Genomic DNA, 55,664 nt, shown 5'->3' on the forward strand with positions numbered 1-55,664 from the left:
CCTCGGGGTGGCGGATCCGACGGAAACGGGTCCAGGTACCGGGGCCGGTCACGGGCAGGCCCGGCAGGACGGCCGGGACCGGCAGCAGGAGTGGTACGTGCCCGACCGCGAGGAGCGGTTCCGGGTGATGCCGGACATGGTCGAGGCTCTGGTGGGACCCACCCCCCCGGGTGCCGGATCTCGCGTGCGGTACGGGAAGTATCACGGACCGCCTGCTCAATCGGTTCACGGGAGCCACCGGCACGGGCGTCGATCCCGACCCGGCGCCCGCCCTCGCACGCGCTGGTCCCAGGTCTGCAGCAGGGAGTCCGAAGACAGCACCTGCCCGCGCATGGGAAAGGGGCGGTACGGGAATCCCGTACCGCCCCTCGTCCGTCCGCCGGTGCGGCTACAGCACCTTGGAAAGGAACGCCTTCGTGCGGTCGTGCTGCGGGTTGCCCAGCACGTCGCGGGGGTTGCCCGACTCGACGACCACACCGCCGTCCATGAAGACGAGGTTGTCGCCGACCTCGCGGGCGAAGCCCATCTCGTGCGTGACCACGATCATGGTCATACCCGACTCGGCGAGGTCCCGCATGACGTCGAGGACGTCGCCCACCAGCTCGGGGTCGAGCGCCGAGGTGGGCTCGTCGAAGAGCATCAGCTTCGGCTCCATGGCGAGCGCGCGGGCGATCGCCACACGCTGCTGCTGGCCGCCGGAGAGCTGGGTGGGGTAGTTCCCGCCCTTGTCGCCGAGGCCCACGCGGTCCAGGAGGCGTACGGCGCGCTCGCGCGCCACCGCCTTGGACTCGCCCTTGACCATGACCGGGGCTTCCATGACGTTCTCGACGGCCGTCATGTGCGGGAAGAGGTTGAAGCGCTGGAAGACCATGCCGATGTCCCGGCGCTGGGCCGCGACCTCGCTGTCCTTCAGCTCGTAGAGCTTGTCGCCCTTCTGCTTGTACCCCACCAGCTGGCCGTCGACCGAGAGCCGGCCGGCGTTGATGCGCTCCAGGTGGTTGATGCAGCGAAGGAAGGTCGACTTGCCGGAGCCGGACGGGCCGACCAGGCAGAAGACCTCTCGCGGGGCGACCTCCAAGTCGATGCCCCGCAGGATGTGGGCGGCGCCGTACGACTTGTGGACGCCTTCGGCCTTGACCATCGGCTGGGCGGTCACTTCGCCACCTCCGTACGGCGGAACATGTTCAGGTTCGCCTTCAGCCGCTGGAACGGCGTGAGAGGCAGGCTACGCAGCGAACCGCGGGCGTAGCGGCGCTCCAGGTAGTACTGGCCGACGCTGAAGACGCTGGTCAGAGCCAGATACCAGATGGAGGCGACGAAGTACATCTCGATCACCGCGCCGGCCGTGGAGCCGATGTTGGAGCTGGCGCGCAGCAGTTCGGTGTACTGCACCGCCGAGACCAGGGACGAGGTCTTCAGCATGTTGATGAACTCGTTGCCCGTCGGCGGGATGATCACGCGCATCGCCTGCGGGAGCACCACGCGGCGCATGGTCTGCGTGCGGGTCATGCCGAGCGCGTGCGAGGCCTCGCTCTGGCCCTCGTCGACGGACTGGATGCCGGCCCGGACGATCTCCGCCATGTAGGCGCCCTCGTTCAGGCCGAGGCCCAGCAGGGCGACCATGAACGGCGTCATGACGTCGACGGTCTCGTTCTTGTAGATCGGACCCAGGTTGATGTACTGGAAGATCAGCGGGAGGCTGAACCAGACCAGCAGCTGGACGTACACCGGGGTGCCGCGGAAGAACCAGATGTAGAGCCAGGACACGAAGCTCGTGACCGGGTTGTTCGAGAGCCGCATCACGGCGAAGAGGATGCCGAGCACCAGGCCCAGCAGCATCGACAGCACGCTGATGACGATGGTGTTCCAGAGTCCGTCGAGGACGGACGGGTCGAACAGCTTGTCTCCGACCGTGGCCCAGATGACCTTGCCCTGGGAGAAGGCGTAGACGAGCCAGCCCAGGATCACGGCGACCAGTACGGCGCTGATCCAGCGTCCGTAGTGCCGTACCGGGATGGCCTTGATGGCCTCGTAGGGGTTGCCCGAGGCGCCGGGCCCGGCCGGCGCAGTCGCGGCCGGACCCTTGTCGTTCTTGTCAGTCACTATGACTGCCCTTCAGTGGTGCGCTCGGATCACTGACCGGCGTTGATCGTGGCCGACTGGACGGCGCTTCCCTTGACGTCCCACTTCTCGAGGACCTTGGCGTAGGAGCCGTCCTTGATGATGGCGTCGAGGGCTTCCTTCAGCGCGTCGCGGAGCTGGGTGTTCTCCTTGGCGACGGCGATGCCGAAGAGGCCGACGTCGCTCTGCTGGCCGCCGACCTCGAAGTCGTTGCCGCCGCCGGAGGTCTTCGCGATGTACGCGGCGACCGGGTAGTCGTTCATGTCGGCCACGGCGCCGCCGGCCTTGACGCGGGTCTGCGCCTCGGCGTCGGTGTCGAACGCCTCGATGGTGAGCTTGTTGGCACCGCACTTCTCGGCCTGCGCCTTGAAGGTGTCCTCGTAGATGGTGCCGCGCTGCACGGCGACCGTCTTGCCACACAGGTCGTCGAGCGACTTGATGTTGTCCGGGTTGCCCTTCTTGACGATGAGCGAGACGCCGGAGGAGAAGTAGTCGACGAAGTCGACGCCCTTACCGATCTTGGCGCCCTTCTCGTCCAGACCCTCCTGGCGGCGCTTGTTGTCGGTGATCGACGACATGGCGATGTCCTGGCGGCCGGTCTCGAGAGAGGTGATCAGGCCGTCGAAGGTGCCGGAGGTGAACTGGAACTTCACACCGAGCTGCTTGCCCATGGCCTCGGCGATGTCGGGGTCGACACCGACGATCTTGCCGCCCTCGGTGAACTCCATCGGGGCGTACGCGGCGTCCGTGCCGACCTTGATGACGCCCGCGTCCTGGATCTTCTTCGGCAGCTTGGAGAACAGCGGGGCGTCGCTGGTCTTGTCCTGGGCCTTGGTGCCGCCGTCGGTCTGGTCACCACAGCCGGTGAGGATCAGGGCGCCGGCGACCGCGATCGCGCCGACCGCGGCGATCCGGGACCGGGCGGCGGTCGTACGACGGGTGGTGCTTGCGGTCATGGCTTCGTTCCTCCGGCTGGTGGAAAAGCATCGAAAACGGTCGGACACGCACCATCGAGTGTCACGACCTTGTGTGATTACGGCATCTTGCCATTCGGACTGAGACATTCAGGGTGCCCGTCAGGTCAAAATCGGATAACGGGCCCCCCATGTGGTCCAACAGGACTGCGGGGAACGAGGTTCAAGGCCGCAGATACTGCCGTGACCAGGCCTTTTGGCCGCACTTTCTGCGGTGCGTCTCGGCTGCCGGACATGAAGGTTTGGACTTTTCGCCAAAACCGGGGCAAGCGACCTACAGTTGAGCAGGAATCGACTCGTCTGGGCGAGCGTTCTTCGGGTAGAACAGATCCTTACACCCCTCATCCGGGGCTCAGGGCGCGCGTGCGGCGCGCCCGCGCGTACGAACCTCCCCTCCGCGGAGACGGGCCAACCGTTGACGCGGAGTACGGACGCGGTGCCCGCCCACCCCTTAACCAGGAGTGGCCACCCTCAACGATTCAAAGGACTTAAGGGGTCACACACAGTGGCAGCGGAGATCATCAACCCTCGCAGTGACAGCGTCACGGACAACAACCCGGACGCGGTGTTCGCGCTGCACCGGGGCGGCAAGATGGCCATCCAGGCCACGGTACCCGTCACGAACAAGGACGACCTGTCCCTCGCGTACACGCCCGGCGTGGCGAAGGTGTGCAGCGCCATCGCCGAGCAGCCGGAGCTGGTGAACGAGTACACCTGGAAGTCCAACGTGGTCGCCGTCGTCACCGACGGCACGGCCGTGCTCGGGCTCGGTGACATCGGTCCGGAAGCCTCCCTCCCCGTCATGGAGGGCAAGGCCATTCTCTTCAAGCAGTTCGGTGGGGTGGACGCGGTTCCGATCGCTCTCGCCACCAAGGACACGGACGAGATCATCGAGACGGTCATCCGTCTCGCCCCGTCCTTCGGGGGGGTCAATCTCGAGGACATCTCGGCCCCCCGCTGCTTCGAGATCGAGCGCCGCCTCCAGGAGGCGCTCGACATCCCGATCTTCCACGACGACCAGCACGGCACCGCCATCGTGACGCTGGCGGCGCTGCGCAACGCGGCGAAGCTCACGGGTCGCACCCTCGGCGACCTGCGCGCCGTGATCTCGGGCGCGGGCGCGGCGGGCATCGCCATCGCCAAGATCCTCGTGGACGCGGGCATCGGCGACGTCTGCGTCACCGACCGCAAGGGCGTCGTGTCGGCGGACCGTTCCGACCTGACGGACGTCAAGGCGGAGATCGCGGGCCTGACGAACAAGACGAACCAGACCGGCTCGCTGGAGCAGGCCCTCGCGGGCGCGGACGTCTTCATCGGCGTCTCCGGCGGTACGGTCCCGGAGGAGGCGGTGGCCTCGATGGCGAAGGACGCCTTCGTCTTCGCCATGGCCAACCCGAACCCGGAGGTCCACCCGGACGTCGCGCACAAGTACGCGGCGGTCGTGGCCACGGGCCGTTCGGACTTCCCGAACCAGATCAACAACGTGCTGGCGTTCCCGGGCATCTTCGCGGGTGCCCTCAAGGTGCGCGCCACCCGGATCACCGAAGGCATGAAGATCGCCGCCGCCGACGCCATCGCCGGTGTCGTGGGTGACGAGCTCGCCGCCGACTACGTGATCCCGTCGCCGTTCGACGAGCGCGTCGCGGAGGCCGTCGCCGCGGCCGTCGCCGCCGCCGCCAAGGCGGACGGCGTCGCCCGCCTGGTCTGATCGCGGACCTGAGCCGTACGCACGCGAGAGGCCCGACCGGATCCGTCCGGCCGGGCCTCTCGCTTTTGCGCGGCGCGGCCTCCGTCCGCCGGTCCCGGCCCCGGCCGCCGTCCCGGTGCGACGAAGGCCTCATCACCGCCGTGGCGGCAAACGCTGGAACCTGGCCCTACCGAGCGGTAGCGTCGCGGCATGTTCGCTGCCTACGCCGCCCGAATCGACCGTGACCAGCCGCTGAACGGCCTTGAGCTGGGCGACCGCCCCGCCCCCGAGGCCCGGCCCGGCTGGGTGACCGTGAACGTCAAGGCCGCCTCCCTCAACCACCACGACCTGTGGTCGCTGCGCGGGGTGGGCCTCGGCGAGGAAAGACTCCCGATGATCCTCGGCTGCGACGCCGCCGGGATCGACCAGGACGGCAACGAGGTCGTCCTGCACTCCGTGATCGGCCAGAGCGGCCACGGGGTCGGCCCGGACGAGCCCCGCTCGATCCTGACCGAGCGCTACCAGGGGACCTTCGCCGAGCAGGTGACCGTCCCGGCCTGGAACGTCCTGCGCAAGCCCGCCGAGCTGACCTTCGAGGAGGCCGCCTGCCTCCCGACCGCCTGGCTGACGGCGTACCGGATGCTGTTCACCAATGCCGGGGTGCGCCCCGGCGACTCCGTCCTCGTGCAGGGCGCCGGCGGCGGTGTCGCCACGGCCGCGATCGCCCTCGGCAAGGCGGCGGGCCTGCGGGTCTTCGCCACCAGCCGGGACGAGGCCAAGCGCAAGCGGGCCGTGGAGCTGGGCGCGGTGGAGGCGTACGAGCCGGGCGCCCGGCTGCCGCAGCGGGTGGACGCGGTGATCGAGACGGTGGGCGCCGCCACCTGGTCCCACTCGGTGAAGTCCCTGCGCCCGGGCGGCACCCTGGTGATCTCCGGTGCGACGAGCGGCGACCGCCCCGCGCACGCGGAGCTGACCCGGATCTTCTTCCTGGAGCTGAAGGTGGTCGGCTCGACGATGGGCTCGAAGGACGAGCTGGAGGACCTGCTGTCGTTCTGCGCCACGACCGGGCTGCGGCCGGTCATCGACGAGGTGCTGCCACTGGACCGGGCGCGCGAGGGGTTCGGGAAGCTCGCGTCGGGCGACCTCTTCGGCAAGATCGTCCTCACGCCATAGGCGTCAACCGGGGTTGACATCACCTCCCGCGTCAACCTACATTGACACCCATGACGGAAGCGACCGATCTCGCCGAACGGGCCGGTGACGGCGACCCCCGCGTGGGCCTGCGTGCCGTTGCGGCTCTCCGGAGGCTGCTGGAGCAGCTGGAGTCCGTACAGGTACGCAGTGCCCGCGCGCAGGGGTGGTCCTGGCAGGAGATCGCGGCCGAGCTGGGCGTCAGCCGGCAGGCCGTGCACAAGAAGTACGGGAGGCTCTGATGTTCGAACGCTTCACCCGGGACGCCCGGTCGACCGTGAAGGGTGCGGTGGCCGAGGCCCGGCAGTCCGGGGCCGCCACGGTCACCGAGGAACACCTGCTGCTCTCGCTGCTGGCCCTGGGGGCCCTGGACCCTCTGGGCGTGGACCGCACGGCGGTGGCCGCCGACCTCACGACGGCCCGCCGCCGGGGCGGCATGTCCCGGGCGGACCAGGAGGCGCTCGCCGGGCTCGGCATCGACCTCACGGAGATCGTCTCCCGCATCGAGGAGACCCACGGCGAAGGCGCCCTCGCGGCCCCGGCCCCGCGCCGGCGGACCCTGGGCACCACCCTCCGCTCGGCCCTGGGGCGCGAGCAGCCCGACGGCCGCACCGGCAGCTACCACGTCCCCTTCACCGAGGACGCGAAGAAGGTCCTGGAACAGTCCCTCCGCATCGCCCTGGGCCGCAAGGACAACCACATCGGCACCCTGCACCTCCTCCTGGCCCTGCTCTCCCGCCCCGGCACGGTCTCGGAGGTCCTGACGGACCACGGCATCACATACACCACAGCCGAAACCACCCTGCCGACCTGACGCCCTCCAGCCCCCGGCCCTTGAGACGCGGGACCTGGGGCGGAGCCGGTATCTTCAGCCCGCCAAACCAGCCCCGCCGGCGCCTCACGCGCGGGTCCGGCCCGGAGCCCCGGTCTTCAGCCCCGCCAAACCAGCCCCGTCGGCGTTTGAGGCGCGGGGTCCGGGGCGGAGCCCCGATCTTTCAGCCGCACCGGCACTTAAGGCGCGGGTCCGGCCCGGAGCCCTGGTCTTCAGCCCCGCCCAACCAGCCCCGCCGGCGTTTGAGGCGCGGGGTCCGGGGCGGAGCCCCGATCTTTCAGCCGCCCCGCCGGCGCTTGAGGCGCGGCAACCGGGGCCGAGCCCAGCAACGGCGCGGCAGCCCGGCCTACGGCTTGGCCCGGAGCGCCGCCCCCAGCCGGGCCCCGGCATCCGCAAGGTGCCGACGGGCCTCGGCCACCTGAGCCGCGCTCACCCCGTGGTCCCGGGCCGCATCGCGCACCTCGTCGCGGAAGCGGTCCAGCAGCCGGTCCAGATCGCGGGCCGGGTCACCGGTGGGCGCCAGGTCCTCGGCCCAGTCCGCAGCCACCGCCGAGGCATCCGCAGCCGCAGCCGCAGCCGAACCCCCACCGTCCGCCGCCGCAGACCCAGACGCAGGCCCAGACGCAGACGCAGACGTACTCGGCGTACCGCCCCCGAGCCACGCCCCGGCCAGACTCCCGAGGACGCCCCCGGACTTGGCGAACTGCTCCTGCAGCTGGCCCGCGATCCGCTGGACCTCCTCGCGCGCCCGCTCCTGCGCCTCCTTGGCCTGGCGGCGGGCCTGCTGCGCCTCCTCGCGCGCCCGGCGGCTCTCGTCCTTCGCCCGGCGCGCCTGCTCCTTCCACTCCTGCCGCGCCTTGCGCAGTTCCTCCTTGGCCGCCTTCCAGGACTCGTCCTCGCCCACGTGCGTCGCCGACGCCGACGCCGCCGCCCGCATCTCGCGCCGCAGATCACCCGCGGCGCCCCGGACGTCGCTGCGGATCTCGGCGGCCAGTTCGGTGACCGAGTCGCGGATCTCCAGCTCCAGATCGGCCAGTTCGCCGCCGCGGTCGGCCAGTTCGGCGCGGCCCGCCTCGCTGATCGAGTACACCTTGCGCCCGCCCTCGGTGGCGTGCGTGACCAGGCCCTCGGCCTCCAGCTTGGCCAGACGCGGGTACACGGTGCCCGCGGACGGCGCGTACAGGCCCTGGAAGCGCTCCTCCAGCAGGCGGATCACCTCGTACCCGTGGCGCGGGGCCTCGTCCAGCAGCTTGAGGAGGTAGAGGCGGAGGCGGCCGTGGGCGAAGACGGGCGGCATGTCAGAGCACCTTCTTGTCGAGCGCGAGGGGGACGGTGGCGGGCGCGTCGGCGTCGGCCTGCGGGCGGCGCAGCAGCGCGATGGCGCCGGAGACGGTGGTGGCCCGCAGGGTGCCGGTGCCGGTGCCGAGCGTTCCGGTGATCCGCTTGGCCCCCAGCTGGCCGGAGACCCGCAGGTCCTCGAAGGCGTTGGAGACGCCGCCGGTGGCGGTGTTGGCCTCCACGCGGGCGTCGGCGGGGTGCGGGAGGCGGATCGCGACCTGGCCGGACACGGAGTTCAGCGCGATGTCCACGGGGCGGGCGGCCGCCGGGTCGAGGTCCAGGTCGATGAGCATGTCACCGCTGACCGAGTCGGCTCGTACGCTCACGCCCGCGCCGTCGACCACCGTCAGGCCGCCGGACACCGAGTGGAAGCCGAGGTCGCCGGTGACGGACTGGGCTTCGACGCTGCCGGAGACGGTGTGCGCCTTGACCCTGCCGGACAGCCCGACGAGGGTCGCGTCGCCGGAGACCCCGTTGACGTCGGTGCCGCCGGAGATGCCGGAGACGAAGGCGGTGGCGTCGACCGCGGCCACGCGGACCTGGGTGGCGGCGGGCACGGTGAGGGTGAACGAGGCGCTGCGCTCCCAGGCCTTGCGGCCGGAGGCGGAACCGGACCAGGCCTTCCAGGGCTTGGCCTCGATCCACTGCTTGAAGCCCTGGGAGCCGTTCCAGGGCAGGTCCTCGTAGGAGACGGTGAGTGTGCCACCGTCCTGAACGACGTACAGCGGCGGTCCGTCGACCTCGGTCACTTCGAGTCGGGCCGGCCCCTCTTCGGCGGCGACCACATTCACCGTGCCGCTCACGACGCGGACGCGGAGCTCGGTCACCGGCTCCTCGAAGGCGAGCTTCCGGGGTTCGGCGAAGTGCCACGTCGACTGTGACGGCTGGGACGACTGCTCTGCCATGGTGCTGATCCTCCTCGTGCGTTCACGGACGGGCTCGACGCACGCAACATATCGCGTCTTCTCGATAACACGATATATCGCGGTCGGGCGAAGTCAAGCATGCGTTCGGAATCCGCCATTTCGGTGCGATTTGCCTTATTGTGTGGGCATGTCAATCTCCAGGGCCGCGACGGGCGGCATGCTGCTCTGCCGGGCCGGACCCCTCGCCGCCCGTCCTCCCGCGCACCTGCTGCGCGTACGGCTGCTGCTCGTCCCGGCGGGCGACTGGAGTGCGCTCGTACCCGACGTCAAACCGTGGCTCGCGGGCGAGGAGAGCGTCGCCGAGGTGCTCTCCGGCTGGGGCTCGGCGATCGCGCTCGGCACCAACTGGCCGGTGATGAGCCTGTGGTGGGAGGCCGGACGGGCCGGATTCACCCTGTCGAGCGGGTTGCGGCGCGCCACCGCCTACGAGTGGGACGCGGGCGGCCGGCCGGCCGGTGCGCCCGATGCCATGCGGACCCTGGCGGTGCGGCTCGGACTGGACCCCGTACTCGACTTGGAGGAGCTGGAACGGCTCACTCGCAGCGACCCGGCCGACGCCCCCGCGCTCGACGGCGCGACCCGGCTGCTCGGGCTGATCGCCCTGCTGACGCGCGCCGGACTGGCCGGGCCGGCCTGAGCCCCGGCGAACCGGCCGACCGGCTGCGCGGGGCGGCCCGGGTGGCGGCCGGCGCCGAGACGGTGGAGTGGGCCGGGTGGCGCGACACGGTGCGGGCCGAGCTCGACGCGGTGGAGAAGGGGCCGCTGGGCCCGTGGGTCCGCGGCCCGAAGGCGCGGCGGCTGGGTGCGGCGCAGGTCGCCGCGGGGGCGCCGCTCCTGGCATGGGCGGCCCGGCGCCGGAGGCCGGGGTGGGCGGCGGCGGGCACGGCCCTCATGGCGCAGGGGGCGCTGTCCCTGGCATACGACCGCGCCCGCGCGCAGCGCCGGGGCGGGGCAGGAAGAGCCGGCCCCGTCGGCGATTGAGGCGGCATTTGCGCCGCGTCAGGCGAACAGTTTCGGCCAAATTCAGCCTCGTCGGCGTGGGACGCGCGACGCCCGGGGCGGTGCCCCGGCGGCAGGCCCGTGCAGTCCGGTCACGCCGCGAGCAGGGGGCTCGCGTGGTGGTGGAGCCAGGCCCGGTACGGCGGCGTGCGCAGGGCCGCCTCGCGATACGCGTCGCGGAGGTCCTCGTACACCTCCGCATGCGCGCCCGGCCGGGTCGCCAGCAGCAGGCGCACGGCGAGGGGGTCCCCCGACAGTGGCCGGATCGCCATGTCCTCGCGCGGCCCGGAGGTCGGCTGGCACGGCGCGACCGCCTCGCCGGAGATGATCAGCGAGGTCGCCGTGTGGTAGTCGGCGTGCAGCACCGGCGGGTCGAGCCCGGCCCCGGCGAAGACCCGCCGCAGGCCGTCCCACTCGCCGTCGACCGAGGGGTCCACCATCCAGCGGTCGGCGGCCAGGTCCCGTAAGGAGACGACCGCCTGCCCGGCGGCGGGATGATCCCGGGACATCGACACGAACTGCGGCTCGCGCTCCATCAGCACGTGCATCTGCAGCCCGGCCGGCACCCGCAGCGGGCTGCCCTCCACCTCGTGCACGAACGCCACGTCCAGCTGCCCCGAGTCGACCATCCTGAGCAGCGCGTTGGCGGAGACGTCCACCACCAGCGAGGTCTCGGTGTCCGGCAGCCGCCGGTGCAGCCTGCGCAGCCACCCCGGCAGGGCCCGGCTGGCCGTGGAGCCGATGCGCAGCCTCGGCCCCTGGGCCAGCGCCCTGGCCTCCGCCACCAGCGCGGCCATCTCGGCCACCAGCGGACGGGCCCGACCGAGCACGGTCCGGCCGAAAGGGGTGGGTCGGCAGCCGGTCCGTTCGCGCAGAAACAGCTCCCCGTCCAGGGCCCGTTCGATGCGGCGCAGCTGGGTCGTCAAGGAGGGCTGGCTCACGCCGAGCTGCCGCGCGGCCTTGTGCAGACTGCCGGCGTCGGCGATGGCGCACAGCGCGCGCAGGTGCCTGACCTCGAGCTCCATGACCCGAGGTTAGGCCCGTCCCGGTGGACCGCACCAGCCACTGATAGCCCCCCGAATCCCGCCATTCTCACGTGAGTTGGGCTGTCGCAATCTTCCCGATAGGGCGGCGCTATCGGGGAGTGACATCATCCGCCGGGCACTTCGACTCCCGCAGACTCCGGTACCGAACGACCACCCCCCACCGCACCGGACGAGTAGGAGCTCCCCCACATGCGCCACTCCCGTAAGGCCGTTCTGGCCACCACCCTCGGCCTCGGCCTGGCCGCCGCGCTCGGCGTCGTCCCCACCGCCAGCGCCGCCCCCGCCCCCGTCGGCACCGCCGCCGGCTACGCCGCGTACGAGGGTTCACAGGAGAACGCGGCCGCCAACCGCGCCTTCTTCGAGGCCGTGCAGCGCTCGGTCGCCGAGCAGCGCGCCGCGAACCCCGGCGCCCTGGCCGTGACCGTCACGTACAACACCCGCAACGCTCCCAGCTTCCGCACGCAGATAGCCCGGTCCACGCAGATCTGGAACAGCTCGGTGAGCAACGTCAGACTGCAGGAGGTGTCCTCGGGCGGGAACTTCTCGTACCGCGAGGGCAATGACTCACGCGGCTCGTACGCCAGCACGGACGGGCACGGCCGGGGCTACATCTTCCTCGACTACCGGCAGAACCAGATCTACAACTCCACCCGGGTGACCTCGCACGAGACCGGCCACGTGCTGGGTCTGCCGGACCACTACTCGGGGCCGTGCAGTGAGCTGATGTCGGGCGGCGGCCCGGGCACCTCGTGCACGAACGCCACTCCGAACTCCGCCGAGCGGACGCGCGTCAACCAGCTCTGGGCCAACGGCTTCGCGTCCGGTCTGGGCGCGAAGGACCTCGCCGCCAAGGGCTGAGTCACCGCTCCTCGGGCACCGCGTACTCGGGGCAGTCGGGGTTGCGACAAGGACCCCGGCCCCATACCGGAACGAAGACCCCGAGGGACTTGCGCCGCCTGACCACCGTGTCGACGGGGCGCCCGCAAGCCGGGCACGTCCGCTGTTCGTGCCCGGCCTGCGGGGCCACCCTCTCGTGCGCGTGCTGCTGCTGTTCACCGGCCATACCTCCACGGTAGGCCGGTTTCGCGCGTCCGGCGGCTCAGCGCTTGCGCAGGTAGGTGGTCACGACCTGGCCGCCGCCGAAGCCCTCGACCCCGGTCAGCTCCAGGTCGCGCGGCGCGAAGCCGGCCCGCGAGAGGGGAATCCCGCTCCCGGCGAAGACGGGGTAGGTCTTGATGACGAACACGTCGATCTCGTCGACCAGCCGGGCGGCGAGTTCCGCGCCGCCGCAGAGGTAGACACCCAGGCCGTCCTGGGCCTTCAGCTCCCGCACCCGGGCCACGACGTCCCCGGAGACCAGCTCGACCGCCGGGTCGGGCGAGACGGCGATCGTGTGCGAGACCACGTATTGCTTCAGATGGGCGTACGGACTCGTGATGCCCATCTTGAGAGCCGGGTCGTACGTACGGCGGCCCATGATGATCGCGTCGAAGTGCCGGGCGCCGGAGACGTCGACGCCCAGCGGCTCGTGCATGTGGGTCGGCAGGGTCTCCGGGTACTCGGCCCGGAGGTGGTCGATGTACTCCGGGTCCAGGTAGGCGGTCAGGTAGTCGCCGTCTCCGTCCGGGGACGCGATGAACCCGTCGACCGATGTGGCGATGAGGTACGTGAGCTTGCGCAAGCGATTCTCTTCCGTTCGACAGCACCCTCATCAGGGCACGTCGAGGAAAGTACTTCACCGGAAGTGGTTACGCAACCCCCACCGCATCCCGCCCCGCCTATCCCCGCGGCTTGCGCCACATCGGCCACATCAGCGGGCCCTCCGGCAGCTGCACCGCCTCGCCGGTGAACTCCCAGCCGAGCCGTTCGTACAGCCCCTTGCTGCGCTCGCTGCTCGCCTCCAGGTAGGCCGGCACGCCCTCGCGGTCGCAGCGTTCCAGCACCGGCCGCATCAGCTCGCTGCCCAGCCCCTCCCCCTGCCGGCTGGGGGTGACCGCGATCATCAGCAGGTACTCGTGCTCCTCCGCCGTCGGGTGCACCGCGCCCGTGAGCCGGCCGACCAGCTCGCACCGCTCGTTGTCGGGGTCGGCCACCGCCCGCATCTTCGCGGGGATCCCGTCCTCCCCCTCCGGCTCGCCCGCCGGAATCCGCAGCCACAGCGCGGCCGCCGAGCCGTCCACCGCGTAGTCGATCCGGCCCTCGGCCAGCGCCACGTCCACGAAGACGCCCAGGAACCTCCCGTGCACGGCGGCCCGGTGCTCCGGGTCCGGGAAGACCCAGCTGCTCACCGGATCGGTGCGGAAGGCCTCATCGAGCAGCCGTGCCACCGCGTCCCGGTCCGACTGATCCGCCTGACGTATCTCCAGCGCCACTGGTCACACCCTTCACTCACGTGTCAACAACCGTGAGTGATCCTAGAGTTGGCACCCACATGCGGTAAGGCCTGTTCCGGCATCGTGCGCCCCCGGAACAGGCCTCCCCCCGTACTCCTGCGCTTCCGCGGCCCCCGCGCGGTCACCTCGTACGGCGCGTCACGAACTCCGCGAGCGACAGCAGCCCGCCCGCCGCACCGAGGTCCGCCACGGCACGGGACAGGTGCTGGACGGCCCGGCCCATCCGGTCCGCGGCCTGGTCCTGCGCCCAGTCGCGCCCTCCGGCCCGGTCCACCGCGTCGGCGGCCCTGCGCACGTCGTCCCCGGTCATGGGACCCGCGTACAGGGCGGCCAGCTCCTCCCCCGCCGCGGTGCCCGAGGTGAGAGCGGCCACGACCGGGAGGGACTTCTTGCGGGAGAGCAGATCGGCCCCGGCGGGCTTGCCGGTGTGCCCCGGATCCCCCCAGATGCCGATCAGGTCGTCGATCAGCTGGAAGGCCAGCCCGGCCTCCCGCCCGAAGGCGTCCATCGCGTCGACCTCGCCCGGCCCGGCCCCCGCGTACAGGGCGCCCAGCGCGCACGCGCAGCCCAGCAGGGCCCCGGTCTTGGCCGTGGCCATGGCCAGGCACTCGTCGAGCGGGACGTGCGGACGCCGCTCGAAGGCGCAGTCCGCCTGCTGGCCCGCGCACAGCTCGATGACGCAGGCCGCGAGGCGGGACGAGGCGGCCGCCGCGGCCGGGTGCGGATCCTCCGCGAGCAGCCGCAGCGCGAGCGCCATCATGGCGTCGCCCGCGATGATCGCGTCCGGTATCCCGAAGACGGTCCAGGCGGTGGCCCGGCCGCGCCGCCGGGCGTCCCTGTCGATGACGTCGTCGTGCAGCAGCGTGAAGTTGTGCGCGAGCTCCACGGCCGCCGCCGCCCGTACGGCTTCGTCGGCCCGCCGGACCCCCGGTCCCTGCAGGGCCTGGGCGGAGGCCAGGACCAGGGCGGGCCGGATGGCCTTCCCCGCGGTGCCCGCCGCCGGCGTACCGTCCTCGTGCTCCCAGCCGAAGTGGTACATCGCCACGCGCCGCATCGAACCGGGCAGGCTCTCGACCGTGCGGCGCAGTTCCGGGTAGACGGCCTCCCTCGTCCGTTCCAGCAGGGCGGCGGCCTCGTGGCCCTCGCCGGTCGCGATCGCGTTCACCGCACTCAGCGCCAGCGGCCGATCTCGACGTTCTCCAGCACGCCCAGCGCGTCCGGCACCAGCACCGCGGCCGAGAAGTAGGCGGTGACCAGGTACGAGATGATGGCCTGCTCGCTGATCCCCATGAAGCGGACCGACAGGCTCGGCTCGATCTCGTCCGGGATGCCCGGCTGGTGCAGGCCGATCACGCCCTGCTCGTCCTCACCGGTGCGCATGCACAGGATGGACGTGGTGCGGGCGTCGCTGATCGGGATCTTGCCGCTCGGAAAGATCGGCACCCCGCGCCAGGACGGCACCCGGTGGCCGTTGAACTCCACCGACTCCGGGTAGAGCCCGCGCTTGTTGCACTCGCGGCCGAAGGCGGCGATCGCCTTGGGGTGCGCCAGGAAGAACTTGGAGCCGCGCCGCATGCTGAGCAGCTGGTCCATGTCGTCGGGACTGGGCGCGCCGTCGTGCGGCTGGATGCGCTGGTCGTAGTCGGCGTTGTGGAGCAGGCCGAACTCGCGGTTGTTGAGCATCTCGTGCTCTTGGCGCTCGCGCAGCGCCTCGACCGTGAGCCGCAGCTGCTGCTCGGTCTGGTTCATCGGCTGGTTGTAGAGGTCGGCGACGCGGGTGTGCACGCGCAGGACCGTTTGTGCAATGGAGAGTTCGTACTCGCGCGGGCGGGCCTCGTAGTCCACGAAGGTGCCGGGCAGGACGGCCTCGCCCTGGTGGCCGGCGGAGAGGTCGATCGCGGCCTCGCCGTACTTGTTGGTGCGCTGGGCGGGCAGGGACCGTACGCGGTCGACGTGCGCGCGCAGCGACTCGACCCGGTCGGCGAGCAGCTGGAAGTCCTGGCGGGACAGGGTCAGCACGGTGCCGGATGTGGCGGCGCGTGCGGTGTACTCCCAAATCGATTCTTCATCGACGAGCGAGTCCTCGCCGAAGTACGCGCCGTCGGCGACGGTCTGCAGCACGGCGTCGTCCCCGTAGGGGCCCGGGCCGATCTGGTCGATGCGGCCGTGGGCGAGCAGGAACACCTGGTCGGCGGCGCTGCCGAAGGAGGTCAGTTCCTGGCCGGCCTCGAAGTCGATCTGCCGGCACCGCTGGGCGAGCTCGCCCAGGACGTCGAGGTCCTCGTACTCGCGCAGCAGCGGGAGCTCGCCGAGCTCCGCCGGGATCACCTGGACCTGGGTGCCGGTCTTGATGAACTCCACGCGTCCGTCGCCGACGGAGTAGCTCAGCCTGCGGTTCACGCGGTAGGTGCCACCCTGCACGGACACCCACGGCAGCATCTTCAGCAGCCACCGTGAGGTGATCTCCTGCATCTGCGGTGCGGACTTGGTGGTGGTTGCCAAGTTCCGCGCGGCCGTCGTCCCGAGACTGCGCTGCGGCGTCTGGACCTCGGACTCGGAACCCGCCTGGACCGACATGTATTTCCCTTTCGATCACTCCATGGATCTGCGGGATGCAGCCTTTCAGTACGGAACGTGGTGGGACCATTACACAAAAGGGTGGGACTACTCCGTCCGGGGTGGGGCACTCTTTGAGGCCCAACTCCCTCACCACAAGCCCCCTGAATCCCACAGACCCCACCACTTTCGGCCAGCCGATGCCCTTGCGGCGGTTTAATTTGCACAGCAGATGCAAGTTTCCTAGGGTGAGCGCATGCGGCTGACCCGATTCACCGACCTGGCGCTGCGCGTCCTGATGCGCCTGGCCGTCCAGGAGGCGGACCTCCCGACCACGCGCGACGTGGCGGCGACCATGGAGGTCCCGTACACCCACACGGCGAAAGTGGTCGCCAGGCTGCAGCACCTCGGACTGCTCGAGGCCCGCCGCGGCCGCGGCGGCGGACTCGCCCTGACCTCCGCCGGGCGCGCCGCCTCGGTGGGCGCGGTGGTGCGCGAGCTGGAGGGCGAGGGTGACGTCGTGGACTGCGACGGGACGGCTCCCTGCCCGCTGCGCGGCGCCTGCGTGCTGCGCGGCGCCCTGCGGCGGGCTCAGGAGGCCTTCTTCGCCGCATTGGATCCACTGACCGTGAACGATCTGGTGGCGACGCCCACCGGTCCGATCCTGCTCGGCCTTTCGAGCAGGGCGCCGACGGGGGCCGCCAGGCCCTGACCGCGGGGCCCAATGACCGGTTCCCGCTGCTCGCCTGGCCCGCCGACCCACCCCCCAGGGGGTTCGAACGGACGTCCGCACCGCAACGAACCCTCTGCGACCCTAAATACGCATTACAAATACCACTTCACAGTCACGACATGGCACGAGGAGTACCGCATGCTGTCCGAGAAGTCGACCGCGACCGTCCGAGCCACCCTGCCCACCGTCGGTGCGGCGATCGGCGACATCACGGAGCTCTTCTACACCAAGCTCTTCGCGGCCCACCCGGAGCTGATCCGCGACCTGTTCAACCGGGGCAACCAGAACGCCGGCCTGCAGAAGCAGGCCCTCGCCGGCTCCATCGCCGCCTTCGCCACCCACCTCGTCGAGCACCCCGACACCCGCCCCGACGTGATGCTGGGCCGCATCGCCCACAAGCACGCCAGCCTCGGCGTCACCCGCGAGCAGTACGCCGTCGTCCACCAGCACCTCTTCGAGGCGATCGCTGAGATCCTCGGCGCGGCCGTCACCCCCGAGGTCGCCCAGGCCTGGGACGAGGTCTACTGGCTGATGGCGGGCGCCCTGATCGCCGTCGAGGAGCGCCTCTACGCCGAGCAGCGGGTCACCGCCGGGGACGTGTGGCGCGAGTGGACCGTCACCGACCGGGTGGAGGAGACGGTGGACTGCACCACTTTCCGGCTGGCCCCCGCGGACGGCGCCCCCGCGCCCGCGCACCGGCCCGGCCAGTACGTCTCGGTGCAGGTCGAACTGCCGGACGGCGCACGCCAGATCCGCCAGTACAGCCTGTCCACCTCGCCCGGCTCCCCGGTCCGCGCGATCACCGTCAAGCGGGTCCACGGCCCGGCCGCCGCGGGCCCCGACGGCGAGGTCTCCCATCACCTGCACACCCGGGTCCGGGTGGGCGACACCCTGCGCGTCTCGGCCCCGTACGGCGACCTGGTCCTGGAGGACTCCGGCGCGCCGGTCCTGCTCGCCTCGGCCGGCATCGGCTGCACGCCGATGCTCTCGATGCTGGAGCACCTGGCCGACACCGGGCACGCCGCGCCGGTGACCGTGCTGCACGCCGACCGCTCCCCCGCCGACCACCCGCTGCGGGGTGACCACCGGGCCCTGACCCACAAACTGGCCGACGCCTCGGCCCGGTTCTGGTACGAGGAAGCGGCGGAGCCGGGCGACGGCGAGGGCTTCATGGACCTGTCGGCCGTCCCAGTCGCCCCTGACACCCGGGCCTACCTCTGCGGGCCGCTGCCCTTCATGCGGGCCGTGCGCGAGCAGCTGATCGCCAAGGGCGTGCGGGCCGCCGACATCCACTACGAGGTGTTCGGCCCCGACCTGTGGCTCGCCTCCTCGTGACACGTGAGGGGTGAGGCGTGGCGCGTGAGGCGTGGCGCGTGCGCGTGACGCCTGTCCGGATCGGCTCGCTCGCCGTACGAAAACTCTAGCCGCGGAAGGGTCGCCTCCACTAAACCGGAGCGTGATGGGGCAGACACACAGGGTGTCCGTCGCACACCGCAACGAAGGAGGCGGCCATGGCCGCACCCATGTCCGCGGACCGGTTCATCAACGCACTGCGGCACGAGGGTCTGACCGTCGTCGAAGTCGGCGCGTGGCGCACCCACAACCGCAACCACAAGGGCCCGTGGGGTCCGGTGCACGGGGTGATGATCCACCACACCGTCACCCGCGGCACCCCGTACACCGTCCAGCTCTGCCGCGAGGGCCACAGCGCACTGCCGGGCCCGCTGTGCCACGGCGTGATCGCCAAGGACGGCCGCGTCCACCTCGTCGGCTACGGCCGGGCCAACCATGCGGGCTCGGGCGATTCCGACGTCCTGGCGGCGGTCATCGCGGAGAAGCGGCTCCCGCCGGACAACGAGAGGGACACCGACGGCAACCGCCACTTCTACGGCTTCGAGTGCGAGAACCTCGGCGACGGCAAGGACCCCTGGCCGGCGGTTCAGCTCGACGCCATCGCCCGCGCGGCGGCGGCCGTCTGCCGGGTCCACGGGTGGACGGCCCGCTCGGTGATCGGCCACCTCGAATGGCAGCCGGGCAAGCCCGACCCCAGGGGCTTCACGATGGAATCCCTGCGCGAGCGGATCGGTGCGCGCCTGAAGTAGCAGGGAACGGGGCCGAACAGGGCCCCACCAGGGACAATGGTCTGGTGACCCACCCCGAACTGCTGCCGCGTCCGCCGTCCCCGCTCGTCGAGGCGGCGGACGAGCGGTTCGCGGCGCACGGCGTGCGGCTGCTGCTGAAGCGGGACGACCTCGTCCATCCCGAACTGCCCGGGAACAAGTGGCGCAAGCTCGCGCCGAACCTCCGGGCGGCCCTTGATGCGGGGCACGACCGTCTGGTCACCTTCGGCGGGGCGTACTCGAACCACCTGCGGGCCACCGCCGCCGCCGGGCGGCTGCTCGGCATGGGCACCGTCGGCGTCGTGCGCGGCGAGGAGCTGGCCGGGCGGCCGCTCAACGACTCCCTCGCGCGGTGTGCGGCCGACGGGATGCGGCTGCGCTTCGTGTCCCGGTCGGAGTACCGCCGCAAGGCCGAGCCCGAGGTGCTCGCCCGACTGCTGGACGGGGCCGGGGCGGGCGGGGCGTACGTGGTCCCCGAGGGCGGCAGCAACGCCCTCGCGCTGACCGGCTGCGCCGAGCTCGGCCGTGAGCTGCGGGGCGCGGCCGACGTGGCCGCGGTGGCCTGCGGCACCGGCGGGACCCTGGCGGGCCTGGCGGCCGGGCTGGGTCCCGGGCAGCGGGCGCTGGGCGTGCCGGTCCTGGCGGGCGGTTTCCTGGCTGCGGAGATACGTTCCCTCCAGCAGGCCGCCTTCGGTGGACCGGCCGGCGACTGGGCTCTGGCCGAGGACTTCCACCACGGCGGCTACGCCCGGGTTCCGGCCGCGCTGGAGGCTTTCGCCGGCGATTTCGAGGCCCGCCACGGGCTGCCGGTGGAGCGGATCTACGTGGCCAAGCTCCTCTGGGCCCTGACCGAACTCACGGCCCGAGGCGCCTTCCCGCCCGGCACCACCGTGGCCGCGGTGATCACGGGCCGGCCCTGACCCGCCGGACCGCCTCCGGCGAAGCCGCGCGCCGACCGCCGGGCCACCTCCGGCGAGGCCGCGCGCCGACCGCCGGGCCACCGCACCGGCAGCCCGGCCGCTGCGCGGAGCCTGTCCCCGCCCCGCCCTTTCGCCGTTTCCCGGGACTCCGCCCCGAACCCCGCGCCTCAATCGCCGGCGAGGCTGAAGTGGCCGACCCCCGACCAACGCCCGGCAGGTCGCACACCCTGGCAACCGCCACACCCCTCCGGGGGGGCACACCCGGCAACAGAGACGCCGCGGCGGGGGAACGCTCCGGCAGGGGGACGCCGTGGCAGGGAACGCCGAGGAGAATGCCCGGCAGGAACGCCTCGGCAGGGGGCGGCCCGCCCGGCAAGGGGCACACCCCGCCAGGGGGCTCCCAGCCAAGGGCGGGCCGCGGCGGGGGGAACGCCCCGAGTGACGGGCGCACACCCTCCGGGGGCACACCACCGACGGCGCTGTTCCGCGAGGTGGGCGGCCGCGGGATCGGTGCCTCGGGCGCCCGGGGCGCAGGGTCGGCCTGCCGCGGGGCCCCGCAGGGGCTACGTCTCCTCGCGGTACGCCGCCGCCTCCTCCAGGTCCAGCCTGCGCAGCAGTACCCGCAGCATTTCGTCGTCGATACGCCGCTGGTCCCGCAGGGCCACGAAGACCTCCCGCTCGGCTTCGATCATCTCCCGCGCGAGGCGCCGGTACACGTCGTCCGCCGACTCCCCGGTCACCGCGTTGACCTCGCCCAGCCGTTCCCAGACCGCGTTGCGCCGCCGTTCCAGCACCGTGCGCAGCCGGTCCGCCAGCGGGGGCGGCAGGGTGCTGTTCTCGGGTTCTTCCAGCAGTTCCGCGAGCCGTTCCTCCGCCGCCCGCGAGGCCTCGCTCTGCGCCTGCGCCTCCGCCAGCGTCTCGGCCTGCTGGTCCTTCGGCGGCAGCCTCAGCGCCCTGATCAGCGGCGGCAGCGTCAGACCCTGCACCACCAGGGTCCCGATGACCGTCGTGAAGGTCAGGAAGAGGATCAGGTTCCGGTGGGGCACGGTCACCGGCACGGAGAAGGCGATGGCCAGCGAGACCACGCCCCGCATCCCGGCCCACCCCACGATCAGCGGGGCCTTCCAGTCGGTCCCCGGCTCCCGTGCGCGGATCCGCGGTGACATCCAGCGCGGCACGAAGGTCGCCGGGAACACCCACAGGAACCTGGCCACCACCACCGCCAGGAACACGGCGGTCGCGTACCAGACCGCGTGCAGGCCCTCGTACTCCCCCAGCCCCTTCAGGACCACCGGCAGCTGGAGACCGATCAGCGCGAAGACCACCGACTCCAGGACGAAGGCGACCATCTTCCACACGGCCTCCTCCTGGAGCCGGGTGGCGAAGTCGACCTGCCAGTTGCGGTGCCCGATGTACAGCGCGACCACGACCACCGCCAGTACTCCGGAGGCGTGCACCCGTTCGGCCGCCGCGTACGCCACGAAGGGGATCAGCAGCGAGAGGGTGTTCTGGAGCAGGGGGTCCTTCATGCGCTTGCGCAGTTGGTGGATCGGCACCATCAGCAGCAGACCGACGCCGATCCCGCCCACCGAGGCCAGCAGGAACTCCGCGATCCCGCCCGCCCAGCCGGCGCTCACCCCGACCGCCGCCGCCAGCGCCACCTTGTAGGCGGTGATCGCGGTGGCGTCGTTCACCAGGGACTCGCCCTGCAAGATGGTCGTGATCCGGTTCGGCAGGCGGAGCCTGCGGGCGATCGCGGTGGCGGCGACCGCGTCGGGCGGCGCGATCACGGCGCCCAGGACGAGGGCCACCGGCACGGACAGCCCCGGCACCAGCAGGTACGCCGCATATCCGACGGCGAGCGTCGCGAAGAGCACGTAGCCCACCGACAGCATGGCGATGGGCCGGATGTTCGCCCGCAGGTCCAGGTACGAGCTGTCCACCGCGGCCGTGTGGAGCAGGGGCGGGAGCAGCAGCGGCAGCACGATGTGGGGGTCGAGCGTGTACGCGGGCACACCGGGGACGTACGCGGCCATCAGTCCGGCGGCGACCAGCAGCAGCGGCGCGGGCACCGGCGTGCGGCGGGCCAGCCCCGCAACGGCCGCGCTGCCCGCGACGAGCGCCACCAGCGGCAATACCTCCATCGAAGATCCATCCTCAATCGTCGTGGGTCCGCACCCTGGCCGTACGCTGGCCATCATGAGCGAGTGCACCCACGTTGCCGAACTGCCGCGCCCCGAGCCCGCCCCGTCTGCACAGACCTGTCCTGAATGTCTGGCGCTCGGCAGTCACCCCGTGCAGCTGCGGATGTGCCTGACCTGTGGGCACGTGGGGTGCTGCGATTCCTCCCCGCTCCGGCACGCCGGCGCACACCACGAGGAGACCGGGCATCCGGTGATGCGGAGCTTCGAACCGGGTGAGACGTGGCGATGGTGTTTCATCGACGGTTCGATCGTCTGAGGCGGGGTAGGTCAACCCTCCGCCGGCTCCCCCGATTTGAGTCCCGCAGACCCCTAGCCACTGTGCGTACCCATGGGCTTACCATCAGTCACTGGGCAGAGGCATGACTGGCCGGGCGCTCGAAGCGGGTGCCACGAGGGGTGCCGCGACACGATCGCCCGGATCGCGATAGCGTCACCGGCGAACAGAGCTCGTACCACCTTGGAGGTGAGGGTGTCCCAGATCGCAGGCGAGCCCGGGACTCAGGACTTCGTGGAAGTCCGGCTGCCCGCTGCGGGTGCCTACCTGTCGGTGCTGCGAACGGCCACGGCCGGTCTCGCGGCACGTTTGGACTTCACCCTCGACGAGATCGAGGACCTCCGCATCGCGGTGGACGAGGCCTGCGCGATCCTGCTTCAGCAGGCCGTGCCGGGCTCCGTCCTCAGCTGCGTCTTCCGGCTGATCGACGATTCGCTGGAGGTGACCGTCTCGGCGCCGACCACCGACGGGCGCGCGCCGGAGCGTGACACGTTCGCGTGGACGGTCCTGTCGGCCCTGGCCGGCAAGGTCGAGGCCACGGTCGAGGAGAACCGGACGGTGAGCATCAGCCTCTACAAACAGCGCGGCGCGGGACCAGGCCCGGCGTGAGCGGCGGGGAGATCCCGGTGCGGGGCGGGGATCGGCCCCGGGTACGGCACGAGGTCGACGGCGGCATCCCGGAGCAGCAGCACGCCCGGCCGCACCCGGCTGACGCGGATGCGGAAGACGGCTTTTTGGACTCGGCGGAGCGACGGGCGGGCCCTATGAGCGAGAACCAGCACGACCAACCACAGCCGGGCCGGCCACCGGAGGCCACGGCTGCGGCCCCGGCGGTGCCTGCGGTGCCGGTGTTCCCGGTGACCCCGGCGCTGCCGGATCCCCGTGACCGCAGCGGCGCGCGGGCCCTGTTCATCGAGCTGCGGGCGCTGCCCGACGGGTCGGTGGAGAAGGCGGAGCTGCGCAACCGGCTCGTACGGATGCACCTGCCGCTCGTCGAGCACCTGGCGCGGCGCTTCCGCAACCGCGGTGAGCCGCTGGACGACCTGACCCAGGTCGCGACGATCGGCCTCATCAAATCGGTGGACCGGTTCGACCCCGACCGCGGGGTCGAGTTCTCCACCTACGCCACGCCCACGGTGGTCGGCGAGATCAAGCGCCACTTCCGTGACAAGGGCTGGGCGGTGCGCGTGCCCCGGCGCCTGCAGGAGCTGCGGCTCTCGCTGACGACGGCCACGGCGGAACTGTCCCAGCAGCACGGCCGCTCCCCCACGGTGCACGAACTGGCCGAACGGCTGGGGATCTCCGAGGAGGAGGTGCTGGAGGGGCTGGAATCGGCCAATGCCTACAGCACGCTGTCGCTGGACGTCCCGGACACCGACGACGAGTCGCCGGCGGTCGCGGACACCCTGGGCGCGGAGGACGAGGCCCTGGAGGGCGTCGAGTACCGAGAGTCCCTCAAGCCGCTGCTGGAGGGCCTGCCGCCGCGGGAGAAGCGGATCCTGTTGCTTCGGTTCTTCGGCAACATGACGCAGTCGCAGATCGCCCAGGAGGTCGGCATCTCGCAGATGCACGTCTCCCGGCTGCTGGCCCGCACCCTGGCCCAGCTCCGCGAGAAGCTCCTCGTCGAGGAGTAGACGCGAGGCGACGTCCGGTTATCGGGTCTGTTCCCCGGGCCCGATACCGAGAGCCTCGGTCGCCGTCGGGTTCACCAGGAGCACGACGACGGCCACCGCGGCCACCGCCAGGGCCGCGGCGGCGACGATCATCGCGCCGCCGGTGCTGTAGAGCGTCCAGGCCACCGGGAGTGCCATCAGCTGGGTGATCAGCGCCGGGCCGCGGCTCCAGCGGCGGCCCAGGCGAAGCCCGCGGGCCGCGATCAGGGGCAGCGCGGCGAGCGCGAGCAGGGTGATCCCGCCCGTCTCCGCCTGCTGCGGGGAGTCGGGGTCGCCGGCGATGCCCACGAACAGCATGTAGACCCCGAGGCCGGCCAGCGCCAGGCCCTCCAGGGCGGTGAGCGCGGCCGCGGCGGTCAGCCGCCCGGGCAGCTCGGCGGGCGGGGCGGCGACGGGGACGGGGGCCTGCGCAGGCTGCTTCTTACTCACTCCAGCAGGGTAGCGGCGCACCCCGGAGCCCGGAGGGGACGGGCAGTAGGGTCGGCAGGTGGAGGGGTGGGTAGTCTGGCGCTCATGCGTGCACTTCTCGTGGCCAACCCAGCAGCGACGACCACCAGTGCGCGCACGCGCGACGTTCTGACCCATGCCCTGGCCAGCGAGATGAAGCTGGAGGCGGTGACCACCGAGTACCGCGGGCACGCCCGGGACCTGGGGCGCAAGGCCGCACACGAGGGAATCGACCTCGTCGTTGCCCTCGGCGGCGACGGCACGGTCAACGAGGTGGTCAACGGGCTCCTGCACAACGGGCCCGATCCGGACCGGCTGCCCCGGCTGGCGGTGGTTCCCGGCGGCTCGACCAATGTGTTCGCCCGCGCGCTGGGCCTGCCCAACGATGCGGTCGAGGCGACCGGCGCCCTGCTCGACGCGCTGCGCGAGCAGCGCGAGCGGACGGTGGGCCTGGGCCTGGCGGCCGGCACCCCGGGCACGGAGGACGAGTCCGTCCCGGCGCGCTGGTTCACCTTCTGCGCGGGCTTCGGCTTCGACGCGGGCGTCGTCGGCCGGGTCGAGCAGCAGCGGGAGCGCGGCAAGCGTTCGACACACGCGTTGTATGTACGACAGCTGATGCGGCAGTTCTGGGAGGAGCCGAACCGCCGGCACGGCACGGTCACGCTGGAGCGGCCCGGCGCCGATCCGGTGAGGGACCTGGTGCTGTCGATAGTGTGCAACACCTCACCCTGGACGTATCTGGGGAATCGTCCGCTTTACGCCTCTCCGGAGGCGTCGTTCGATACTGCGCTTGACGTATTGGCACTGGACCGTTTGTCAACTCCGGCGGTCGCCAGGTACGCGACGCAGCTCCTGACCTCCACTCCTGAGCGGGGTCCGCACGGCAAGCATGCGGTGTCTCTGCACGATCTGACCGACTTCACCTTGCATTCCAAGGTTCCCCTTCCGTTCCAGATGGACGGCGACCACCTGGGACTGCGGACCAGCGTTCGGTTCACAGGCGTACGCCGTGCACTGCGTGTGATTGTGTGAGCGGAAGGGCCCGAAGGCCTTTCACTCGAACGTTTACACGCCGGTCCACCCTCACGATGTAGGGCTGTGACCTAGTAGACACCGACGAATCAAAAAAAACTTTCCGGAAGGGGTTGTATCCCCGTCCGAGGTTTGCGAATCTCTTCATGGCGATCGGGACAGCCCGCAGAACCCGGCACCCACACAGATCGCCAGAACCCCTCCACGAATCTCTGACTGATCACCCGGGCAACTGGGCGGTCGCGCTTCCCTCACGGGGGGATTCGTGAAAGCGTTCACATTCACAAGCAACCTGTTCGCAATACAAGGAGATGGAGCAGCCATGGACTGGCGTCACAACGCCGTTTGCCGCGAGGAAGACCCGGAACTCTTCTTCCCCATCGGCAACACCGGTCCTGCGCTGCTGCAGATCGAGGAAGCCAAGGCCGTCTGCCGCCGTTGCCCCGTCATGGAGCAGTGCCTGCAGTGGGCGCTCGAGTCCGGTCAGGACTCCGGCGTCTGGGGCGGTCTCAGCGAGGACGAGCGCCGCGCCATGAAGCGCCGTGCCGCTCGCAACCGGGCGCGCAACGCCAGCGCCTGACAACGACTTTCGAGCCTCGACGCGCAGCGCGTAGTAACCGTATAAGCGCTCAGCAACGTGCTCTTGAGCCCCGGACCGGTCTTTCGGTCCGGGGCTCAGTGCTGTCCGGGACCGTGGCTCGACCGCGTGCGACCGCGTCCGATGGCCCCGAAGGCGGCGGCCGGCGGCGAGATCCGACGGCGTCGACCGGTCGGACGAGGCTCCGCCCGTCACGCTGAGTCACGCCATCGGCGCTCGCTACTTCTGCGGGCTGGACGGGATGTCGAGGACGACCTTGGTGCCGCGCGGCTCGGTCCGGACCATGTCGAAGGTGCCGCCGAGCTCCCCCTCCACGAGGGTGCGTACGATCTGCAGCCCGAGATTGCCGGCCCGCTGGGGGTCGAATCCCTCGGGCAGTCCGCAGCCGTCGTCGAGCACGGTGATCAGCAGCCGCCCGTCCTTGCGGCCGGCGCCGGTGCGGGCCGCGGCCACCTCCACGGTGCCCCCCTCGCCCTGGGTGAAGGCGTGCTCCAGGGCGTTCTGCAGGATCTCGGTCAGCACCATCGACAGCGGAGTGGCGACCTCCGCGTCCAGGATCCCGAACCGGCCGGTGCGCCGGCAGTCGACCTTGCCGGGTGAGATCTCCGAGACCATCGCGATCACACGGTCGGCGATCTCGTCGAACTCGACCCGCTCGTCCAGGTTCTGAGACAGCGTCTCGTGCACGATCGCGATCGAACCGACGCGGCGCACGGCTTCGTTGAGCGCCTCGCGGCCCTGCGGGGAATCCATGCGGCGGGCCTGGAGCCGCAACAGCGCGGCCACGGTCTGGAGGTTGTTCTTCACCCGGTGGTGGATCTCCCGGATGGTCGCGTCCTTGGTGATCAATTCACGTTCGCGACGCCGCAGTTCCGTGACGTCACGGCAGAGCACCAGGGAGCCGATGCGGGTCCCCTTCGGTTTGAGCGGGATGGCGCGCAGCTGGATGACGCCGCCGTTGCCCTCGACCTCGGTCTCCCTGGGGGCCCAGCCGCTGGCGAGCTTGACCAGGGCCTCGTCCACCGGGCCGCGGGAGGGGGCCAGTTCGGTGGTGGTGTCGCCCAGGTGCTGCCCGACCAGGTCGGAGGCGAGGCCGAGCCGGTGGTAGGCGGAGAGCGCGTTCGGGGACGCGTACGTGACCACGCCGTCGGCGTCGAGCCGGATCAGGCCGTCCCCGACGCGCGGCGAGGCGTCCATGTCGACCTGCTGGCCGGGGAACGGGAAGGAGCCCGCCGCGATCATCTGGGCCAGGTCGGAGGCGGACTGGAGGTAGGTCAGCTCCAGCCGGCTCGGTGTACGCACGGTGAGCAGGTTGGTGTTGCGGGCGATCACTCCCAGGACCCGCCCCTCGCGGCGGACGGGGATCGACTCGACGCGGACCGGCACCTCCTCGCGCCACTCCGGGTCGCCCTCGCGCACGATCCGGCCCTCGTCCAGCGCGGCGTCCAGCAGCGGGCGGCGGCCGCGCGGCACCAGGTGGCCGACCATGTCGTCCTGGTACGAGGTGGGGCCGGTGTTGGGGCGCATCTGGGCGACCGACACGTACCGGGTGCCGTCGAGGGTGGGCACCCACAGCACGAGGTCGGCGAAGGACAGGTCGGAGAGCAGCTGCCACTCCGAGACCAGCAGGTGGAGCCACTCCAGCTCGGTTTCACTGAGAGCGGTGTGCTGGCGTACGAGGTCGTTCATGGAGGGCACGTTGCGAGCGTACCCCGGGTACGCGCCATGACTTTGCCCACGGCGGTACTCAGGAGTATCCAGGAGGGGCGCAGGAAGCGTACTGTTGGAGGAAGTGACGGGTTTCCAGGTTCCGTCATTGGATGGACAGAGCAGAATGGTCTAGTCCACAATTGCCTAAAGCTTCCGCCCTCCCCGCACAGGAGGACGGATCGAGGTAAGCCGCGCGCTCTGCCCTGACCGCGCAGGCACCTCCCACCGGCCGTCGGGAACCGCACACCTGTCGGCCGTTAGTACTCCGGGCTACGGTGCCGGACGGGCTGAGGGTCCCGTCCTGCACCGTGGCCCAGAGGAATCTTCAGGCGGAATTCCGCACTAGGCCGTCGGCCAGGCCAGCAGGGCCCGCTCCGCGACCGCCTCCAGCTCCTCCCGGCTCGCCCCGTCGCGCGACTGCTGGGACATCCCGGACAGCACGACCCCGGCATACCGGGCCAACGCCTGCGCGTCGGTGTCCGCGGGCAGCGCCCCGGTGGCCACGTCCGCCCGGATCCGGCTCGCGAACATCTCCAGGTTGGCGTTGCGCCGCTCACGCAGCGCCCCGGCCACCTCGTCCGAGGTGGTGTTGATGGCGGCGCTTATCACCATGCAGCCCCGCGGGTGGGCCGGGTCGGTGTAGATCTCGGCCGCCTCGCGCAGGATGCGCTCGACGGCCGCCCGGGCGGTGGACTCCTCGGCGAGCGCCACGCCGGCGAAGTCCGCGTACCGGCCTGCGTACACCGCCACGACCTCGTCGAAGAGCGTGCGCTTGTCGCCGAAGGCCGCGTAGAGGCTGGGCGCACTGATTCCCAGCGAGGCGGTCAGGTCCGAGATGGAGGTCGCCTCGTAACCGCGCTCCCAGAAGGCGGTCATCGCCTTGTCGAGGGCCGCGTCGCGGTCGAAGGAACGGGGTCTGCCGCGCTGTCCGGTCGCCATGCACACATTCTATAGCGGGCGCTAGAGAATCTGATACGGTCCTTTCTGTAGCGACCACTAGCGAATAGCGGAGGGGGGCGCGTCATGGGCGTGCTCAAGGGAAAGACGGCACTGGTCACGGGCGGCAGCCGGGGCATCGGACGGGCCGTGGCAGAGCGGCTGGCACGGGACGGGGCACTCGTCGCGGTGCACTACGGCCGCAACGAGGCGGCGGCGAAGGAGACGGTGACCGCGATCGAGACGGCCGGCGGACGGGCCTTCGCCCTCGGGGCCGAACTCGGGGTCCCCGGCGACGCACAGGCACTCTGGGCGGCGTACGCGGCCCACCCCGCGCACACCGAGGGCGTGGACATCCTCGTGAACAACGCGGGGGGCGCGACCTTCGCCGGGATCGAGGCGACCGACGAGGAGGCGTACGACCGGGCGCACGCGCTCAACGCCAAAGCGCCCTTCTTCGTGATCAGGCACGGACTGGCGCGGCTGCGGGACGGGGGCCGGATCGTCAACGTGACGGGAACCCCGGACATTGCGCTGCCCGCGATCCTGGCCACGGTCATGGCGAAGGGCGCGGTGAACGCGATGACCCGGTCACTGGCCGCCGAGCTGGCCCCGCGCGGGATCACCGTGAACTCGGTGGGGCCGGGCATCACCGAGACGGACCTGAACGCGGCCCTGCTCACGGATCCCGCGACCCGTGCCCACCTGGCCTCCCGGTCCGTCTTCCACCGGGTGGGCACGGCGCAGGAGGTAGCTGACGTGGTGGCCTTCCTGGCCTCGGCGGACTCCCGCTGGGTCACGGGCCAGCACCTGGACGCGACGGGCGGCCTCCAGCTGGCGCTGCTCTGAGCAGGACGCTCACTAAGGCCGGTCGGCAGGGATTCGGCTGGGGACGGTCGGGAGCATGACGCCCCGGGGGGCCTCGGACACCTCGGCGCTCGCCGCAACCATGTCGAGCAGGCTGGGGAGCTCGTAGTCCTCGGCGCCGTCGAGGTCGACCTCGTATCCGAGGTCTCCCAGGCTCGCCGCCGTCAGCCGGCTCAGCTTGTTCTTGATCGTCGGGTTGCCTGCGATCCCGATGTTCGGCGACATGAGCTCATGCCCGAAGAGGGACTCGCGCCAGTGGCTGCCGGCGCTTCCCGACCCGCCCTTGTTCGCCACGGGCACCGGAGTGGGACCGGTCCCGATCAGCTTGCCGAACTCCCTCATGGCACCGGCGCCGATGAAGGTGGGGTCGGGGCCGGGAAAGCCCTTCAGCAGGCCGAATTCACTCCAGACCCCTTTGGTGATTCCCAGTACGTGGCCCATCTCGTGCGTGATGACGTCGAGCAGTGTTCCGTCGTCCTCCATCGCACCCAGGTCGGCCGTGTCGAACCGCATGATCCCCTTGACGGGGAGCTGTGCTCCCGTGACCGCGTCCTCCCTCCGGAAGACGGTCGGGCCGGCGGCACCGAGGGTGCCGCCCTCGCCGTCGATCGGCACTCCTTCGGCATCGATCAGCAGGTCGTCGATGATCACCTCGCCGGTGAAGTCGCGGATGACCGCGGTCTCGAGGTCACCCACGATGACCCTGGCCCAGCGGTCCGCGGCCTCGGCGAAGACATCCTTCTGGCTGCTCGTCAGGCCTCCGACGAACCGCACCTCGATCTGGAACGGCGAGGTGGTCGCGGCGAGCAGCTCGGCGCGACCGGCGTCGGCAACGGCTCTGTAGCTCTCGAACGCGTAGGTGGTGCGCCTGCCCATGACTACCACTCCAATCGCCCATATCATGCTTTTCTTACACAAACCACCCTAAAGGACAATAGAGTTGTAGACCGGGCAACCAAAAGGTTGAAGGTTCCCCCGGCCTCCCGAGAGGCCGGACGGCGGGATCCGGATCACGATGGATATCGGCGGCACCCCCGCCTCGGGCGGCCGCCTCTGCTAGATTGGTCTATACCACACCACTCACTCCAGATCGGCAGGCCCCGCGTGGAAGTTGTCATCGTCCCGGACGCCAAGGCAGGCGGCGAGCTCATCGCGGAGGCCATCGCCGCCCTGGTGCGCCGCAAGCCCGACGCCCTGCTCGGCGTGGCGACCGGCTCTACCCCGCTGCCCGTCTACGAGGCCCTCGCCGCCAAGGTCAAGGCCGGCCAGGTCGACGCCTCCAAGGCCCGCATCTGCCAGCTCGACGAGTACGTCGGCCTGCCGGCCGGGCACCCCGAGTCCTACCGCGCCGTCGTGCTGCGCGAGGTCGTCGAGCCCCTCGGCCTCTCCGAGGCCTCCTTCATGGGCCCGGACGGTTCGGCCGAGGACGTCGTCGGCGCGTGCGAGGCCTATGACCGGGCCCTGGCCGAGGCCGGCGGCGTCGACCTCCAGCTGCTGGGCATCGGCACGGACGGCCACATCGGCTTCAACGAGCCCTGCTCCTCCCTGGCCTCCCGCACCCGCATCAAGACGCTGACGGAGCAGACCCGCGTGGACAACGCGCGCTTCTTCGACGACGACATGGACCAGGTGCCGCACCACGTCATCACCCAGGGCATCGGCACCATCCTCGACGCCCGCCACCTGGTCCTCCTGGCCACCGGCGAGGGCAAGGCCGAGGCCGTCGCGCAGACCGTCGAGGGCCCGCTGTCCGCGCTGGTCCCGGCCTCCGCGCTGCAGCTGCACCGGCACGCGACCGTCGTCGTGGACGAGGCCGCCGCGTCGAAGCTGAAGCTGGCGGACTATTTCCGGCACACGTACGCCAACAAGCCGTCCTGGCAGGGTCTGTAGCCGCAGCCGTACCCGTATCGGCGAAGGGCCGGGCCCCCTGAGGGGGCCCGGCCCTTCGTGTGTGCGTGCCTGGCGCTGCGCGGAGCCGTCCCGCGGGCGCGTCCGCGGGGACGGCCCCGCCGGCGTTCGAGGTGCGGGGTCCGGGGCGGAGCCCCGGGAAGCGGCACGCGCCCGAGGTGACCCGGCAATCCCGCAGGGGCTACGCCGCGGCCGGGCAACCCCGCAGGCGGCTATGCCCCGGCGATGACCTCGGCCGCGGCCCGGCCACAGACGCGCGACGCGCCGTGCGTGGCGATGTGCAGCGCCCCGCGGGGCTCCGCCCTGGGAAGGCCCATCTCGACCACGACCGTGTCCGGCCGGGCCGCGACCAGCGCGTCCAGGGCCTCGGTCATCCACACGTGCCGGTGTGCGTCGCGGACCACCGCGACGACCGTACGGTCCCCCGCCGCCGCCAGGATGTCCCCGGCCGAGGCGCCCTCCGGGTACACGCCCGCCGCGGTCCCCGGCACGAGGGCGGCCAGCTCGCCCGCCACGCCCCACGGGGTCTCGTCGCCGACCGCGATGTTCGCGACCGGGGCCAGGGTCGCGACGTACGGGGCGTCGAGGGGCTTCACCCGGCCGGTGACGACCAGGGCGCGGCGGGCGGCCGTCAGGCCGATGCCGGACGCGCGGCTCCCCTCCGGCTGCGCGTCCGGCCGGGCCCCTCGGGTCCACGCGGCCAGCGCCCGGACGCGGGCGGCGGCGTCGGCGAGGCGCTCCTCGGGGAGCGTGCCCTCGCGTACGGCCGCGACCAGCGCGTCACGCAGCCGCAGTACGGTGGCCTCGTCGGCGAGTCCGCCGCCGACGCAGATGGCGTCGGCGCCGGCCGCGATGGCCAGGACCGAGCCGCGCTCGATCCCGTACGTCCCGGCGATGGCGTTCATCTCCATGCCGTCGGTGACGATGAGGCCGTCGTAGCCGAGTTCCCTGCGCAGCAGGCCGGTCAGGATCTGCGGGCTGAGCGTGGCCGGGCGGGTCGGGTCCAGGGCGGGCACCAGGATGTGCGCGCTCATCACGGCCTTGGTGCCGGCCGCGATGGCCGCTTTGAAGGGCACGAGCTCGCGGGCCTGGAGGGTTTCCAGGTCCACGTCGATGCGCGGCAGGGCGTGATGCGAGTCGACGTTGGTGTCGCCGTGACCCGGGAAGTGCTTGGTGCACGCGGCGACGCCGGCGGCCTGGAGGCCCTCGACGTAGGCGGCGGTGTGCCGGGCGGCGAGGTGGGTGTCGGCGCCGAAGGACCGTACGCCGATCACCGGGTTGTCCGGGTTGGAGTTGACGTCCGCGGACGGGGCCCAGTTGAGGTTGACCCCGCACTCGGCGAGGCGGCGGCCCAGCTCGCGGGCGACGTCGTGGGTGAGGAGGGTGTCGTCGACGGCGCCGAGGGCCAGGTTGCCGGGGAAGGACGAGCCGCCCCGGACCTCCAGGCGGGTGACGTCGCCGCCCTCCTCGTCGATGGCCACGAGGACGTCGTCCCGCTCGGTACGCAGCTGCGCGGTCAGCGCGGCGAGCTGCTCGGGGGAGGCGATGTTGCGGCCGAACAGGCCGACGGCGGTGAGGCCTTCGCCGACCTGGCGGAGCAGCCAGGCGGGGGCCGTGGTGCCCTCGAAGCCGGGCTGCAGGACCGCCAGGGCGTCGCGGGTGACCTCGTCGGACGCGGTGGTGCGGTGCGCAAGGACAGTCATGGCGGCCGTTATCCCTTCACGGCGCCGGCGGTCATGCCGCCGACGGCCTTGCGCTGGAGGAAGATGAAGATGAGCAGGACCGGGACCGCGAAGAGCGAGGACGCGGCCATGGTGGCGCCCCAGTCGTTGCCGAAGGCCGACATGAACTCGGTCAGCCAGAGCGGCAGGGTCTGCGCGCTCTTGTCCTTGTTCAGGATCAGGACCATGGCGAACTCGTTCCAGGCCGTGATGAAGCCGAAGAGCGAGGTGGACATCAGGCCGGGTGCCAGCAGCGGGAAGATCACCTTGCGGAAGGCCTGGCCGCGGGTGCAGCCGTCGATCTGGGCCGCCTCCTCCAGGCTCACCGGGACGGCGGCGATGAAGCCGCGCAGGGTCCAGATGGTGAAGGGGAGGATCATCACGAAGTAGATCGCGGTGAGCAGCGGGAGGCTGTTCAGCATCTCGCCGTCGCGGGCGATCATGTACATCGCGATGACCATGACCTCCCAGGGGGCCATCTGGGCCATCATCACGGTGAGGACGAGACCCTTGCGGCCCTTGAACCGCATCCGGGCGATGGCGAAGCTCGCGGCGAGGGCGACGAGCAGGGCCAGCAGGACGGCGCCGACGGTGACCAAGACGCTGTTGGTGACGTACGTCCAGAAGTTCTCGACCCCGGTGGCCTTGGTGAAGTTGTCCAGCGTCGGCGAGAAGACGAAGACGGGGTCCTTCGTGAGCATCTGGTCGGCCGGCTTGAGGGCCGAGGAGAACATCCAGTACACGGGGAAGACGAAGACCAGGGCCAGCAGGAGCGCGCCGAGGTTCTTGGCCACGGCTCCGGGGCGGACCGGGCGACGGGTCCGGAGCTGCTGTGCGGGCTTCTCGGAAGCCGTGGGCTTCGGGGCGGTGGTCGTGCTCACTGCTCCTCCTCCTGCTTCAGGATCAGGCGGAAGTAGAAGGACATGACGACCACGAGGATGAGGATCGTCAGGACGGAGATCGCGGCGGCGAGGCCGTAGTGGGCCTGGCTCTGGCCCTCGACGTAGGCGAAGACCGGGAGGATCTCGGAGGCGCGGTCGGGGCCGCCCTTGTTCATCGCGTAGACCTGGGTGAAGGCTTTGAAGACCCAGATCACCTCGAGGAACGTGGTGACGAGGAAGAACGGCTTGAGGTTCGGGAAGACGATCTTCCAGAAGGTCTGCCAGCCGTTGGCGCCGTCCATCCGGGCGGCCTCGTACAGCTCGGCGCCGACGGTGGTGAGGCCGGCGTACATGTTGAGGGCGACGAAGGGGATGGAGCCCCAGACCACCAGGACGGTGACGATCGTGAGGGTCGAGAGGCCCGTCTGCATCCAGTTGTGCTGCTCGTAACCGGCGAAGCCGGCGGTGCGCATCACCCAGTTCATGACGCCGAACTGCTCGTCGAACAGCCACTTGAAGACCTGCACGGAGGCGACGATCGGCATGGCCCAGGCCATCACCAGCGCCATGGACAGAACCAGTCGCATCTTCTTGCCGAGCCGGTTCAGCAGGATGCCGATGAGGCTGCCGAACACCATGATCAGTACGACGTTGGCCGCGGTGAAGGCGAAGCTGCGGACGACCACGGTCCAGAAGTCCGCGTCACCGATCAGCTCGGTGTAGTTGGAGAAGCCCGCGAAGGGGTACTTCCGCTGAATGAACTCGATCTTGTTGATGTCCTGGAAGGACAGGATCACGTTCTTGATCAGTGGGTACAGCAGCAGTGTCGCGAGGGCGAGCACCGCGGGCCCGACCAGCAGGTAGGGCAGCCACCCCGACGGGAGCGACTTTCCGCCCCCGCGAGGAGACTGGGGACCGGGGCCGGTCGTCGGGGACGCGGACTTCCCGGGCCGTCCGGCGGACTTCTGTGGTGCGTCCTGTGGAGCGGCGGTCATCGCTCCCTGGGAGTGCACGGTCATGGCGTGGCTTCCTCGCGGTTGACTGTGGAGTCAAATGCGCGACCGGGGGCACGGCAGAGGCGGCTTGGCGCCTGCCGTGCCCCCGGTGCGATCACACTGCTGGGTGGTGCGGAACTGCGGTGGGGCTACTTGTTGATGCGGTTCGCGATTTCCTTGTCCGCGTCCGCGCCCGCCTTGGCGGCGTCCTCACCGTTCAGCACCTTGGTCATGAACTCCTTGATGGGGTTCGGCTCGGTCTCGACGTTCGCCCAGCCCGCGGTGACCGGAGTGATCCTGCCGTTGACGCCGGCCTTGCCCATGGCCTCGGCGAAGGAGCCGGCGGCCGGGGTGAAGTTCGCGCCGGCCTGGTTCGGCAGCAGGGCGCCCTTGGTCTCGGCGGCGTACTTGGTCATCTGGTCCTTGCCTGCGGCGAGGGCCAGCCACTCCTTGGCGAGCTCCTTGTTCTTGGAGCGCTCGGCGACCGCGAGGTTCGAGCCGCCGAGGAAGACGGTGCTGGTCTTGTCCGCGGTCTTGCCCGGGATCGGGAAGTAGCCGAAGTCGGCCTCCTTGCCCGCGTCCTTCAGCGCCTTCTCGGCACCGCCGGCCTCCCAGCCGAGACCGATCCAGGAGGCGACGCCGCCCTTGGGAACGATGTCGGTGGACTGCTGCGGGTTGGCCTCGTCCTTGTCCTTGGGGGCGGTGGAGAAGGACTGGAGCTTCTTGTAGAACTCCATCGCGGAAGCGGTCTGCGGGGTGCCCAGTCCGCCCTTCCACTTGCCGCCGTCCTTGACGGCGAGGTCGCCGCCCTCGTCCCAGATGAGACCGGCGAGGACGTACCAGCTCTGGCCGGGGAGGTAGATCGGCTGCGAGGCCGGGTCGGCCGCCTTCAGCTTCTCCAGACCGGCGACCCACTCGTCGCGGGTCTTCGGCGGGGTGACACCGGCCTTCTCGAAGGCCTTCTTGTCGTAGATGACGACGCGGTTGGCGGCGTACCACGGGGCGGAGTAGAGCTTGCCGTCGACCTCGGCCGAGGCGAGCATGCTCTTCTGCCAGGCGTCGGCGCCGAGCTTGGCCTTGTCGCCGCTCAGGTCGGCGAGACCTCCGGTGACCGCGTAGCCGGCGGTCTGGGTGTTGCCGAGCTCAAGAACGTCCGGAGGGGTGTTCTCGGAGAGAGCCGTGGTGACCTTCTCCTGGATGCCGGTCCACTTCTGCTCCTCGACCTTGACCGTGACACCGGGGTGCTTGGCCGAGAACTCCTTGTTGACCTCGTCGATCCAGGCCTTCGGCGCGGAGCCGTCCATCACCCAGACGGTGATCTCCTTGGGGCCCGCGTCGGCCTTGGCCTTGTCGTCGCCGCCGTTGCCGCACGCAGCGACTCCGGCCATCATGCCCGCGACACTGACCGCCACGATGAGCTTGCGCTTCACGCCACCCTCCTCAGGGATGCCTGCCTGCACTTCCCTTGCCCGCCGCGGTGACATACGCGAAGTACTGCCGTGGGGCCGGGATCTGATCCATATTGGTTTAGACCAGTAGCTGGAGCTTGGCCTAGACCTTTAGGGGTGTCAAGGGTCTAATGAGCGGGTGCTCGGTCCGTTATCGGACCGACACCTGGGGAGAGAGAAGGCCTGTCCCCCCACTCGTGTCACGATGTGACCGCACATATCGGAGGAGCCGGTGACGGCAGCGAAACTGGAGTCGGGAAGGCGGGCGGCGATGGCCACCGAAGGGGCGACCACGGAGCCGGACGGCGGGGCAGCCACCCGTACGGCGCGTGTTCCCAAGTACTACCGACTCAAGCGGCACTTGCTCGACATGACCGAGACACTGCCACCCGGAACGCCGGTGCCGCCGGAGCGCACGCTCGCGGCCGAATTCGACACCTCGCGCACCACCGTCCGGCAGGCTCTCCAGGAATTGGTCGTAGAGGGGCGACTGGAGCGAATCCAGGGCAAAGGCACCTTCGTTGCCAAGCCCAAGGTCTCCCAGGCCCTCCAACTGACCTCGTACACGGAGGACATGCGGGCCCAGGGTCTGGAGCCGACCTCCCAGCTCCTCGACATCGGCTACGTGACGGCCGACGACACCCTCGCCGGACTGCTCAAGATCGCCACTGGTGGACGGGTGCTGCGCATCGAGCGGCTGCGCCTGGCCAGCGGCGAGCCGATGGCCATCGAGACCACCCATCTGTCGGCCAAACGCTTCCCCGCGCTGCGCCGTTCGCTCGCCAAGTACACCTCTCTCTACACCGCACTCGCCGAGGTCTACGACGTCCACCTCGCCGAGGCCGAGGAGACGATCGAGACCTCGCTCGCCACCCCGCGCGAGGCCGGCCTGCTCGGCACCGACGTCGGGCTGCCGATGCTGATGCTCTCCCGCCACTCCCTGGACGCCGAAGGGGAACCGGTGGAGTGGGTGCGGTCGGTGTACCGCGGGGACCGGTACAAGTTCGTCGCCCGGCTCAAGCGCCCCGCCGTCTGACACCCGTCGCCGGATTCCGGACCCCGGTCCCGGGCCCTCGGCCCCGGGCCCGCGACCTCGGCCTTCGGCCCCCGTCTACCGGAATTCTTCACATACCGGAATACGGACGGGGTCTTACGCTGACCGGGCAATCCCCCGTAGATTCCCTGCGCTTACGCAGATGATCGACGAGGGGACGAGGGTCATGCCTGAACCGCAAGCAACAGGGACAGAACGGAACACGGCGAGTTCGGGCACGAGGCCGGGCTCGCCCTCCCCGAAGTCCATCGCCGCGTGGGTGCTGGTCGGACTCGTCGGCGCCCTCGGCTGGGGCGTGCTGGCGCTCTCGCGCGGCGAGGAGGTCTCCGCCGCCTGGCTGCTCGCCGCCGCGCTGGGCTCGTACGCGATCGCCTACCGCTTCTACGCGCGGTTCATCGCGCACCGCGTGCTGAAGGTGGACGCCACCCGGGCGACGCCCGCCGAACGTCTTGACAACGGTGTCGACTTCCACCCCACCGACCGCCGGGTCCTCTTCGGCCACCACTTCGCCGCCGTCGCCGGCGCCGGCCCGCTCGTCGGTCCCGTGCTCGCCGCGCAGATGGGCTACCTGCCGGGGACCATCTGGATCGTCGCGGGCGTGATCTTCGCCGGGGCCGTCCAGGACATGGTCACGCTGTTCTTCTCCACCCGCCGCGACGGGCGTTCGCTCGGCCAGATGGCGCGGGACGAGATCGGCCCCGTCGGCGGGGCCGCCGCCCTGGTCGCCGTGTTCGCCATCATGATCATCCTGCTGGCCGTGCTGGCCCTGGTCATCGTCAACGCCCTGGCCCACTCGCCCTGGGGCGTCTTCTCCATCGGCATGACCATCCCGATCGCCGTCTTCATGGGCTTCTACCTGCGCATCCTGCGGCCGGGCCGGGTCACCGAGGTCTCCGTCATCGGCGTCGCGCTGCTGCTGCTCGCGATCGTCGCGGGCGGCTGGGTCGCCGAGTCCTCCTTCGCCGGCACCTTCACCCTGGAGAAGGAGACGCTGGTCGTCTGGATGGTGGTGTACGGCTTCCTGGCGTCGGTGCTGCCGGTGTGGATGCTGCTCGCGCCCCGCGACTACCTCTCCACCTTCATGAAGATCGGCACCATCGCGCTCCTCGCGATCGGCGTGGTCATCGCGATGCCGACGCTGAAGATGCCCTCGGTCACCGACTTCGCGGCCCGCGGCGACGGCCCGGTCTTCGCCGGGTCGATGTTCCCGTTCGTCTTCATCACCATCGCGTGCGGCGCGCTCTCGGGCTTCCACGCCCTGGTCTCCTCGGGCACCACCCCGAAGATGATCCAGAAGGAGACCCAGGTCCGCATGATCGGCTACGGCGCGATGCTGACCGAGTCGTTCGTCGCCGTCATGGCCATCATCGCCGCCTGCATCATCGAGCCCGGCCTCTTCTTCGCGGTCAACTCGCCGCCCGGGATCGTCGGCACCACGGTCGAGTCCGCCTCCCAGGCGGTGACGAACTTCGGCTTCGCCATCTCCCCCGAGGCACTCGCCCAGGCCGCCAAGGACGTCGAGGAGGCCAGCCTGCTGTCCCGTACGGGCGGCGCGCCGACCTTCGCACTCGGAATGTCGGAGATCTTCTCCGCCGTGATCGGCGGCGCCGGGATGAAGGCGTTCTGGTACCACTTCGCGATCATGTTCGAGGCGCTCTTCATCCTGACGACGCTCGACGCGGGCACGCGCGTGGGCCGGTTCATGCTCCAGGACACCCTCGGCAACGTCCACAAGTCCTTCAAGAACGTCAGCTGGAAGCCCGGCGTGTGGTTCGCGAGCGCGATCGTCGTCGGCGCGTGGGGCTACTTCCTGTGGGTCGGCATCAAGGACCCGCTGGGCGGCATCAACCAGCTCTTCCCGCTCTTCGGCATCGCCAACCAGCTGCTCGCCGCGGTCGCCCTGGCCGTCTGCACCACGCTGCTGATCAAGTCGGGCCGGCTCAAGTGGGCCTGGGTGACGGGCGTTCCGCTGATCTGGGACGCCACGGTGACCCTCACCGCGAGCTACCAGAAGATCTTCTCGGAGGACGTGAAGGTCGGCTTCTTCGCCCAGCGCGACAAGTACCAGGCCGGCATCGACGCCGACAAGGTCCTGCCGCCCGCCAAGAGCATGGACGACATGCACACCGTGGTCACCAACGCCACGGTCGACGGCGTCCTCTGCGCCCTCTTCGCGATCCTGATCATCGTGGTCCTCGCGGACGCGGCCCGGACCTGCGTCAAGGCCGTGCGCAAGCCGGAGTCGGCCACCCTCTCCGAGATCCCCTGGACCGAGTCGAAGATCGTCGCCCCGGCCGGACTGATCGCCACCGCCGAGGAGAGGGCGGAACTCGCCGCGGCGGGTCTCGACTCGGGCGGCGGGCAGGTCAAGGAGCCGGTGGCGTGAGCACCGTACGGAGCGTGCTCGCCAGGGCCCGGTTCTACGTACGGGAGTTCTCGGGGGAGGCCGCGTACGACCGGTACGTGGCCCACGCCCGCTCCCACGACCCGGAGGCGGAGGTCCTCACCCGCCGCGCCTTCGAACGCGCCCGCACGGACGCGCGCGAGGCGGACCCCCGCGAGGGCTTCGGCTGCTGCTGACCCGCCCACCCGCGCCGAAGGCCCCGCCGCTTCCTGCGGCGGGGCCTTCTGGCGGTTCAGCGCACCCAGTCCTTCAGGGACTCGGTCTGGAGGGTGACGTTGACCGGGTCAGGGAGTTCAACGTCGTTGCCGAACTCCACCGTCCGGGTGTTCGCATACCGGCGGCCGTCCGGCTCGCTGAACACGGTCACGTCGCACGCCTCCCGGTCGGTGAGCAGATACACAGGGATGCCAGTCTGCGCGTAGGCGAGGGGCTTCTCCACGCGGTCGCGCCGGTCGGTGTCAGCGTCATACGAGGTCACCTCGACGACCATCAGGACCGGGGCGGGGTCTGCCCACTCTTACGCGACCCGAGCGGTAGTCCCCGACAGCCAACCCCCGCTCCATGTGAAGCCACAATTCGGGCCGGTGCTGCATGCAGAGGCGTGCGAGCATGCCTCGCTCGCCTTCCTCGACGGTGCTGTCTCCGACGATAGTGCCGCCCGCCGGCACCCGTCCTGCACACTCGACCGCATGGACATCGTGATCAGAACTGCCGTACCCGGGGACTACGCGGAGCTGGGCGACATCACGGCGCAGGCCTACCTCGACGACGGGCTCCTGGACGCCAACGAGGACGACTCGTACGAACGCGCGCTGCGCGACGTCGCCGGCCGGGCCGCCGACGCAGAGGTGCTCGTGGCCGCCTTGGACGGCGTCCTGCTGGGTGGTGTGACCTTCGCCCCTCCCGGCTGCCGTATGGCCGACATCGCCGGGCCCGGCGAAGCCGAGTTCCGGATGCTCAGCGTGTCCCGTGCCGGCCGCGGCCGGGGCGCGGGCGAGGCCTTGGTGCGTGCCTGCATCCAGCGGGCGCGGGCCATCGAAGGCGTGACGCGCCTGGTGCTCTCGACTCAGGCCGAGAGCCCCGCCGCGCACCGGATCTACGAGCGGCTGGGCTTTGTACGGACTCCCGAGCGGGACTGGTCCCCCGTCCCCAACGTCCCCTTGTTGACGTACGCATTGGAGCTGGGCGTACTCGAGCGGTAGCGAGCCGACACAACATGTGGGGGGTCGCGCATCGACGCCCCCCCACATGTATGCTCATGGCTGCTGTCGCCGCAGGGGAATCCGGTGCGAATCCGGAACTGTCCCGCAACGGTATGAAGTGTCCGGCTACCGGACGCCAAGTCCGAGGACCTGCCGACAGCGCGCCCGGCTCGACCGAACCGGGTGCCGATTCGTCCGGGCCTCGCGGTTGGGCCGGTGGACGCCATGCGGGGGTACGCGTTCCTGTCGCGCCCGCATGCGCCCGCTCGCGCCCCGCTCCGCCGATGACCGGGCCGAGCGAGGGAGAGCTCCCGCCGTGACCATCGCGCCTTCCGCACCGCGCGCCGAGTCCGTTTCTGGCGACAACACCGAGGGCCCGGGGGCCACGCTGCTGCGTACCCTCACCGAACTGACGGCGGACCTCCCCGACACCGACCCCGGCCGGGTCGCCGCCTCCGCGCTGCGCGGCCGCAGCTCCGCCGCCGACGACGCCGAACTGCGGGGGCTGGCCACCGAGGCCGCCGCCGGACTCATCTCCGAGGACCCGGCGTACTCGAAGCTCGCCGCCCGGCTGCTGACGCTGGCCGTGCGCGACGAGGCCGCGAGCCAGGGCTCCACCTCCTTCTCCGCCTCCGTCGAGGTCGGCCACCGCGAGGGCCTCATCGCCGACCGGACCGCCGAGTTCGTACGGACCCACGCGAGCCGCCTGGACTCGCTGGTCGAGCTCACCCTCGCCGAGGGCGCCGACGACCGCTTCGGCTTCTTCGGCCTGCGCACCCTGCACAGCCGCTACCTGCTGCGCCACCCGATCACCCGTCAGGTGATCGAGACCCCTCAGTACTTCATGCTGCGCGTGGCCTGCGGCCTCGCCGCGGACGAGAGCGTCCAGGCCGTCGAGGAAGTGGCCTCGCTGTACCGGCTGATGAGCCGTCTCGACTACCTGCCGTCCTCCCCCACCCTCTTCAACTCCGGTACCCGGCACCCGCAGATGTCCTCCTGCTACCTGCTGGACTCCCCGCTGGACGAGCTGGACTCGATCTACGACCGCTACCACCAGGTCGCGCGCCTCTCCAAGCACGCCGGCGGCATCGGCCTCTCGTACTCCCGCATCCGCGCCCGCGGGTCGCTGATCCGCGGCACCAACGGCCACTCCAACGGCATCGTGCCGTTCCTGAAGACGCTCGACGCCTCCGTCGCCGCCGTCAACCAGGGCGGCCGCCGCAAGGGCGCCGCCGCGGTCTACCTGGAGACCTGGCACGCGGACATCGAGGAGTTCCTGGAACTCCGCGACAACACCGGTGAGGACCAGCGCCGTACGCACAACCTCAACCTGGCGCACTGGGTGCCGGACGAGTTCATGCGCCGCGTGAACGCCGACGCCGAGTGGTCGCTGTTCTCCCCGGCCGACGTGCCCGAGCTGGTCGACCTGTGGGGCGACGACTTCGACGCCGCGTACCGCAAGGCCGAGGCGGACGGCCTGGCCCGCAAGACCATGCCCGCCCGCGACCTGTACGGCCGGATGATGCGCACCCTCGCGCAGACCGGCCAGGGCTGGATGACCTTCAAGGACGCCTCCAACCGCACGGCGAACCAGACCGCCGAGCCGGGCACGGTGGTGCACTCCTCGAACTTGTGCACCGAGATCATCGAGGTCACCAATGACGGCGAGACGGCCGTCTGCAACCTCGGTTCGGTCAACCTGGGCGCGTTCGTCGTGGACGGCGCCATCGACTGGGAGCGGATCGACGAGACCGTCCGCACCGCGGTCACCTTCCTCGACCGCGTGGTGGACATCAACTTCTACCCGACCGAGCAGGCCGGCCGTTCCAACGCGCGCTGGCGGCCGGTGGGCCTGGGCGCGATGGGCCTCCAGGACGTCTTCTTCAAGCTCAAGCTGCCCTTCGACTCCCCCGAGGCGAAGGCCCTGTCCACCAAGCTCTCCGAGCGCATCATGCTGGCCGCGTACGAGGCCTCCTGCGACCTCGCCGAGCGCAGCGGCCCGCTGCCGGCCTGGGAGCAGACCCGCACCGCGCGCGGCGTCCTGCACCCGGACCACTACGACGTGGAGCTGAACTGGCCGGAGCGCTGGGACGCCCTGCGTGCCCGCGTCGCCCAGACGGGCATGCGCAACTCCCTGCTCCTCGCCATCGCCCCGACGGCCACGATCGCCTCGATCGCCGGCGTGTACGAGTGCATCGAGCCGCAGGTCTCCAACCTCTTCAAGCGCGAGACGCTCAGCGGTGAGTTCCTCCAGGTGAACGGTTACCTGGTGGAGGAACTGAAGCAGCTCGGCGTGTGGGACGCCCAGACCCGCGAGGCGCTGCGCGACTCCTCCGGCTCGGTTCAGGGCTTCGGCTGGATCCCGGCCGAGGTCCGCGAGCTGTACCGCACGGCGTGGGAGATCCCGCAGCGCGGCCTGATCGACATGGCGGCGGCGCGTACGCCGTTCCTGGACCAGTCGCAGTCGCTGAACCTCTTCCTGGAGACGCCCACCATCGGCAAGCTCAGCTCGATGTACGCGTACGCCTGGAAGCAGGGCCTGAAGACCACCTACTACCTGCGCTCGCGCCCCGCGACGAAGATCGCCCGCGCCGCGCAGGCCGCCGCTCCGGTGGCGCTCCCGCAGGCCGTGGCCGACGCGGAGGCGCTCGCCTGCTCCCTTGAGAACCCCGAGTCCTGCGAGGCCTGCCAGTAATGAGCTCCAACGACACCAAGAACCTCCTGGACCCGGGCTTCGAGCTCACGCTCCGCCCGATGCGCTACCCGGACTTCTACGAGCGCTACCGGGACGCGATCAAGAACACGTGGACGGTCGAGGAGGTGGACCTCCACTCGGACGTCGCCGACCTGGCGAAGCTGACGCCCGCCGAGCAGCACATGATCGGACGTCTGGTCGCGTTCTTCGCGACGGGCGACTCGATCGTCTCGAACAACCTGGTGCTGACGCTCTACAAGCACATCAACTCCCCGGAGGCGCGCCTGTACCTGTCGCGCCAGCTGTTCGAGGAGGCCGTGCACGTCCAGTTCTACCTGACGCTGCTCGACACCTACCTGCCCGACCCGGACGACCGCGCGGCCGCCTTCGACGCGGTCGAGGAGATCCCCTCCATCCGCGAGAAGGCGCAGTTCTGCTTCAAGTGGATGGACTCGGTCGAGAAGATCGACCGGCTGGAGACGCAGGCCGACCGCCGCCGCTTCCTGCTGAACCTGATCTGCTTCGCCGCGTGCATCGAGGGCCTGTTCTTCTACGGCGCCTTCGCGTACGTGTACTGGTTCCGCTCCCGCGGCCTGCTGCACGGTCTGGCCACCGGCACCAACTGGGTGTTCCGCGACGAGACCATGCACATGAACTTCGCCTTCGAGGTCGTGGACACGGTCCGCAAGGAGGAGCCGGAGCTCTTCGACGACGCGCTCCGGCAGCAGGTCGCCGACATGCTGAAGGAGGCCGTGGAGGCGGAGCTGCAGTTCGGCCGCGACCTGTGCGGCGACGGTCTGCCGGGCATGAACACCGAGTCGATGCGCGAGTACCTGGAGTGCGTCGCGGACCAGCGCCTGGTCCGCCTCGGCTTCCCGCCCGTGTACGGCTCGCAGAACCCGTTCTCCTTCATGGAGCTGCAGGGCGTCCAGGAGCTGACCAACTTCTTCGAGCGCCGTCCGTCGGCCTACCAGGTCGCGGTCGAGGGCACGGTCGACCTGGACGAGGACTTCTAGGTTTCGGTCGGCACGCGGTAGCGCCGCGAAGCCGGGATGCGGTGCACCACCGCGTCCCGGCTTCTCGCGTTTCCGGCGCCTGGTTGCCCGGCTGCCCAACTGCCCGGTCGCCCGGATGCCCGGATGCCCGGATGTCCGGTCGCCCGGTTGCCCGGAGGCCCGAGCTCAGTGGGCGACGGGTCCCCAGTGCATCGCGGCGTGCCGGGCGCGGGGCCGACGGGCGGTGGGCGGCAGGCCGCCCGCCTTCTGGCGCGGCAGCCACACGAGCCGGGTCTCGACGGCTCGCAGCTGCCGGTCGATCCGCCGGTCGCGCAGGGCCCCGTACAGGCCGGGGGCGAGCAGCAGGACGGCGATGGCAAGGACGGCGAGGTAACTCAGCAACGTGTTCATGGCTCCACTCTCGCCAGAACCGCGAAGATCGAACAGTGGCAGGACTGTCATAGAAGAGCGAATTACTGCCACACTGGGGTCATGCTGAACAACGTGGCCGTGGCCCTCCTCGACCAAGTCGCCCCTTTCGAGTTCGGGATCTTCTGCGAAGTCTTCGGAATCGACCGCAGCGATCACGGGCTGCCGGTGTACGACTTCGCCGTGTGCGCGGCGGAGGAGGGCCCGCTGACCATGGCGGGCACCGGTTTCGCGTTCGCCCCCGCCCACGGGCTGGAGCGGCTGGAGAGCGCCGAACTGATCTGCGTACCCGCCTTTCGCAACGCGGCCGAGCGCACGTACCCGGAACCCCTCCTGGCAGCGCTGCGCCGCGGCGTGGACCGGGGTGCGCGCGTGCTCAGCGTGTGCAGCGGGGCCTACGTGCTCGGCGCGGCGGGGCTGCTGGACGGCCGGCACTGCACCACGCACTGGATGCACGCCCCGGCCCTGGCGCAGCGCTTCCCGCGGGCGCTGGTCGACCCGGACGTGCTCTACGTCGACGAGGGCACGGTGATCACCTCGGCCGGCACCGCCTCCGGCATCGACGCCTGCCTGCACGTGATCCGCCAGGCGCACGGGGCCGAGGTGGCCAACACCATCGCGCGGCGCATGGTCGTACCGCCGCACCGGGACGGCGGGCAGGCCCAGTACATCCAGCGACCGCTGCCGCGCACGGCCTGCGACACGGTGGGAGAGGTGATCCAGTGGATGACCCGCCACCTGGAGGACGAGATCACCGTCGAGCAGCTCGCGGAGCGCGCGCACATGTCCCCGCGCACCTTCGCCCGCCGCTTCCTGCAGGAGACCGGCACCACGCCGTACAAGTGGGTGCTGCGCCAGCGGGTGCTGCTGGCGCAGGAGCTGCTGGAGTCCACCGACGAGACGGTCGACGCGATCGCCGGCCGCTGCGGTTTCGGCAACGCGGCCGCCCTGCGCCACCACTTCCTGCGGACCCTGGGCACCACGCCGAACTCCTTCCGGCGCACCTTCCGGGGCCCGCAGGCCGCCTAGCGTCCTGGTACTACGCGTTCGGGACGGTCTCGTAGCGCGGGGTGCCCTCTTCCATCTGCCGCAGGGCGTCCTTGCGGTCCCGCTTCGAGAGGCGGTCGATGTAGAGGTAGCCGTACAGGTGGTCGGTCTCGTGCTGCAGGCAGCGGGCGAAGTAGCCGGTGCCGCGCACCTTGATCGGGTTGCCCTGCGCGTCCTGGCCCTCGACCTCGGCGTAGTCGGGGCGGGCCAGCGAGGCGTACGCCGTGGGGACCGACAGGCAGCCCTCGTTCGAGTCGTCCAGCACCCGGGCGCCGGCCGGAAGCTCGACCAGCTTCGGGTTGACCACGACACCGGTGTGGCGCTTGCCGTCGTCGTCCGGGCAGTCGTAGACGAAGACCTTGGCGTCCACGCCGATCTGGTTCGCGGCCAGGCCCACGCCCTCGGCGGCCTTCTGGCTGGCGAACATGTCGTCGATCAGCTGCGCCAGCTCGTCGCCGAACTCGGTGACGTCCTTGCACTCCCGGTGCAGGACCGGGTTGCCGACCACCGTGATCGGACGGGCCGTACCGCGCTGACGGTGGGCGAGCTCGCGCGCCTCACAGTCCTCGGTGTCCACGACGTACCCGTCGTTCACGACCTCGACAACCTCGTTCTCCTGCTGCGCCATGTCCGCCGTACGCCTTCCGTAAGTCCCGGTCACCGATGGTCGTGGCGGCCATCGATGTGCCCGTACAGCCTACGGCCCGGCTCAGCAGACTTCTTCGAGATCCCGCCACTCCCGGGTGCCCGGGCTGTCCGCGACCCATCCGTCGAGCAGTCCGCGCACGAGACCGGCCGGCGCCGCGATGCCGCATTCGCGCTCGGGCACCCACAGGGAGCCGGAGCCGGCCGTACGGTGCCCCAGCGGTCCCGGATGCCCCGGCTCGCTGTGGTCGTGCGGATCCAGGTGCTCGCCGTCGCCCTCGTCGCTCGGCATCTCGCTCTCCGAGCAGGTCCGGCACAGGAGCCGCACCGACGAGGACCAGTCCTCGGCGGCGAAGCCGGCGTCCGAGGCCAGCTGTTCCAGCGCGTCGCGGTCGGCCTCGGTGGCCGCCTCCAGCAGCACCACCCAGGTCGGCACCGGCGACGGCGCCCACAGCTCGATCTCGTCGAACACGGGGTAGGAGGGGCCGGCCGCGGTCACCCGCTCGCCGTGCGGAACCCCGTCATGGAGCACGACCTCGCCCCAGCGCCGCCCCGAGGAGGGCAGTGGGATCGACAGGACCTCCAGCCGGGCCGGGTCCAGCCGGCGGCCCCAGACCACCTCGGCCTCACCCTCCGGCGAGAGCCGCACGGCGGCGCTGCCGAGCTCCATGCCGACCGGTTCGCCGCTGCCCTTCCCGCCCGGACCCGCGCCGTGGGGGTCTCCGGGCACTTTCAGCCCGTACGCCTGCCAGGCCCTCCGGGCCAGCGGCCAGTCCTGCAGGGCGGTCGCGGCGATCCCGACGTTCCACCAGTCCGGGGCGCCCGTCTCGCGGTCCAGCAGGGCCACGGCGCGCAGACCGGCGGCCCGCGCCTGCTCCCAGTCGTGCCGGAACTTGTGCAGCAGAGCCAGATTGAACCAGGACTCGGACAGCCAGGGCTCCAGGTCCGCGGCTCTGGTCAGAAGCGCGCCCGCGTCCTCGTACCGCCCGTCGCCGATCAGCGTGAACGCGCGGTCGGTGGCCTGCCGCCACGAGGCGGAGGGCCGATGCCGTACCTTCCCGAAGATCCTCACGATTCCCGCCTGCCGGTCCTACGGTGCAGTCCTGCGGACACTCTCACGGTCCCCCTACTGGCATCCAACCATGCCCACTCGGACGGCCGCTCATTACCCATGGGTTACCCAGGTGGGACGGGAACAACTCTGTCACGTCCGCCCCTGGCCAGAACCCTGGCCAGGCACTCAACGATCTCCGGCTGGTAGTCGTGCCCCGTCCCCAGCCGGAGCTGTTCCAGGGCGGCCAGTGAGCCGCCCGGGTGACGGCTTCCCCCGACCAGGTCGTCGTACGCATTCACGGTACGCACGATGCGGGCCAGTGCGGGCTGACGGCGGTACGGATCCGCCTGCCGCTCCACCACCAAGGCGACCTCGGCGGGCACCCCGGTCTGCCGGGCCACCTCCCCGCCCAGCCCGGCGATCCGGCGGGCCTCGGCGGCGGGCAGTTCGGCGGTGGCTCCGTCCGGGACCGGGTCGACGAGGGAGAGCTGCCCGATGTCGTGCATCAGGGCGGCGTACTCCAGCACCGTGAGCTCCCGCTCCGAGAGGCCCAGCTCCCGGCCGACGGCGCAGCTCAGGGCGGCCACCCGGCGGGCGTGGCCCGGCCGGGTGTAGCCGGCGATCTCGGTGGCGCGGGCCAGGGAGGTGATGGTCTGGCGGTAGGTGGTGCGGATCGCGGTGATCCGGTGGAAGGACAGCTGGGTCAGCAGCAGGGGCACGCTGAAGACGGGTATGGCCCACAGTCCCGCGACGGCCACGCCGAGCGCCATCACGACGCCGGTGGCACAGATCGCCGAGCCGATGCCGAGCTGGGCGTGCAGCTCGTCGCGCAGCAGAGGCCCGTACGGCCAGCCCGTGCGGGCCCCGGCCAGTACGGCGGCGAGCACGGCGTCGCACAGGGCGGTGAGGCCGAGGAGGAAGAGCAGGAACAGGACGAGGTACGGGCCCTGGCCCACCCGCTCTTCCAGGCGCCCGGAGTTGTAGAGCGGCTGGAAACAGACGGCGGCGAAGGTGACGGTGAGCACCCGGCGGGACAGGTGGTCGACGACGGGACCGCGGCCGCGGGCGACGTGCGGGACGATCCCGGCGAGGGCGGCCGCGACGACGACCGCGACGGTCTGGAGCACCCCGTGGTGGGTGGGCTGCCCGGCGTTCTGGCCGAGCAGGGCGTAGGCGAGGGCCCCGGCGGAGCCGAGCGGCGCGGTCTGGCGGTCGACGGGGCCCGGGAGGTCCCGGCGGGCGAGCTCGCCGACGGCGATCAGGGTTCCGAAGGCCAGGGCGGCGCCGGGCTCCACGACGCCGTTCCACAGGGTGTGGCCGAGGCCGACGACGGTGAGCACCCCGGCCGCGCCGCGCACGGCCCACGCGGCGATCCCCCTCACCGGACGCCCCGCGTGCCGCCCTTGTCGGAACCGTCCGCGATGACACCGGCCACCGTCGCACCGTCCGCGGTGACACCGGCCGCCGTAGCGGCGTCCCCCGCGCCGCCGTCGCCCGCCTGCCCCGGCCGGGGCGTCCCGTCCTGCGCGGGCAGGACGCGCACCGCGGCGGGGGCGCCGGCCGGCGGCGCGTCCCCGTCGCGCGGGCGGCTGCGCACCTCGGGGCTCCTGGCGCCCGCACCGGCCGGGCACGCCGGGGCGCCGAGCCCGGACCGGGGACCCTGGACGCGCGGCGCGCCCGGCCCGGCCCCGCGGTCCCCGTCCCCTGGAGCACCCTGGTCCGGCCTCGCCCCCGCGGCGGCCGCGCCGGCGGAACCGCTGATCACCTGGAGGTCCTCGTCCGAGGTGACCACCGGATGCCAGCCGTGCCGCCCGATGGCGCCCGAAAGGGCCCGTACCATCGCCGGGTCGAACTGGGCCCCCGCGCACCGCTCCAGTTCGGCGAGCGCCGTCGGCACCGGCCGGGCCCGGCTGTACGAGCGGGTCGAGGTCATCGCGTCGAAGGCGTCGGCCACCGCCACCACCCGGGCCAGGACCGGGATCTGCTCACCGGTCAGGCCGTACGGGTAGCCGGAGCCGTCGACCCGCTCGTGGTGGTGCAGGATCGCGGACCGGGCCTCCCCCAGGAAGCCGATCCCGCGCACCATCTCGTGCCCGTACTCGGGGTGCAGCTCGATGATCCGGCGCTCCTCGGGCGTGAGCGGCCCGTCCTTGCGCAGCAGCCGGGTGGGGACGCCGAGCTTCCCGACGTCGTGCAGGATCCCGGCGATGCGCACGACCTCCATGCGGTCCTCGGCCATGCCCAGCTCGCGGGCGATCATCGCGGAGGCCTGGCCGACCCGTTCGCTGTGGCCGCGCGTGTAGCGGTCCTTGATGTCGACGGCCTGGACGAGGGCGCGGATGGTGGCCTGGTGGGCGGCGCGCTCGCGGTGGTACTGGGCGAAGACCCAGCAGGAGATGTACATCGGCAGCAGGACGAGGAGGGCTGCCGGGAGCCCGTACGGGCTGCGCCACATGACGGCCATCATCAGGCCGGCGAGGCCGTGGACGCAGTGGGGGGCGAGGGAGCGGGTGAGCAGTCCGCGCCAGGCGGTGGCGGCGGGCCGGCGTTCGGCGGCGGCCAGGATGCCCCCGTCGAGGGCGGTGAGGACCAGGCAGAAGGCGGCGGCCGCGGCCGCCGCGGGAAGCAGCACGTAGGGAAAATCGGCCACCCACCCGGGAGGCCCGGACCCGCCGGAGTGCCCTGCGCCGAGGGAGGCCGGGCCGCGCAGCAGCGCGAACACCTGGCCGGCGGCCCAGGCGGCTATGGCCTGCTGCGCGCAGTGCCACACCCGGCGCACCCGGACGGGCCGCTGGGCCACGGTCCCCGCGAAGCCCCCGGGCAGTGCCACGAGAGCAGCAGCGGCCGGCGGCAGCAGGAAGACGGCGGCGAGCACCACGGGGAAGAAGGAGCCGATGCCCTCGGGGACCCGGCTTCCCGGCACCGGGCAGATCTTGACGAGTTCGCAGCCGAGATAGAGCAGGGCGAGCAGGGCCACGGCCGCCCAGGGCGTACCGGAATCGGCGAGGGCCGGGGCGATGCAGGCGAGTGCCCCGAGGACGGCGCACAGGATGTATCCGCGCGCCTTCGGCGGAAGTCCCCGCATGGCGCTCTCCTCCCCTGTGGCGTGCAAGCCGGGTACTGAATCAAACCAGCACCGAATGGGGAGAATAAGTGGGGCCCCGAGCGAGGTGGGCCACATTTTCGCATTGCGCCATGCGGACGCCCCCGGATTAGCACATTCGGGTGAACGAAGTGCCCTTCCGGGGGCGGTTGTTCAATGTGACGCCGACCCGGTCAGCCGGGAGCGGGATTGTCGGCGGTGACGTCGTGGTCGGGCACCGCCTGACCGGACCGGATCAGCTCGATCCGGCCCATCACCTTCGACCGCAGGTCACTCGGTACGTCATCCGATCCGCAGCAGCGCTTGACCAGCTTCTTCACGGCCTGCTCCAAGCCGTACTTCTCCAGACAGGGATTGCACTCGCCGAAGTGCGTCTCGAACTTCGTGCAGTCGCTGTCGGGCATCTCATGGTCGAGGAACTCGTACAGGTGGTCCAGGACCTCAGAGCACTCTGTCTCGTGCGGCTCTCCGCAACTCATGAGTCCGAGCCTTTCCGGTCGTTCGTCTCTCCGGCGCCCGCGGGAACCAGCCCGCGCTCGCGGGCATAGTCCTCCAGCATTCCGCGGAGTTGACGGCGGCCACGGTGCAGTCGCGACATGACCGTACCGATGGGTGTACCCATGATGTCCGCGATCTCCTTGTACGCAAAGCCCTCTACGTCGGCAAGGTAGACCGCGATGCGGAACTCCTCCGGAATGGCCTGCAGGGCTTCCTTCACGTCCGAGTCGGGCAGGTGGTCCAGCGCCTGCGACTCGGCGGAACGCAGTCCGGTCGACATGTGCGACTCGGCACGCGCCAGCTGCCAGTCCTCGATCTCCTCCGCGGCGCTGCGCTGGGGCTCGCGCTGCTTCTTGCGGTAGGAGTTGATGAACGTGTTGGTCAGGATGCGGTACAGCCACGCCTTCAGGTTGGTGCCCTCGCGGAACTGGTGGAAGGACGCGTATGCCTTCGCGTACGTCTCCTGGACCAGGTCCTCGGCGTCGGCCGGATTGCGCGTCATGCGCAGCGCGGCCGAATACATCTGGTCGAGGTAGCCGAGGGCGTCCCGCTCGAAGCGCGCGTTGCGCTCCGGGGTCGTCTCCTCCGCGTGGCCTTCGTCGGTCCCAGCGACAGGACCCACCTCCTCCGACAGCGTGGCGGCTCCGAAAGCGGATCCGCTCGAATCGGAGAATAGTCGACCTTCCCGGCCCTCCGCCGCCCGGAGCGAGCTGCGCTTGGGCCCCGGAAGCACCGTCCAGTCCAGGTCAGCGGCCTGCGGACGGTTCTGGCTGATGACCTGGGTCATGCGCTCCCTCTCCTCCGACGAGTTTCCGTACGTACCGACATCCGAGACAACAGAAGGGCCGGGCGGCGCATTCCCGGGCGCACCACGGGTTTCCGGCCTCCGTCGGGGCGCGGGCGCCCGGCGTGATCCGGGTCACCGCCCCGCCGGTGCGCCTCCGTTCGCCTGGACGTGGCGGGGCGGGGCGGGGCGTGGTCACGCGGCCAGCCGGGCGAGCCACTCCCCCACCGCGTCGGTGATCGTCCGCAGGGCCTCCTCCTGGGTGGTGTCCGCCTTCTTCGGCACCGCGAAGCCGTGATCGCCGTACGCCACCTCCACGAGCTCGTACGGGTCCTGCGCGCCGGGCGGCGGGAATTCCCCGGGGCGGCCGAAGGGGTCGCGGCCGCCCTGGACCACGAGGGTGGGCCGGCCCGCCCCGGTCAGCTCCTCGGCGCGGGACTTCTCCGGCCGGCCCGGCGGGTGCAGCGGGAACGCCAGCGCCAGCACACCGGCGGCGCCCAGCTCCGCGGCGGTCCGGCAGGCCACCCGGGCCCCGGCGCTGCGCCCGCCCGCGACCACCGGCAGCCCGGGCTTCGCGAGCGCCGGCCAGAGCCCGCGCCAGCCCTCGTCCAGCACCTTGGGCGCGGCGGCGACCTTCTTCCCGGCGACCCGCCAGGGCTGTTCGACCAGTGCCACGGTGATCCCGCGGGCGGGCAGGGCGGCGGCCAGCGCCTGGAGGTCGCGGGCCTCGACGCCGCCGCCGGCGCCGTGGCTCACGGCGAGCACGAGCTTCGCCTCGGGGGCGGGGTGCCAGGTGATGCGGGCCTCGCCCGCCGGGGTGTCGACGCTCTGGGTACGCGTGGTCATGCACCCATCGTGCCGCCCCGCCCGGTCAGAAGAGGGTTCCCTCCTCCGGCGCGGCCAGCTCCGTCAGCAGCTCCGGCCCGTTGTTCCGCACGTTGCTCACGGCGGTGGACACGGGGTAGGCCCGCATCAGCCCGCCCGGCGGCGGGGCCAGGAGGTCGCGCAGCGAGCCCTCGGTGTCGGTGTTCGCGGGATCCAGCCAGGCGTCCCAGCGGTCCGGGGTCAGCATCAGCGGCATCCGCGGGTGGATCTCGGCGAGCGAGCGCGGTCCCTCGGCCGGGGCCACGCCCAGGGGTCCGGTCTCGGCCTCGGTGGTGATCACGGAGCAGGTGACCCACCAGGCGAGCGGGTGCTCGTCGGGCAGGGTCCGGTCGCGCCAGAACTCGTATATCCCCGCCATGGCGAACACGGAGCCGTCGCAGGGCTGGACGAAGTAGGGCTGCTTGCGGGCCCGTTTCTTCCTCCCCTCCACCTCCAGCTGTCGCTCGTCGTGGGCGGTGACCCACTCGTAGTACCCGTCGGCGGGGACGATGCAGCGTTGCTGCGCGAAGGGGCGGCGGAAGGACGGCTTCTCGTGCAGGGTCTCGGACCGGGCGTTGATCATCCGGGCCGCGCCGTCGGGGTTCTTGGCCCAGGAGGGCACCAGGCCCCATTTCAGGGTGCGCAGCTGGCGAACCGGACGCGGGTGCGAAGCGTCTTTGAGGGGACGGTCGAGGACGACGTGGACCTCCTTCGTCGGCGCCACGTTCCAGTCGGGGTCCAGGGCCTCCTCCGGCTCCCACTTCTCGATGCCGAATGCCTCCACGAGGTCCTCGGGCCCACGACTGGCCGCATACCGTCCGCACATGGCTGCCACACTGCCATGTCACCCGCACACCACCGCAAGGAGTCCGCCACCTTATGGACAGCAGCACGACGGCCGGCCTGTGGGACCGGCTCACGGGCATACAGACCGCGCCCGACCTGTGGCTGGTGATCGTGACCGGCCTGGTCGCGCTGGCCGCCGTGGGGCCCCGCCCGCTGTGGCGGCTGTCGCGCAACGCCATCACCATCGCGCACGAGGGCGGGCACGGCCTGCTGGCGCTGCTGACCGGGCGTCGGCTGAGCGGGATACGGCTGCACTCCGACACGAGCGGGGTCACCGTCAGCCGGGGCAAGCCGACCGGGCTCGGGATGATCCTGACCGCCGCCGGCGGGTACACGGCGCCCTCGCTGCTCGGGCTCGGCGGGACGGCGCTGCTCTCCGCGCATCGGATCACGCTGCTGCTGTGGGCGGCCACCGCCCTCCTCGTGGTCATGCTGGTCATGATCCGGAACGCGTACGGGGCGCTGACCGTGGTGCTGACCGGCGGAACCTTCCTGCTGGTGTCCTGGCTGACTCCGGCCGAGGTGCAGGCCGCCTTCGCCTACCTGGTGGTGTGGTTCCTGGTACTCGGCGGGGTCCGGCCGGTCTTCGAGCTGGGGGCCAAGCGGAGGAACGGCGGAGCGCCCGACTCCGACGCCGACCAGCTGGGCCGGCTCACTCACTTGCACCCCGTGGTGTGGCTGCTCTTCTTCCATGTCGTCGCGCTCTGCTCGCTGGTCGGCGGCGGCCGCTGGCTGCTCGACGTGTGACCACCCCGTGAGACCGGGCAGCGATCAAGATCCGGGTCCGGAGGAAGCCACTAAAGTGGGGGCCATGACCGAGACCCCCGCGCTCCCTGCCCTCTGGCCCGCTCCGCTCGCCGATGGGACCGTCCACGCCACCGTCACGGTGCCGGGGTCCAAATCGGTCACCAACCGGGCCCTCGTCCTCGCCGCGCTCGCCGCCGAGCCCGGCTGGGTGCGCCGCCCGCTGCGCTCGCGCGACTCCCAGCTGATGTCGGACGCGCTGCGCGCGATGGGCGTCGGCATCGAGGAGACCGTGTCCTCCAGCTCCGCCGGTGACGGTGAGAGCGGCGAGGCCTGGCGGGTCATCCCGGCGGCCCTGCACGGACCGACGACCGTGGACGTCGGCAACGCGGGCACGGTCATGCGCTTCCTGCCGCCCGTCGCCACCCTCGCCGACGGCGACATCCGCTTCGACGGCGACCCGCGCTCCTACGAGCGCCCGCTCGGCCAGGTCATCAGCGCCCTGCGCACGCTCGGCGCCCGGATCGACGACGACGGCCGGGGCGCGCTGCCCCTGACCGTCCAGGGCGGCGGGGCCCTGGAGGGCGGCACGGTCGAGATCGACGCCACCAACTCCTCGCAGTTCGTCTCCGCGCTGCTGCTCTCCGCGCCGCGCTTCAACCAGGGCGTCGAGGTCCGGCACGTCGGCACCAACCTGCCGTCGATGCCGCACATCCGGATGACGGTGGAGATGCTGCGCGCCGCGGGCGCCCAGGTCGACACCCCCGAGG

At 71.1% G+C, this 55,664-nt stretch carries 54 protein-coding genes, 3 pseudogenes and 1 riboswitch (1 of these 58 running past the window's edge); of the genes and pseudogenes, 27 read left to right on the top strand and 30 right to left on the bottom strand.

Going from position 1 to position 55,664, the window contains the following annotated elements; all coding sequences use genetic code 11:
- Positions 1-7 precede the first annotated feature (7 nt).
- Positions 8-266: pseudogene (locus tag ACWGIF_RS02730) on the top strand (class I SAM-dependent methyltransferase); the annotation flags it as partial.
- Between the two features lie 122 nt (positions 267-388).
- Here ACWGIF_RS02730 and ACWGIF_RS02735 read toward each other — a convergent pair.
- From ACWGIF_RS02735 to ACWGIF_RS02745, 3 genes are read right to left on the bottom strand one after another with little or no spacing between them, the layout of a single operon-like run.
- Positions 389-1,141 (bottom strand): amino acid ABC transporter ATP-binding protein, encoded by a 753-nt coding sequence (locus tag ACWGIF_RS02735; protein WP_453490109.1) that lies wholly within the window; start codon positions 1,139-1,141, stop codon positions 389-391.
- An 11-nt stretch (positions 1,142-1,152) separates the two neighbouring features.
- On the bottom strand, positions 1,153-2,103 hold the full coding sequence (locus tag ACWGIF_RS02740; RefSeq protein ID WP_453489952.1) for an amino acid ABC transporter permease: 951 nt from the start codon (positions 2,101-2,103) through the stop codon (positions 1,153-1,155).
- A gap of 29 nt (positions 2,104-2,132) precedes the next feature.
- Positions 2,133-3,077, bottom strand: a complete 945-nt coding sequence (locus tag ACWGIF_RS02745) for an ABC transporter substrate-binding protein (RefSeq protein ID WP_453489955.1) — start codon at positions 3,075-3,077, stop codon at positions 2,133-2,135.
- 523 nt (positions 3,078-3,600) lie between these two features.
- Here ACWGIF_RS02745 and ACWGIF_RS02750 point away from each other — a divergent pair.
- The 4 genes from ACWGIF_RS02750 to ACWGIF_RS02765 all read left to right on the top strand — a co-directional run bounded on the left by ACWGIF_RS02750 (position 3,601) and on the right by ACWGIF_RS02765 (position 6,787).
- Positions 3,601-4,803, top strand: coding sequence for an NAD(P)-dependent malic enzyme (locus ACWGIF_RS02750; RefSeq protein WP_453489958.1), 1,203 nt, complete (start codon positions 3,601-3,603; stop codon positions 4,801-4,803).
- Positions 4,804-4,992: 189 nt separating this feature from the next.
- A complete protein-coding gene (locus tag ACWGIF_RS02755) occupies positions 4,993-5,955 on the top strand; it encodes a zinc-binding dehydrogenase (RefSeq protein WP_453489961.1) in 963 nt (320 codons plus the stop codon).
- A 50-nt stretch (positions 5,956-6,005) separates the two neighbouring features.
- Positions 6,006-6,215 carry a helix-turn-helix domain-containing protein gene (locus ACWGIF_RS02760; RefSeq protein ID WP_453489964.1) on the top strand — a complete coding sequence of 70 codons (210 nt, stop codon included), beginning with the start codon at positions 6,006-6,008 and terminating at the stop codon, positions 6,213-6,215.
- Entirely contained in the window at positions 6,215-6,787 is a 573-nt protein-coding gene (locus ACWGIF_RS02765; RefSeq protein ID WP_453489967.1) for a Clp protease N-terminal domain-containing protein, read from the top strand. Before ACWGIF_RS02760 ends, ACWGIF_RS02765 begins: the two co-directional genes overlap by 1 nt.
- 364 nt (positions 6,788-7,151) lie before the next feature.
- Here ACWGIF_RS02765 and ACWGIF_RS02770 read toward each other — a convergent pair whose 3' ends face one another.
- Entirely contained in the window at positions 7,152-8,102 is a 951-nt protein-coding gene (locus ACWGIF_RS02770) for a helix-turn-helix transcriptional regulator (protein ID WP_453489970.1), read from the bottom strand.
- Between the two features lies 1 nt (position 8,103).
- Positions 8,104-9,048: a DUF4097 family beta strand repeat-containing protein gene (locus tag ACWGIF_RS02775; RefSeq protein ID WP_453489973.1), complete on the bottom strand. Its 945-nt coding sequence runs from the start codon at positions 9,046-9,048 to the stop codon at positions 8,104-8,106.
- Between the two features lie 148 nt (positions 9,049-9,196).
- Here ACWGIF_RS02775 and ACWGIF_RS02780 point away from each other — a divergent pair.
- Positions 9,197-10,050 (top strand): annotated as a pseudogene (locus tag ACWGIF_RS02780) (hypothetical protein).
- 110 nt (positions 10,051-10,160) lie between these two features.
- Here ACWGIF_RS02780 and ACWGIF_RS02785 read toward each other — a convergent pair.
- Positions 10,161-11,093 (bottom strand): LysR family transcriptional regulator, encoded by a 933-nt coding sequence (locus ACWGIF_RS02785; protein ID WP_453489976.1) that lies wholly within the window; start codon positions 11,091-11,093, stop codon positions 10,161-10,163.
- A 210-nt stretch (positions 11,094-11,303) separates the two neighbouring features.
- On the opposite strand from ACWGIF_RS02785, the gene snpA reads away from it, so the two are divergent.
- The gene (snpA, locus tag ACWGIF_RS02790; protein ID WP_453489979.1) at positions 11,304-11,972 is read left to right on the top strand and encodes a snapalysin; all 669 of its coding nucleotides are present in this window, start codon (positions 11,304-11,306) and stop codon (positions 11,970-11,972) included.
- Position 11,973: 1 nt separating this feature from the next.
- Here the strand turns inward: snpA and ACWGIF_RS02795 are convergent, their stop codons facing one another.
- From ACWGIF_RS02795 to ACWGIF_RS02815, 5 genes are all read right to left on the bottom strand, one after another.
- Entirely contained in the window at positions 11,974-12,177 is a 204-nt protein-coding gene (locus tag ACWGIF_RS02795) for a hypothetical protein (protein WP_453489982.1), read from the bottom strand.
- A gap of 36 nt (positions 12,178-12,213) precedes the next feature.
- Positions 12,214-12,795 carry a dihydrofolate reductase family protein gene (locus ACWGIF_RS02800; RefSeq protein WP_453489985.1) on the bottom strand — a complete coding sequence of 194 codons (582 nt, stop codon included), beginning with the start codon at positions 12,793-12,795 and terminating at the stop codon, positions 12,214-12,216.
- Positions 12,796-12,892: 97 nt separating this feature from the next.
- Positions 12,893-13,486, bottom strand: a complete 594-nt coding sequence (locus ACWGIF_RS02805) for a GNAT family N-acetyltransferase (RefSeq protein WP_453489988.1) — start codon at positions 13,484-13,486, stop codon at positions 12,893-12,895.
- Positions 13,487-13,628: 142 nt separating this feature from the next.
- Positions 13,629-14,681 carry a family 2 encapsulin nanocompartment cargo protein polyprenyl transferase gene (locus ACWGIF_RS02810; protein WP_453490112.1) on the bottom strand — a complete coding sequence of 351 codons (1,053 nt, stop codon included), beginning with the start codon at positions 14,679-14,681 and terminating at the stop codon, positions 13,629-13,631.
- Positions 14,678-16,084 (bottom strand): family 2B encapsulin nanocompartment shell protein, encoded by a 1,407-nt coding sequence (locus tag ACWGIF_RS02815; protein WP_453489991.1) that lies wholly within the window; start codon positions 16,082-16,084, stop codon positions 14,678-14,680. Before ACWGIF_RS02815 ends, ACWGIF_RS02810 begins: the two co-directional genes overlap by 4 nt.
- A gap of 235 nt (positions 16,085-16,319) precedes the next feature.
- Here ACWGIF_RS02815 and ACWGIF_RS02820 point away from each other — a divergent pair, with 235 nt between their 5' ends.
- From ACWGIF_RS02820 to ACWGIF_RS02835, 4 genes are all read left to right on the top strand, one after another.
- Positions 16,320-16,775, top strand: coding sequence for an RrF2 family transcriptional regulator (locus tag ACWGIF_RS02820; protein WP_453489994.1), 456 nt, complete (start codon positions 16,320-16,322; stop codon positions 16,773-16,775).
- 159 nt (positions 16,776-16,934) lie between these two features.
- Positions 16,935-18,131: a globin domain-containing protein gene (locus ACWGIF_RS02825; RefSeq protein WP_453489997.1), complete on the top strand. Its 1,197-nt coding sequence runs from the start codon at positions 16,935-16,937 to the stop codon at positions 18,129-18,131.
- A gap of 176 nt (positions 18,132-18,307) precedes the next feature.
- Entirely contained in the window at positions 18,308-18,898 is a 591-nt protein-coding gene (locus tag ACWGIF_RS02830; RefSeq protein WP_453490000.1) for an N-acetylmuramoyl-L-alanine amidase, read from the top strand.
- 44 nt (positions 18,899-18,942) lie between these two features.
- Positions 18,943-19,836: a 1-aminocyclopropane-1-carboxylate deaminase/D-cysteine desulfhydrase gene (locus ACWGIF_RS02835; RefSeq protein WP_453490003.1), complete on the top strand. Its 894-nt coding sequence runs from the start codon at positions 18,943-18,945 to the stop codon at positions 19,834-19,836.
- Between the two features lie 563 nt (positions 19,837-20,399).
- Here the strand turns inward: ACWGIF_RS02835 and ACWGIF_RS02840 are convergent.
- Positions 20,400-21,980 carry a Na+/H+ antiporter gene (locus ACWGIF_RS02840; RefSeq protein WP_453490006.1) on the bottom strand — a complete coding sequence of 527 codons (1,581 nt, stop codon included), beginning with the start codon at positions 21,978-21,980 and terminating at the stop codon, positions 20,400-20,402.
- Between the two features lie 55 nt (positions 21,981-22,035).
- Here ACWGIF_RS02840 and ACWGIF_RS02845 point away from each other — a divergent pair, with 55 nt between their 5' ends.
- From ACWGIF_RS02845 to ACWGIF_RS02855, 3 genes are all read left to right on the top strand, one after another.
- Positions 22,036-22,296, top strand: a complete 261-nt coding sequence (locus ACWGIF_RS02845; RefSeq protein ID WP_453490009.1) for a UBP-type zinc finger domain-containing protein — start codon at positions 22,036-22,038, stop codon at positions 22,294-22,296.
- A gap of 213 nt (positions 22,297-22,509) precedes the next feature.
- Complete coding sequence (locus tag ACWGIF_RS02850; protein ID WP_030012703.1) at positions 22,510-22,923, top strand: ATP-binding protein; 414 nt, start codon at positions 22,510-22,512, stop codon at positions 22,921-22,923.
- An 11-nt stretch (positions 22,924-22,934) separates the two neighbouring features.
- The gene (locus tag ACWGIF_RS02855) at positions 22,935-23,948 is read left to right on the top strand and encodes an RNA polymerase sigma factor SigF (RefSeq protein WP_453490115.1); all 1,014 of its coding nucleotides are present in this window, start codon (positions 22,935-22,937) and stop codon (positions 23,946-23,948) included.
- Positions 23,949-23,966: 18 nt separating this feature from the next.
- Here the strand turns inward: ACWGIF_RS02855 and ACWGIF_RS02860 are convergent, their stop codons facing one another.
- A complete protein-coding gene (locus ACWGIF_RS02860) occupies positions 23,967-24,416 on the bottom strand; it encodes a hypothetical protein (RefSeq protein WP_453490012.1) in 450 nt (149 codons plus the stop codon).
- 84 nt (positions 24,417-24,500) lie between these two features.
- Between ACWGIF_RS02860 and ACWGIF_RS02865 the strand changes: the two genes are divergently transcribed.
- Together ACWGIF_RS02865 and ACWGIF_RS02870 are read left to right on the top strand one after the other, a co-directional pair.
- Positions 24,501-25,466 (top strand): diacylglycerol/lipid kinase family protein, encoded by a 966-nt coding sequence (locus ACWGIF_RS02865; protein ID WP_453490015.1) that lies wholly within the window; start codon positions 24,501-24,503, stop codon positions 25,464-25,466.
- 322 nt (positions 25,467-25,788) lie between these two features.
- Positions 25,789-26,046 carry a WhiB family transcriptional regulator gene (locus tag ACWGIF_RS02870; RefSeq protein ID WP_003953983.1) on the top strand — a complete coding sequence of 86 codons (258 nt, stop codon included), beginning with the start codon at positions 25,789-25,791 and terminating at the stop codon, positions 26,044-26,046.
- Between the two features lie 237 nt (positions 26,047-26,283).
- On the opposite strand, the gene ACWGIF_RS02875 is transcribed toward ACWGIF_RS02870, so the two are convergent.
- Together ACWGIF_RS02875 and ACWGIF_RS02880 are read right to left on the bottom strand one after the other, a co-directional pair.
- Complete coding sequence (locus ACWGIF_RS02875; protein WP_453490118.1) at positions 26,284-27,753, bottom strand: sensor histidine kinase; 1,470 nt, start codon at positions 27,751-27,753, stop codon at positions 26,284-26,286.
- Between the two features lie 363 nt (positions 27,754-28,116).
- The gene (locus ACWGIF_RS02880) at positions 28,117-28,713 is read right to left on the bottom strand and encodes a TetR/AcrR family transcriptional regulator (protein WP_453490018.1); all 597 of its coding nucleotides are present in this window, start codon (positions 28,711-28,713) and stop codon (positions 28,117-28,119) included.
- A gap of 84 nt (positions 28,714-28,797) precedes the next feature.
- On the opposite strand from ACWGIF_RS02880, the gene ACWGIF_RS02885 reads away from it, so the two are divergent.
- The gene (locus tag ACWGIF_RS02885) at positions 28,798-29,559 is read left to right on the top strand and encodes an SDR family oxidoreductase (RefSeq protein WP_453490021.1); all 762 of its coding nucleotides are present in this window, start codon (positions 28,798-28,800) and stop codon (positions 29,557-29,559) included.
- Between the two features lie 12 nt (positions 29,560-29,571).
- On the opposite strand, the gene ACWGIF_RS02890 is transcribed toward ACWGIF_RS02885, so the two are convergent.
- Positions 29,572-30,453, bottom strand: a complete 882-nt coding sequence (locus tag ACWGIF_RS02890) for a leishmanolysin-related zinc metalloendopeptidase (protein WP_453490023.1) — start codon at positions 30,451-30,453, stop codon at positions 29,572-29,574.
- Between the two features lie 228 nt (positions 30,454-30,681).
- Between ACWGIF_RS02890 and nagB the strand changes: the two genes are divergently transcribed.
- Positions 30,682-31,467, top strand: coding sequence for a glucosamine-6-phosphate deaminase (gene nagB / locus ACWGIF_RS02895; RefSeq protein WP_453490026.1), 786 nt, complete (start codon positions 30,682-30,684; stop codon positions 31,465-31,467).
- A 230-nt stretch (positions 31,468-31,697) separates the two neighbouring features.
- Here nagB and ACWGIF_RS02900 read toward each other — a convergent pair whose 3' ends face one another.
- From ACWGIF_RS02900 to ACWGIF_RS02915, 4 genes are all read right to left on the bottom strand, one after another.
- Positions 31,698-33,188 carry a glycoside hydrolase family 3 protein gene (locus ACWGIF_RS02900; protein WP_453490029.1) on the bottom strand — a complete coding sequence of 497 codons (1,491 nt, stop codon included), beginning with the start codon at positions 33,186-33,188 and terminating at the stop codon, positions 31,698-31,700.
- A gap of 8 nt (positions 33,189-33,196) precedes the next feature.
- Entirely contained in the window at positions 33,197-34,087 is an 891-nt protein-coding gene (locus ACWGIF_RS02905; protein WP_453490032.1) for a carbohydrate ABC transporter permease, read from the bottom strand.
- Complete coding sequence (locus ACWGIF_RS02910) at positions 34,084-35,106, bottom strand: carbohydrate ABC transporter permease (protein ID WP_453490035.1); 1,023 nt, start codon at positions 35,104-35,106, stop codon at positions 34,084-34,086. The genes ACWGIF_RS02905 and ACWGIF_RS02910 overlap by 4 nt, the downstream gene beginning before the upstream one ends.
- Positions 35,107-35,231: 125 nt before the next feature.
- On the bottom strand, positions 35,232-36,512 hold the full coding sequence (locus ACWGIF_RS02915) for an extracellular solute-binding protein (protein WP_453490038.1): 1,281 nt from the start codon (positions 36,510-36,512) through the stop codon (positions 35,232-35,234).
- 289 nt (positions 36,513-36,801) lie between these two features.
- Here ACWGIF_RS02915 and ACWGIF_RS02920 point away from each other — a divergent pair, with 289 nt between their 5' ends.
- The 3 genes from ACWGIF_RS02920 (at position 36,802) to ACWGIF_RS02930 (ending at position 40,164) form a co-directional block, all read left to right on the top strand.
- Positions 36,802-37,566, top strand: coding sequence for a GntR family transcriptional regulator (locus ACWGIF_RS02920; RefSeq protein ID WP_453490121.1), 765 nt, complete (start codon positions 36,802-36,804; stop codon positions 37,564-37,566).
- A gap of 160 nt (positions 37,567-37,726) precedes the next feature.
- Complete coding sequence (locus ACWGIF_RS02925) at positions 37,727-39,970, top strand: carbon starvation CstA family protein (RefSeq protein WP_453490041.1); 2,244 nt, start codon at positions 37,727-37,729, stop codon at positions 39,968-39,970.
- On the top strand, positions 39,967-40,164 hold the full coding sequence (locus ACWGIF_RS02930; RefSeq protein WP_453490044.1) for a CstA-like transporter-associated (seleno)protein: 198 nt from the start codon (positions 39,967-39,969) through the stop codon (positions 40,162-40,164). The genes ACWGIF_RS02925 and ACWGIF_RS02930 overlap by 4 nt, the downstream gene beginning before the upstream one ends.
- Before the next feature lie 56 nt (positions 40,165-40,220).
- Here the strand turns inward: ACWGIF_RS02930 and ACWGIF_RS02935 are convergent, their stop codons facing one another.
- Positions 40,221-40,466 (bottom strand): Uma2 family endonuclease, encoded by a 246-nt coding sequence (locus ACWGIF_RS02935; protein ID WP_453490047.1) that lies wholly within the window; start codon positions 40,464-40,466, stop codon positions 40,221-40,223.
- A gap of 211 nt (positions 40,467-40,677) precedes the next feature.
- Between ACWGIF_RS02935 and ACWGIF_RS02940 the strand changes: the two genes are divergently transcribed.
- The 3 genes from ACWGIF_RS02940 (at position 40,678) to ACWGIF_RS02950 (ending at position 44,901) form a co-directional block, all read left to right on the top strand.
- A complete protein-coding gene (locus tag ACWGIF_RS02940; protein ID WP_453490050.1) occupies positions 40,678-41,190 on the top strand; it encodes a GNAT family N-acetyltransferase in 513 nt (170 codons plus the stop codon).
- A gap of 40 nt (positions 41,191-41,230) precedes the next feature.
- A riboswitch (cobalamin riboswitch) is annotated at positions 41,231-41,362 on the top strand.
- A gap of 144 nt (positions 41,363-41,506) precedes the next feature.
- Positions 41,507-43,885: a ribonucleoside-diphosphate reductase subunit alpha gene (locus ACWGIF_RS02945; protein WP_453490053.1), complete on the top strand. Its 2,379-nt coding sequence runs from the start codon at positions 41,507-41,509 to the stop codon at positions 43,883-43,885.
- The gene (locus tag ACWGIF_RS02950; RefSeq protein WP_453490056.1) at positions 43,885-44,901 is read left to right on the top strand and encodes a ribonucleotide-diphosphate reductase subunit beta; all 1,017 of its coding nucleotides are present in this window, start codon (positions 43,885-43,887) and stop codon (positions 44,899-44,901) included. Before ACWGIF_RS02945 ends, ACWGIF_RS02950 begins: the two co-directional genes overlap by 1 nt.
- A 165-nt stretch (positions 44,902-45,066) precedes the next feature.
- Here the strand turns inward: ACWGIF_RS02950 and ACWGIF_RS02955 are convergent, their stop codons facing one another.
- On the bottom strand, positions 45,067-45,291 hold the full coding sequence (locus ACWGIF_RS02955; protein ID WP_453490059.1) for a hypothetical protein: 225 nt from the start codon (positions 45,289-45,291) through the stop codon (positions 45,067-45,069).
- A gap of 81 nt (positions 45,292-45,372) precedes the next feature.
- Here ACWGIF_RS02955 and ACWGIF_RS02960 point away from each other — a divergent pair, with 81 nt between their 5' ends.
- Positions 45,373-46,338 carry a helix-turn-helix domain-containing protein gene (locus tag ACWGIF_RS02960; protein ID WP_453490062.1) on the top strand — a complete coding sequence of 322 codons (966 nt, stop codon included), beginning with the start codon at positions 45,373-45,375 and terminating at the stop codon, positions 46,336-46,338.
- A gap of 10 nt (positions 46,339-46,348) precedes the next feature.
- Here ACWGIF_RS02960 and def read toward each other — a convergent pair whose 3' ends face one another.
- The 8 genes and pseudogenes from def to ACWGIF_RS03000 form a co-directional block, all read right to left on the bottom strand.
- The gene (gene def / locus ACWGIF_RS02965; protein WP_453490065.1) at positions 46,349-46,984 is read right to left on the bottom strand and encodes a peptide deformylase; all 636 of its coding nucleotides are present in this window, start codon (positions 46,982-46,984) and stop codon (positions 46,349-46,351) included.
- Between the two features lie 81 nt (positions 46,985-47,065).
- Positions 47,066-48,073, bottom strand: coding sequence for a tetratricopeptide repeat protein (locus ACWGIF_RS02970; RefSeq protein WP_453490068.1), 1,008 nt, complete (start codon positions 48,071-48,073; stop codon positions 47,066-47,068).
- A gap of 104 nt (positions 48,074-48,177) precedes the next feature.
- Entirely contained in the window at positions 48,178-49,437 is a 1,260-nt protein-coding gene (locus ACWGIF_RS02975; RefSeq protein ID WP_453490071.1) for an HD-GYP domain-containing protein, read from the bottom strand.
- A 287-nt stretch (positions 49,438-49,724) separates the two neighbouring features.
- Positions 49,725-51,140 (bottom strand): annotated as a pseudogene (locus ACWGIF_RS02980) (HD-GYP domain-containing protein); the annotation flags it as partial.
- Between the two features lie 191 nt (positions 51,141-51,331).
- Positions 51,332-51,637 (bottom strand): mycothiol system anti-sigma-R factor, encoded by a 306-nt coding sequence (gene rsrA / locus ACWGIF_RS02985; protein ID WP_030032336.1) that lies wholly within the window; start codon positions 51,635-51,637, stop codon positions 51,332-51,334.
- Positions 51,634-52,278, bottom strand: coding sequence for a sigma-70 family RNA polymerase sigma factor (locus ACWGIF_RS02990; RefSeq protein ID WP_453490124.1), 645 nt, complete (start codon positions 52,276-52,278; stop codon positions 51,634-51,636). Before ACWGIF_RS02990 ends, rsrA begins: the two co-directional genes overlap by 4 nt.
- A gap of 357 nt (positions 52,279-52,635) precedes the next feature.
- Positions 52,636-53,286: an alpha/beta hydrolase family protein gene (locus tag ACWGIF_RS02995; RefSeq protein WP_453490074.1), complete on the bottom strand. Its 651-nt coding sequence runs from the start codon at positions 53,284-53,286 to the stop codon at positions 52,636-52,638.
- Between the two features lie 25 nt (positions 53,287-53,311).
- Positions 53,312-54,130 carry an SOS response-associated peptidase gene (locus ACWGIF_RS03000; RefSeq protein WP_453490077.1) on the bottom strand — a complete coding sequence of 273 codons (819 nt, stop codon included), beginning with the start codon at positions 54,128-54,130 and terminating at the stop codon, positions 53,312-53,314.
- 53 nt (positions 54,131-54,183) lie between these two features.
- On the opposite strand from ACWGIF_RS03000, the gene ACWGIF_RS03005 reads away from it, so the two are divergent.
- Both ACWGIF_RS03005 and aroA read left to right on the top strand, forming a co-directional pair.
- Positions 54,184-54,897: a M50 family metallopeptidase gene (locus ACWGIF_RS03005; RefSeq protein WP_453490080.1), complete on the top strand. Its 714-nt coding sequence runs from the start codon at positions 54,184-54,186 to the stop codon at positions 54,895-54,897.
- Between the two features lie 64 nt (positions 54,898-54,961).
- Positions 54,962-55,664, top strand: the 5' portion of a protein-coding gene (aroA, locus tag ACWGIF_RS03010; RefSeq protein ID WP_453490083.1) for a 3-phosphoshikimate 1-carboxyvinyltransferase. It continues 671 nt past the right edge of the window; the window shows 703 of its 1,374 coding nt (coding positions 1-703); the start codon lies at positions 54,962-54,964; its stop codon lies beyond the right edge, outside the window.

This window comes from Streptomyces sp. NPDC054849 (genome assembly GCF_053610945.1).

Coding starts and splice junctions, on each gene's coding strand:
- ACWGIF_RS02735 (WP_453490109.1), bottom strand. CDS start 1,141: ATGGTCAAGGCCGAAGGCGTCCACAAGTCGTACGGCGCCGCCCACATC.
- ACWGIF_RS02745 (WP_453489955.1), bottom strand. CDS start 3,077: ATGACCGCAAGCACCACCCGTCGTACGACCGCCGCCCGGTCCCGGATC.
- ACWGIF_RS02755 (WP_453489961.1), top strand. CDS start 4,993: ATGTTCGCTGCCTACGCCGCCCGAATCGACCGTGACCAGCCGCTGAAC.
- ACWGIF_RS02760 (WP_453489964.1), top strand. CDS start 6,006: ATGACGGAAGCGACCGATCTCGCCGAACGGGCCGGTGACGGCGACCCC.
- ACWGIF_RS02765 (WP_453489967.1), top strand. CDS start 6,215: ATGTTCGAACGCTTCACCCGGGACGCCCGGTCGACCGTGAAGGGTGCG.
- ACWGIF_RS02770 (WP_453489970.1), bottom strand. CDS start 8,102: ATGCCGCCCGTCTTCGCCCACGGCCGCCTCCGCCTCTACCTCCTCAAG.
- ACWGIF_RS02775 (WP_453489973.1), bottom strand. CDS start 9,048: ATGGCAGAGCAGTCGTCCCAGCCGTCACAGTCGACGTGGCACTTCGCC.
- ACWGIF_RS02785 (WP_453489976.1), bottom strand. CDS start 11,093: ATGGAGCTCGAGGTCAGGCACCTGCGCGCGCTGTGCGCCATCGCCGAC.
- snpA (WP_453489979.1), top strand. CDS start 11,304: ATGCGCCACTCCCGTAAGGCCGTTCTGGCCACCACCCTCGGCCTCGGC.
- ACWGIF_RS02795 (WP_453489982.1), bottom strand. CDS start 12,177: ATGGCCGGTGAACAGCAGCAGCACGCGCACGAGAGGGTGGCCCCGCAG.
- ACWGIF_RS02815 (WP_453489991.1), bottom strand. CDS start 16,084: ATGTCGGTCCAGGCGGGTTCCGAGTCCGAGGTCCAGACGCCGCAGCGC.
- ACWGIF_RS02820 (WP_453489994.1), top strand. CDS start 16,320: ATGCGGCTGACCCGATTCACCGACCTGGCGCTGCGCGTCCTGATGCGC.
- ACWGIF_RS02825 (WP_453489997.1), top strand. CDS start 16,935: ATGCTGTCCGAGAAGTCGACCGCGACCGTCCGAGCCACCCTGCCCACC.
- ACWGIF_RS02830 (WP_453490000.1), top strand. CDS start 18,308: ATGGCCGCACCCATGTCCGCGGACCGGTTCATCAACGCACTGCGGCAC.
- ACWGIF_RS02840 (WP_453490006.1), bottom strand. CDS start 21,980: ATGGAGGTATTGCCGCTGGTGGCGCTCGTCGCGGGCAGCGCGGCCGTT.
- ACWGIF_RS02845 (WP_453490009.1), top strand. CDS start 22,036: ATGAGCGAGTGCACCCACGTTGCCGAACTGCCGCGCCCCGAGCCCGCC.
- ACWGIF_RS02865 (WP_453490015.1), top strand. CDS start 24,501: ATGCGTGCACTTCTCGTGGCCAACCCAGCAGCGACGACCACCAGTGCG.
- ACWGIF_RS02870 (WP_003953983.1), top strand. CDS start 25,789: ATGGACTGGCGTCACAACGCCGTTTGCCGCGAGGAAGACCCGGAACTC.
- ACWGIF_RS02875 (WP_453490118.1), bottom strand. CDS start 27,753: ATGAACGACCTCGTACGCCAGCACACCGCTCTCAGTGAAACCGAGCTG.
- ACWGIF_RS02880 (WP_453490018.1), bottom strand. CDS start 28,713: ATGGCGACCGGACAGCGCGGCAGACCCCGTTCCTTCGACCGCGACGCG.
- ACWGIF_RS02885 (WP_453490021.1), top strand. CDS start 28,798: ATGGGCGTGCTCAAGGGAAAGACGGCACTGGTCACGGGCGGCAGCCGG.
- ACWGIF_RS02890 (WP_453490023.1), bottom strand. CDS start 30,453: ATGGGCAGGCGCACCACCTACGCGTTCGAGAGCTACAGAGCCGTTGCC.
- ACWGIF_RS02900 (WP_453490029.1), bottom strand. CDS start 33,188: ATGACTGTCCTTGCGCACCGCACCACCGCGTCCGACGAGGTCACCCGC.
- ACWGIF_RS02910 (WP_453490035.1), bottom strand. CDS start 35,106: ATGACCGTGCACTCCCAGGGAGCGATGACCGCCGCTCCACAGGACGCA.
- ACWGIF_RS02920 (WP_453490121.1), top strand. CDS start 36,802: ATGGCCACCGAAGGGGCGACCACGGAGCCGGACGGCGGGGCAGCCACC.
- ACWGIF_RS02925 (WP_453490041.1), top strand. CDS start 37,727: ATGATCGACGAGGGGACGAGGGTCATGCCTGAACCGCAAGCAACAGGG.
- ACWGIF_RS02940 (WP_453490050.1), top strand. CDS start 40,678: ATGGACATCGTGATCAGAACTGCCGTACCCGGGGACTACGCGGAGCTG.
- ACWGIF_RS02950 (WP_453490056.1), top strand. CDS start 43,885: ATGAGCTCCAACGACACCAAGAACCTCCTGGACCCGGGCTTCGAGCTC.
- ACWGIF_RS02955 (WP_453490059.1), bottom strand. CDS start 45,291: ATGAACACGTTGCTGAGTTACCTCGCCGTCCTTGCCATCGCCGTCCTG.
- ACWGIF_RS02960 (WP_453490062.1), top strand. CDS start 45,373: ATGCTGAACAACGTGGCCGTGGCCCTCCTCGACCAAGTCGCCCCTTTC.
- def (WP_453490065.1), bottom strand. CDS start 46,984: ATGGCGCAGCAGGAGAACGAGGTTGTCGAGGTCGTGAACGACGGGTAC.
- rsrA (WP_030032336.1), bottom strand. CDS start 51,637: ATGAGTTGCGGAGAGCCGCACGAGACAGAGTGCTCTGAGGTCCTGGAC.
- ACWGIF_RS02995 (WP_453490074.1), bottom strand. CDS start 53,286: ATGACCACGCGTACCCAGAGCGTCGACACCCCGGCGGGCGAGGCCCGC.
- ACWGIF_RS03000 (WP_453490077.1), bottom strand. CDS start 54,130: ATGTGCGGACGGTATGCGGCCAGTCGTGGGCCCGAGGACCTCGTGGAG.
- ACWGIF_RS03005 (WP_453490080.1), top strand. CDS start 54,184: ATGGACAGCAGCACGACGGCCGGCCTGTGGGACCGGCTCACGGGCATA.